We start from the raw sequence: 57671 nt of genomic DNA, 5'->3' as shown, positions 1-57671 counted from the left end.
GCCGGTCTACTAAGCGAGCCTTGATATGACGACTTCTGCAACGACTTACAGCCTCGCCGAGCTGATGATCTGCGCCGCTTCCGAAGCCTGGCGCGATGACGGCGAAGTGCTCGCCACCGGGATCGGGGTGATTCCGCGCCTGGCCGCTTCATTGAGCATGCTGACCAGCAATCCGCAGCTGCTGATGACCGATTCCGAAGCCTACATGGTCGCCGAGCCGGTGCCACTCGGCGCACGCAACGGCTACGAACCAAAGCGCGACAGCTGGATGGGCTTTTCGCGGATTTTCGACAACGTCTGGAGCGGCAAGCGCCATGCGCTGGTGGGCCCGACGCAGATCGATCGCTTCGGTCAGGCGAACATTTCCTGCATCGGCGAATACGCCAGGCCCAAGGCGCAAATGCTCGGTGTGCGGGGCTTTCCCGGCAACTCGATCAGCCATGCCAACTCCTTCTGCGTGCCCAGCCACAACCGTCGGGTGTTCGTCGAAGGCGAGGTCGATATGGTCGCCTCGGTCGGCTACAACCCGGCGCGCCTGGCCCGGGGCTGGTCGCTGGACGAGATCGATATCCGCCTGATCGTGACTGATTTGTGCGTGCTGGATTTTCTCGGCCCGCAACGACAAGTGCGCATCCGTTCGCTGCACCCCGGCGTGACCGTCGAGCAGGTGCAGGACAACACCGGGTTCGAGCTGCAGGTGCCACTGGATTGCCCGACGACAGCGGCACCCACGGCCGAGCAGTTGCAACTGATCGAGCGTCTGGACCCGCACAACCTGCGCGCCAGCCAGCTCAAAGACAACCCGCCGGGCCAGCGCTGAGTCGCACCGTTTCGGAGAAAAGTGATGGCTGAACATAACGATAATAATGCCGCCGACGTGGTGCTCTACGAGGTACGCGGGGACGTGGCGCTGGTCACCATGAATCGCCCCGAGTACCACAATGCCCAGAACTCGCAAATGACCTACGCACTGGACGCGGCATTTCGCCGTGCCTGCAATGACGACGAGGTGAAAGTCATCGTGCTGCGCGGGGCCGGCAAGCACTTTTCCGCAGGGCATGACATCGGCACGCCGGGGCGGGACGTTCACAAGACGTTCGACCGGGCGAGTCTCTGGTATGACCACACCAACAAACCCGGTGGCGAATTTCTTTACGCCCGGGAGCAGGAAGTCTATCTGGGCATGTGCCGGCGCTGGCGGGAAATGCCCAAGCCGACCATCGCCATGGTGCAGGGCGCGTGCATTGCCGGCGGGCTGATGCTGGCGTGGGTCTGCGACCTGATTGTCGCCAGCGAGGATGCGTACTTTGCCGATCCGGTGGTGCGCATGGGCATCCCCGGGGTCGAGTATTTCGCTCACGTGCACGAACTGAACCCGCGTATCGCCAAGGAGTTTCTGTTCCTCGGTGAGCGCATGCCGGCGGCTCGCGCCTACCAGATGGGCATGCTCAATCGGGTGGTGGCTCGCGAATCCCTGGAGCAGGAAACCCTCGACATCGCCGGGCGCATCGCCCAGATGCCGCGCCTGGGTCTGCAATTGAGCAAGCAGGCGGTCAACAACGCCGAAGACCTGATGGGCAAGCGCGCGACCATGGACATGGTCTTCGGCCTGCACCATTTCGCCCATGCGCACAATGAACTGGTGTCCGGCGACCGGCTCGGCGGCTACGACGCCAAGGCCATGGCCAGTTCGCAACGCTCCACGGGTGGGGCGTGAACATGGCGATCTCGTTGAATACCCGGCTGACCGAGCTGCTCGGCTGCCGTTATCCGATCATCCAGACCGCGATGGGTTGGGTGGCTGACCCGAAACTGGTCGCGGCCACGAGCAATGCCGGCGCCTTCGGTTTTCTCGCCGGCGCGACCATCGAGCCGCAGCACATGGAGGCCGCGATCCTCGAAACCCGGCGCCTGACGGATCAGCCATTCGGGGTCAACTTTCATATGTACCAGCCCAACGCCGACGACATCGTCGAGTTGGTGCTGCGCCACAAGGTACGGGCGGTCAGCTACAGCCGTTCCCCCGGCAAACAGATGATCCAGCGCCTGAAGAATGCCGGTGTGGTGTGCATTCCCACGGTTGGTGCGTTGAAGCATGCGCAGAAAGCCGTGGAAATGGGCGCTGATGCCGTCACCGTACAGGGCGGTGAGGGCGGGGGGCATACCGGTTCGGTGCCGACGTCGTTGCTGCTTGATCAAGTGGTCAACGCGGTGTCGGTTCCGGTGGTGGCGGCCGGTGGCTTCAAGGACGGCAGGGGGCTGGTGTCGGCGCTGGCTTATGGCGCCGAAGGAATCGCCATGGGCACGCGGTTTCTGATGTGTGCCGAAAGCCCGGTGCCGGCGCAGACCCTCGCGCGTTATCTGGCGATCAAGGATCCGGCGGCGATCATCGTCAGCCGCGCCATCGACGGTATGCCGCAACGCATGATCCGTAACGAGCTGCTCGACCGACTGGAAACCAGCGGCGTGTTCAAACGCTGGGTGCTGGCGGTGCGCAGCGGTCTTGCTTACCGCCGTCTTAGCGGCATGAGCTTGGGTCAGTTGCTTTCCAGCGCTCTGAAAATGCGCAGCAGCGGAGACCTGACGGCCGCGCAAAGCATCATGGCCGCCAACGCGCCGATGGTCATTCAGAAAGCCATGGTCGACGGATTGCCCGCCGAAGGTGTGTTGCCTTCGGGGCAGGTCGCGGCCTCCATCGACAGCCTGCCCAGCTGTGCCCAATTGATCGAGCAGATCGTTCGAGACGCGGAATTGCGTCTGGACGAACTCTGCCGTCGCGTGTCGTGAAAGGAAAAAACATGCATCCATTCAGCGTCAGTATCGATAACGGCATTGCCGAACTGGTGTTCAACCAGCCACCGGTCAACGCCTTCAATTGCCGGACCTGGGCCGATATCGCCCGTGAAATCGAAGGTCTGGGAACCGACAACCGGGTGCGGGTCATCGTGATTCGCGCCGAAGGTCGCGGCTTCTGCGCCGGAGTCGACATCAAGGAACTGGCTGCCGACGGCAACCTGATCGTGGCGGTCAACAAGGGCAACTACGACAGCTTCAAGGCCATTCACCGCAACCCGAAACCGGTGATCGTCGCGGTTCACGGCTTTGTGCTCGGCGGTGGCATCGGTCTGTGCGGCGCTGCCGACATTGTCGTGGCCTCCGAGTGCGCCACTTTTGGCGTTCCGGAAGTTGACCGTGGTGCCATGGGCGGCGGTGCGCATTTGCAGCGGTTGTTTCCGGTGCAGAAGGTCCGCCACATGTACTTCACCGGCGAGCCGATCAACGCGACCGAAGCCTGGCGTCTCGGGGCGGTGGAACGTGTGGTCAAGCGCGAAGACTTGCGTGAAGCCGCGTTGCAGATCGCCCGCACCATCGCCGCCAAGAGCCCGGCCATGATCAGCCTCGCCAAGGAAGCGCTGAACGGCATCGAGGACGGCAATCTGGAAGACAAGTATCGCTGGGAGCAGGGCTTCACGCTTGAAGCCTATCGCTCACTGGATTCACAGGAAGCACGGGACTCGTTCATCGAGAAACGTGATGCCCGGTTCAACGGCTGAAGGTGCGCACATGGATCTGACTTATACCCCGGCCCAACAGGCCTTCCGCGCCGAAGCGCGCGCGTGGCTGACGGCCAACGTGCCGCGCGAGCCGCTGCAATCATTCGACACCGAGCAAGGTTTTGCTCAACACCGGGCCTGGGAAAACCGCCTCAACGACGGGCGCTGGGGCATGGTCACCTGGCCGGTGGAGCTGGGCGGGCGCGGTTGCGACTTGATCGAGTGGCTGATTTTCGAGGAGGAGTATTACCGCGCCGAAGCACCTGCACGGGTCAACCAGAACGGCATCTTTCTGCTCGGCCCGACGCTGATGGAGTACGGCAGTGAAGCCCAGAAAGCGCGCTTTCTGCCGCGCATGGCCACCGGTGAAGACATCTGGGCCCAGGCCTGGTCCGAACCGGGCGCGGGTTCCGATATGGCGGCGATCCGTTCGCGGGCCGAACGGGTTGGCGACCACTACGTCATCAACGGCCAGAAGACCTGGTCGACCCGCGCCGTATGGGCCGACTGGGTGTTCGGCATATTCCGCACTGACCCGAACTCTCAGCGTCATCATGGCCTGACGTTCATTCTTCTGCCGCTGGATACGCCGGGGATCACGGTACGGCCGATTCCGCAGCTCAACGGCTTGCCGGGGTTCGCCGAGATCTTCTTCGACGACGTCAAGGTGCCGGTGGAAAATGCACTGGGCGGCGAGGGCATGGGCTGGCATGTGGCGATGTCCACCGCCGGATTCGAGCGCGGCTTGCTGCTGCGTTCACCCGCACGCTTTCAGGAAACCGCCCGGCGTCTGGTGCAGTTGTATCAGGCGAATCGCGAGCAGGCCGACCGCGACCCGGCGACTGGCGAGGCGGTGATGCGCGCCTGGCTGGACGCCGAGGCCTACACCCTCAACACCTACCGCACCGCGTCGCAACTGGTGCAGGGCGGCAAGATCGGGCCGGAATCCTCGACCAACAAGATCTTCTGGTCGGAACTCGATCAGCGCATGCACGACACCGCCATGAGCATCCTTGGTTTGCGTGGCGAACTGCTGCCTGAAGCCCCGGCGGCGGGCGATGTCGGCCATTGGCTGGAAGGTTTTCTGTTTGCCCAGGCCGGGCCGATCTACGCCGGCACCAACGAGATCCAGCGCAACATCATTGCCGAACGCATGCTCGGCATGCCGCGAGCTTGAGGAAGAGACCATGGACTTTAATTTCAGCCGCGACCAACTGCTGTTCCAGGACAACGTCAGGCATTTTCTGATCAACGAGGTGACGCCGGAACGCATTCGCGAACTCTGGCAGACCGAGAGCGGGCGCAGCGATGAGCTGTGGGCGCAATTGGTCGAGCTGGGGCTGACTGCGCTGACCGTTCCCGAAGCGTACGGCGGAATGGGCATGAACGAGCTGGACTTTGTGCTGCTTGCTCAAGAGTGCGGGTACGCCGGACTGCCCGAACCGTTGGTGGAGACGATGCTGGTCGGCGTGCCATTGCTCGCCGGACTTGATGAGCGCCACGGAGCTCTCAAGCAGGATTGGCTCGGGCGTATCGCAGAAGGCAGCGCACGGCTGGCGGTTGCCGAGCCGGGCAACCCGCTGGTCAGCGATGCCCATGTCGCCGATTTGCTGTTGCTGGCTTATGGCGATGAGGTGCATGCGGTCGAACCGGGGGCGGTGCAGTTGACCCGCAATGTGTCGGTCGATCCGGCTCGGCAGCTGTTTCAGGTCTCCTGGACTCCGTCGCCTGCGACCTGCGTGGCCTCCGGCGAACAGGGCCGGCGACTGTGGGCGGAGGCGGTTGATCGTGGCGCGCTGGGCAGTGCCGCGCAGATGTTGGGGCTGGCCAAACGCATGGTCGATCTTGCGGTGGACTACACCTTCGAGCGCAAACAGTTCGGCAAACCGGTGGGGTCGTTTCAGGCCGTGAAGCATTTGATGGCCAATGTCGCGGTGCAGATCGAGTTCGCCAAGGGGCCGTTGTATCGCGCCGCCTATGCCGTCGCCGAGCAGCAGCCGAACCGCTCGGTGCTGGTGTCCCACGCCAAACTCGCGACCTCGGAAGCCGCCCTGCTGGCGGCAAAAAACACCATTCAGGCCCACGGCGCCATGGGCTACACGTGGGAAGTCGATCTGCATCTGTTCATGAAACGCGCCTGGGCGCTGGACAAGGTCTGGGGCGATCGCGGTGCTCACAAAGAGCGGATTCGCACAGCCTTGTTCGACGGACGTTGCGCACTGGGTGCCGGCCAGACGTTCTGACGGCACCACTTACCGAGAAAAATCATGCCTGAAGCTTATATTGTCGACGCCTTGCGCACGCCTACCGGGCGGCGCAAGGGTGGTTTGAGCCATATTCACGCGGCCGATCTGGGCGCTCACGTGTTGCGCGCGCTGGTCGAGCGCAATGGCATTCCCGATGAGGATTACGACGACGTGATCTTTGGCTGCGTCGATACGATCGGCCCGCTGGCCGGGGACATTGCGCGTACCAGTTGGCTGGCTGCCGGGTTGTCGCAATCCGTGCCCGGCACAACAATCGATCGCCAGTGCGGCTCGTCCCAGCAAGCGGTGCACTTTGCCGCGCAAGCGGTGATGAGCGGCACCCAGGACGTGGTCATCGCCGGTGGCGTGCAGACCATGACGCAGATCCCGATTTCGTCCGCCATGATCGCGGCCGAGCCTTTGGGCTTCAGTGATCCGTTCAGCGGCTCCGAAGGCTGGGTACGGCGCTACGGTGCGCAACCGCCGACCCAGTTTCGTTCGGCGCAGATGATTGCCGAGAAGTGGGGCTTGTCCCGCGAGCAACTGGAAGCGTATTCGCTGGAGTCCCATCAACGGGCATTGCGCGCCATCGAGGAGGGACGGTTCCTGCGGGAAATCGTGCCCCTGGCCGACGTGGTTCACGACGAAACGCCGCGCCAGACCAGCCTGGCGAAAATGGCCGAGCTGGATTTTCTGTTTGGCTGCGACCGGGTGACGGCGGCGGTGTCCAGTCAGACCTGCGATGCGGCGAGCGCAATGCTGATCGTGTCCGAAGCGGCACTCAAGCGCTACGGCCTGACACCGCGTGCGCGAATCCACCACCTCAGCGTGCGTGCCGAAGACCCGATCTGGATGCTGACGGCGCCGATTCCGGCCACGGCTTATGCATTGAAGCGCGCCGGCATGAAGCTGGAAGACATTGATCGGGTGGAGATCAACGAAGCCTTTGCTTCGGTGGCAATGGCCTGGCTGAAAGAGACCGGCTATCCCCACGAACAGACCAACGTCAACGGCGGCGCGATTGCACTCGGTCATCCATTGGGCGCCACCGGCACGCGCTTGATGTGCAGCCTGCTGCATGAACTGGAGCGCAGCGGTGGCCGCTTCGGTTTGCAGACCATGTGCGAAGGCGGCGGGCAGGCCAACGTGACCATCATCGAACGTTTGTGAATGAAGTTTTGAAGGGAGCAGCACCATGCAGATCTGTAAAAACCGCGTCGTGATCATTACCGGCGCCGGGGGAGGGCTGGGGAGGGCGTATGCGCTGGCCTTCGCCGCCGAGGGCGCAAAAGTGGTGGTCAACGACATCAACCGTGAGGCCGCACTCGCGGTAGTGGATGTCATCGAGTCCCGGGGTGGCCGGGCGGTGGCCAATAGCAACGACATCACCCGCTATGACGATGCGGCGTTGATCGTACGCCAGGCGATCGAGACCTTCGGCGAGCTGGACGTGGTGGTCAACAACGCTGGCATCTGTCGCGACCGCATGTTCACCAGCCTGAGCGAATCCGACTGGGATGCGGTGATGGCTGTGCACCTCAAGGGGCATTTCTGCATTTCCAGCCACGCTGCGCGTTACTGGCGTGAGCAGGTGAAGGCTGGCCAGACTGTGAGCGCGCGGATCATCAACACCAGCTCCGGCGCCGGTTTGCAGGGTTCTATCGGTCAGTCCAACTACGCCGCAGCCAAGGCCGGCATCGCTGCGCTGACGCTGGTGCAAGCCGCGGAGCTGGGGCGCTACGGGATTACCGTCAACGCCCTGGCCCCGGCCGCGCGTACCGGCATGACCGAAGGGGTGTTTGCCGACGTCATGAAAAAACCGGAGGAGGGCTTCGACTACTTCGCGCCGGAGAACGTCGCGCCGTTGGTGGTCTGGCTCGGTTCGCAGGAGTCCGCGTCGGTGAACGGGCAGATGTTCGAAGTGGAGGGCGGCAAGCTGTCGATTGCCGATGGCTGGCGTCGCGGGCCGGAACTGGACAGGCAAGGCCGCTGGGCCGTGGACGAAGTCGGTGGGGCTGTCGCGCAATTGCTGAACCGGGCGGTGCCGGCTGCGAAGGTGTATGGCAGCTGAGATTCGGGTTCGTGGCACTTGTCTGCTGTTATGGCAGGCGAGTGTGCTGCCGTTTCCCATGGGTGTTACCCGGCTACCGTTCTGCACCTTTTTCGGTCTCGCAATGAGCGATTAGGTAGCAAATCCCGGGCTTCATGCCGGTATGTGCACGGCGCAATTTCTCCTTAACTCATCCGAATCAAACGCTTGGCGCGCTGCTGCGGGTTCTGGCACGCATTCTGCTTTTATGTATCCGTGGATAATTGGATACAAAAAGACAAAAGGTGCCGCCATGCAATTCGCTCCCGCCTACGACCAGCGCCAACCGATGACCGCCGAGGAGGAGGCCTACAACTTTCTTCTGGAAGGCATTTGCGGCGGTCGTTACCGCAAGGGTGACCGGTTGATCGCCGAGGACATCGCCGGTGAAATCGGCATGAGCCGGATGCCCGTGCGCGAAGCCTTTCGCCGTCTGGATGCGCAGGGCCTGGTGACGCTCAGGCCCAATCGCGGTGCGATTGTCAGCGGTCTGGATGTCGAGGAAATGCACGAAGTCTTCGAGATGCGCAGCGCGCTGGAGGGGCTGGCGATCCGGGTCGCGGTGCCGAAGATCGGCGAGCGTCAGTTGACGGCCCTGGAACGTCTGCTCGATGAAATGGATGACTACCGCGACGAGAGCGCAGCGTGGGTCAGCCGTCATCGCAAGTTCCATGAATACCTGTGCAGCCTCAGCGGAAGACCTCGTTTGGTGAAACAGATCAGCGCGCTTTACTCGCTGATCGAAGCTCCCATGCGCCTTTGGCTACAACACGGTGAAAAGCCGTTGAGTGCACGCGAGGAACACGTGGTGATCCTCGATGCGATCCGCGCCGGTGATGCCGCCAAGGCCGAAGCGGTGGTGCGCGAGCACATCGAAGGCACGGTCCCCGAGCTGATCAAGTTCCTGCAATCGGAACGATAACCACAGAGCGGGCAACGAACCCGCCGATGTTTTGACTTTGAGTACTGCCCCGTTACTAACCGAACTGGAGTGTCTGGTCATGCATACGTCTCGCCTGTTGTTGGCTGTAATTTCCCTGGGGCTCTGTACGCAGTGGGCGGTTGCCGCACCCACCGTGCCGGAGCGTTTGCTCAAGGTCGACAAACTCACCTATTGCTCGGGCATGGATTCGCCGCCTCTTGTCTCCTTCGATGAAGCGCAAAAGCCCAAAGGCCTGACCATCGACCTGGGCCTGGAAATCGCCAAGCGCCTGGGAGACAAAAAGGTCGAGTGGCGGGTGATTCCGTTTTCCGGATTGCTGCCGGCGTTGCTGGCCAAGCAGTGCGACATGATCGTCGACCAGTTGTTCGACAAACCCGAGCGCCGCGAGGTGATCGACATCGTCAACTACATGTATTCCAGCCAGGCGGTGGTGGTGCCCAAGGGCAATCCGAAAGGGCTCAAGACCCTGGCTGATCTGAGCGGGCACAAGATCGCGGTGCTCAACGGTTCGACCATCAAGACCTTGCTCGATACCGAGAATGAAAGCCTGACCAAGGCCGGCAAGCCACCGATGAAACTGGTGGTCTACAACACCGACACCGATGCATTCCAGGCGCTGCGCATCAGTCAGGTCGACGCTTACGGCACCACGGTGGAAACCGCCGGATATTACGCCGCCATGGCCCCGGACCTGTTCGAGGAAGGCGTTCCAGCTTTCAGCCGGATCCTCACAGGCCTGGGCATTCGCAAGGACGATCCGCAACTGAGTGCCGCCGTGCAGCAAGTGATCACCGACATGCGCAGCGATGGCAGCTACAACCAGCTCCTGAGTAAATGGCACGTCTCCAGCGACACCCTTGATTGAGGTAGGCGTTGATGAATTTCAATTGGGATGTGTTCTGGCAGTACCTGTTGCAGCCCAGCGGGGTCTACCTCACCGGGCTCTGGCTGACGTGCCTGATCAGTGTGCTGGCCATGTTGCTGGGTTGTGTTCTGGGGCTGGCCGCTGCGCTGTTGCGGTTATCGAAGAATCCTTTGCTGCATCTGCCAGTGCGCTTTTATGTGTGGCTGATGCGCGGGACGCCGTTGCTGGTGCAGATCGTCTTTCTCTACACGGCGCTGGCGGCGGGCGGGATTTTCCGCTTCGAAGACATCGAGCTGTTCGGTCTGGTGGTCCCCGGCAATATCCAGGCCGCGATCATCGCACTGGGCCTGAACGAAGGCGCGTACATGGCCGAGATCATTCGCGCCGGTATCGGTGCCGTCGACAAGGGGCAATACGAGGCCGGACGTTCCCTGGGCATGACCTTCGCCAAGCTGATGCGCCGGATTGTATTGCCGCAGGCGTTTCGGGTCATCGTTCCGCCGCTGGGCAACGAGTTCAACGTGATGCTCAAGAATACGACGCTGGTCAGCGTGATCGGTGTGCAGGAGCTGCTGCTCAGCACGCAGATGGTGACTTCGGCGACCTTCCGGGTGTTCGAGTTGTACCTCGTGGTGGCGATCTATTTCCTGTTGCTCACGACGCTGTGGGGCTTCTTCCAGCGCTGGCTGGAAACACGTTTCGGCCAGTCGGATCGGCCTTCGTCGCCGCCGCCGGCATCCAGCCGGATGTTCGGTCGCAGCACGCTGAAACTGCTGAGGGGACGTTAACCATGGCGCATCAAAGTGACGAACTGATCATCGAAGCGCTGAACATTCACAAGTCGTTCGGCAACCTCGAAATTCTCAAGGGCATTTCCCTGCAAGTCCGGCGCGGTGAGGTGGTGGTGCTGATCGGCGCCTCGGGGTCGGGCAAAACCACGTTTATCCGCTGCATCAATTTGCTGGAAGACATTCAGTCCGGGCAGATCCGCGTCAACGGCCAGTCCATGGGCTATCGCACGAAGGCCGATGGCAGCCTGGTGCGGGATTCGGAGCGCAACATCGCGCGTCAGCGGCGGGACATCGGCATGGTGTTCCAGCGTTTCAATCTGTTCCCGCACATGACCGCGCTGGAAAACATCATTGAAGCACCGATTCAGGTGTTGGGTGTGCCGCGCAAAGCGGCGGAGGAACAGGCGCGGGCACTGCTCAAGCGTGTCGGATTGGCCGAGAAGGCCAACCATTACCCGTCGATGCTTTCCGGTGGCCAACAGCAGCGGGTGGCGATTGCCCGGGCTTTGGCCATGAAACCCCAGGCGATGCTGTTCGACGAACCCACCAGTGCGCTGGACCCGGAAACCGTCGGTGAGGTCCTGCAGGTGATGAAGGAATTGGCGGAGGAGGGCATGACGATGGTGGTGGTCACCCATGAAATGGGTTTTGCCCGAGAGGTCGCCGACCGTGTGGTGGTACTCGATCAAGGTGAACTGATCGAGCAGGGCCCACCGGAACAGATTTTCAGCCATCCCTCTCATCCCCGTACCCAAGCTTTTCTCAGCCGCGTGCTGTGAGACCCACAAGGATATTGACGATGCGTTTATCGAGCGTGTTTGCGGCCCTGTGCTGCGCTGCCGTGGTGCCCATGATCCAGGCTGCCGACCCGGTGGTGAAGGTCTACAACTGGTCCGACTACATCGGCCCTGACACCCTGAAGAACTTCGAAAAAGACAGCGCCATCAAGGTGCAGTACGACATCTTCGACACCAATGAAATGCTCGAGGCCAAACTGCTTTCCGGGCACTCGGGGTATGACGTGGTGGTGCCTTCCAGCCAGTTTCTGTCGAAGCAGATCCGGGCCGGCGCCTATCAGCCGCTGCAGCGTGAACTGCTGGATAACTGGAAGCACCTCGATCCGCGTTTGATGCAGCGACTGGAAGCGGCCGATCCGGGTAATCGTTATGCCGTGCCCTATATGTGGGGCACCGTGGGCATCGGCTACAACGAGGAGAAAGTGCGTGCAGTGCTGGGCAAGGACGTGCCGCTGGATTCCTGGGCCATGGTGTTCGATCCGCAGAACCTGTCCAAGCTCAAAAGCTGCGGCGTGGCCTTTCTCGATGCGCCGGTAAAGATCATCCCTCAAGCCATGCTTTATCTCGGGCTGGACCCCAACAGCGTCAAGCCGGACGACTACAAGCAGGCGTCGAAACTGCTGATGACCTTGCGGCCGTCGGTGACTTACTTCAACTCATCGAAGTACACCGCAGACCTGGCCAATGGCGATATCTGTGTGGCGATCGGTTACTCCGGCGACGTGATGCAGGCCCAGACCCGGGCCCGCGAGGCCGGGAAAAACATCGATATCCGCTACATGATTCCCAAGGAAGGCGTGAACTTGTGGTTCGACATGCTGGCGATCCCCAAGGACGCCGGCAACGTGGCCAACGCCCATGCGGTAATCAACTATCTGCTGCGACCCGAGGTGATTGCGTCGGTCAGTGACTATGTGGGGTATGCGAACCCGAACAAGGACGCCACCCCCTTGATGGATCCCAAGGTCAGCGGCAACCCGGGGATTTATCCGGGCGACGAAGTGATCAGTCACACCTTTGTCTCCGCCGATCTGCCGGAAAACATCCAGCGCCTGATGACCCGCGAATGGAACCGGATCAAGTCCGGCCAATGAATCCTTGTTTTGAAGAGTCTTTGCCATGCTGAAATTTTCTGCTCACGAGTATCCGTATCCGTCGCAACGTCAAAGCGTGTTTGCCCGTCGAGGCATGGTGGCGGCGTCCCAGCCGCTGGCCGCTCAGGCCGGTATCGAGATGATGCAAAAGGGTGGCAATGCGATCGACGCTGCCATCGCCACTGCGGCAGCGCTGACCGTGGTCGAGCCTACGGGCTGCGGTCTTGGCGGTGATGCTTTTGCCTTGGTCTGGTTCAAGGATCAGTTGCATGGACTCAATGCCAACGGCCATGCGCCTGCAGCTTTGAGCATCGAAGCGGTCAAGGCGTCCGGTCATGAACAAATGCCGCTGTATGGCTGGACGCCGGTGACGGTGCCCGGCTGCCCGTCAGCCTGGGCCGAGCTTTCTCAACGCTTCGGGGTGCTGCCGTTTGCTGACTTGCTGCAACCAGCGATCAGCCTGGCGCGGGATGGTTTTCCGCTGTCGCCCGTGGTTGCCCATCAGTGGCAGATTGCTCTGGACGAGTTCAGTTCCCATCGCGACGCAGTGCTGGATGCCTGGTTCGATACGTTCCTGATTGAGGGCAGGGCGCCGAGGGCAGGGGAGCTATTTCGCAATCCGGCACAAGCGCGGACGCTTGAAGAGTTGGCTCAGAGCCGCTGCGAGAGTTTGTATCGTGGCGCGTTGGCCCAACGGCTGGATGCTCACTCGCGGGCGACTGGCGGGTATCTGCGAGCTACCGATCTCGAGCATTACCGTGCGCAGTGGGTGGAGCCGATCCACGTTAATTATCGCGGTGTGGATGTCTGGGAAATCCCGCCAAGCGGTCAGGGGCTGGTTGCGTTGATGGCGCTGAAGATTCTCGAAGGTTTCGACTTCGATCATCGTGACAGCCAACAGACTTGGCATCGTCAGCTTGAGGCGATGAAGCTGGCCTACAGCGATGGTTTGCACTACATCACCGATCCACTTCACATGCGCGTGGCGGTGGCCGATCTGTTGAGTGATGACTACAGCGCACGGCGCCGTGAGCAGATTGGCGATAAATCTCAGCCACCGAAGCCTGGGGATCCACACGCCAGCGGCACGGTTTATCTGGCGACGGCCGATGGGCAAGGCAACATGGTTTCGTTCATCCAGAGCAATTACCACGGCTTTGGTTCGGGTGTGGTGCTGCCTGACAGCGGCATTGCGCTACAGAACAGAGGGCAGGAATTCAGCCTTGATCCGGAACATGCCAACTGCCTGGCGTCGGGCAAGAAGACGTTTCATACGATCATTCCGGGGTTCCTGACCAAGGATGGCAAGGCGCTAGGGCCGTTTGGCGTGATGGGCGGGTACATGCAGCCTCAGGGGCATGTGCAGATGGTCATGAACCTGGTGGATTTCGGCCTGAACCCGCAGTCGGCGCTGGACGCTCCGCGCTGGCAATGGTTGGGAGGAATGAAGGTCGGGATCGAGCAGGGAGCTTCGAGGGATCTGGCCAATGCGTTGGTGCGTCGAGGGCATGAGGTGCAGATTGCCTTTGATCTGACGGATTACGGCCGAGGGCAGATTATTCTTCGTGATCCGGTCAGTGGTGTGCTGTGTGGCGGGACTGAGCCGAGGGCGGATTCGCATATTGCGGTATGGTAAAGTCAAGAGCAGAAGTACAGCGAACGTCTTCGAATGTGAAGCCATTATAGGTTAACTACACTAAATGACCGTTTAGTCGAGTTATTACAGGCTGTATTGAAAATCGTTGGAGCAGGTCATGAATCCACACTCGATTACTGCGTCAAACCTGATCGCATCACTGGACCTTGAACCTCACGTCGAAGGCGGTTTCTTTCGCAGAACCTATCAGGCCGACCACCGGGACATGCTCGAAACAACGGGCGGTCCACGTTATTTGATGACGTCCATTTATTACCTGTTGACCGAAGACTCACCGGTCGGCCAGTTTCATTTCAACCAGTCGGACATCCTGCATTATTTCCATCTGGGCGACGCCATCGAGTACAGACTGATTCACGCTGACGGTTCGTTGCAGACATTGGTGATGGGCAGCGACATTCTGGCAGGACAACATCTGCAACTTCACGTACCGGGTGGAATCTGGAAAGCCTCCAGACTGCTCAATGGCGAGAACGGATTTGGCCTGATCAGCGAAGCGGTTTCACCAGGGTTTGATTTTGCGGATATGGAAATGGGGAATCGAAGAATGCTCGCGGCGCAGTTCCCACAGCATCGAGCGCTGATTGAAAAGCTTACGTGTGACGAGGATTGAGAGCCGTACATTTGAAATGGATCGTGTGATCACCTGGCATCAAGTGCATGGTGCCTTGGAGAGAGATGTTGGAGATTGAAATCGGGTGCGCAACCGGGCTGATCTCGTAACATCTAGTTACGTGTAATGTATATTATGTTAAACCAGATGCTATGTTAGAAATGTTCATGAGGCTCGTAAGACACTGATTCGACAAACCCGCTTCTGACGTCCACTCTCTCAACGGGCCATGTACTCCATGTTCATGGCGAGCCCTTGAATAATGAGGTGGCTGCCGATGAAGCTGATTCAGTGCCGTTTCTCTTCGGGTCAGCGTGTAGCGCTGCTCGTGCAGACTGGAGCTGCGGCGCCATTGCCCATACTTGTTCCATTCATCTACGTTCAACTCAAACTCAGATACCGCGCTTACAACACCGCGGCGGCACATCTGCGTGCGATCCAGGCTTTCTATATCTATGCCCAAAGCCGTGACCTCAATATTGATGACGCCATCTTGGCCTGCCAATTCGAATCGATTTTGGCTTTACTGGACGGTTACGCCATTTGGCTCCAAAGCGGCCGTCAAGCCGACAACCTAGTCGGCCGAATCGGCACAGCTGATACGGCACCTTTTTCGCAGATCGATCCGCGTACTCGTGACCAGTACTTGCGATTGCTGAAGCTATACCTGTCCTGGTGTGTCACCCGATACATCCCGCGCGCCCGTCAAAATTCAACCACCCTGGCTAACATCGAGGTGGTATTCGCAGATGTCGCCAACGTCATTGAACGACGCTTTGAGAGCCATATCATCAATGTTCGTCCCGACCATGCTCGTTACCGCAGCCTGACAGATACTCAACTCCAGATCATTCGCACACTTATTCGCCCGGGCGCCGCGGAGAATCCGTTTCCAGAACGATTGCAGATGCGCAATTGGCTAATGATTGAATTGCTGTTGGAGACTGGAATACGGCGCGGTGAGCTTCTGAAGCTCTACACCACGGATATCAATCAGGGTTCACAACATGCCTACGTCAGCGTCAATGATCGCGAACCTGACCCAGGTGACCCGCGCGCTGAAGAGCCTGCGCTGAAAACACACGGACGAACCGTAGGTATCTCTGCACAGTTGTATGAGGTCTATGAGCGCTATATCCAGAGCGAGCGGCGCCCAATGCGTGATGGCAAACCGATGAAATTGCCGTACCGCTATTTGTTCATCTCGGATCGAGGGCGCCCGCTGTCAATCCGCGCGTTGTCGAACGTCCTTGATCGGCTGTTTCTGACCATTGAACTGGCTCATCCGGGGTTGTTGCCTACACTTTCCGCGCATGACTTTCGCCACACCTTTGCCGACCGGTTTTTGGCTTACCTGGTCGAGAAGCGTGAGTATGACCTCGAGCGGGCCACGGACGAACTCCGACGAGTCTGCGGTTGGTCTGACACTTCGACGATGCCACGCCGTTATGCAAGTCGTTATCTAGCCGAGTCGGCCAACCTCCACAACGCCCAGCGTGCCTCGGCAGCCTGGAGCCGACTTGACAGTTAAGGAGGTTCGCCGTGACCAAATCAGCCGATCAAGAACACGCTTCACCCTCCTCCTCTTTTCCGGCCTACGTGTTCGAGGGCCCGGCTCAGATTGCGATTCGAACTCGCACTAATGACCAGCCAAGGTACGTCGATACTCGATTGAGCGTTTGGACGTGGTACGACGGTGGAACGGCTATGAAAATAGATTGGGCTGCGCTCCACCTGAATCCTAACCTCATGCAAATCGCCAAAGCGTTCGTGGCCTATGCACTGGAAAAGTATGCACCGGTAACGGCATTCAAAGCATCCGGGATGTTCGGGCGACTAGCTGAGAGCGATATTTCAGCCAAGTTTCCTTGGACGCGACAAGAGCTGGTCACGACCATAAGTACCTGGGCGAAATTTCGCGAGAGCACAATTTTTTTTAGAACGTTTTATCGCTGGGCCCTTAATCGAGGAATATTGGGCTTTGACAAACAAACATATCTAGCACTTAAAGAAATAAAGACAAGCCGCCTTGATCCGTACGAACGCATATTCCTATCCCAGTCCGGTTTAGCCCTTGATGAAGAGATTCGATTGCTAAAGCACATTGAACGAGAGCTTTCATCTGATTCTTGGGAGGAGCTCCAGTTTAATATAGTGCTTCACTTGGGGTTCGAACTCGCACCAAGGTCGATTCAATTTCATTCGCTAGACATTGCGGATTTTGAGTACATTGAAAGCGCTGATCATGAGAAGTACTACACCCTATGGCTACCCATGGCCAAAAAGGTCGGACAGCGCAGACCTGAGCGACGCCCCCGCAAGGTAACCACACGCCTGGGTGAGAAAATCTCGCGGCACGTTTCAGAAATTCAGCGCCGTTTTGGTAGCAACTGCGAACCATTATTTGTCAGTCCTCGTGGAAGGCGCCTTTCGGTAAGTGAGATCGGTATAGGGCTCAAACGCGAGTTGCTCGAGGCCGGAATAGCAAAGCCGAATCAGGTAACTATGTTGCTGCGTCATCACCTTGGACAAGGCTTGGCGGATCAAGGCACACCAGCAGACATGATTGCCGAACTGCTCGGCCACAACAGCACGGTTGCAGCGCGTGCTTACGTAACGGCCACCCCCAACATCGCCCGGATCAAAGAGAAAGCACTCGGTAAGAGCCCTTCCTTTCAACGCATCATGCGCAGTTTATTAACAGGGGAAGTCGTGCAGCGCCGAGATACGATCCCCGAAAGAGCCATCCGCGGCGTCATCGATACGCAGTACATCGGAGACATCGGTGCCTGTGCCCTGCCAGTTCATACGCACTGTCCCTACAATCCCGTATATGCCTGCTACACCTGCAAGAAGTTTCACCCCTTTGCTGACGGCCGCCATGAACAGGTGAGAGAGGCGCTTCAACGAGAAGCCCAGCGCTTTATAGATTTGGCAGAGCAAGCCGGTGATCTCATTCACAACCGCCCCCTCGCCCAGCATCAGACAACCATACTCGCGGTAAGCGCTACTATAGAACGCTGCCGGCAGCACACGGAGGATGCCGAAGATGACGCTGTCTAGGGCAAGGCAGAACCTCGAAAGCTTTATTACACAAGAGCAAGCGATTTTTCGGACATTACCGATTTCAACACCGTGGCCAGAACCATTGTGGGGTATCGGAAATTGGTTACCGCAAAGGGATCATAACAAACATGCTCTTACCTTCGAGACGCACCGACAAGCCCTCGAGAAGACAGGTTATCTTGCCCCTATCAAGGGACCACTCCCCTCCGCGTTCCAGGATTTTAGCAAGGCCCTGATTGTGTATTTGCAGCGTACCCGAAACCTGAAGTTTTCGATGGTCGCTGCATACAGTATTGCCGTCCGGCGGCTCTACAACCCCTTGTTTGAGCGCGGTGTATCTGAGCCCACACAATTGACGCGAGGCGACTTTGATCGCGTCGTAGGATTTCTCCGTGAGAGCGGCTACAAAAATCTCTATGACGCGATCTCTCACCTCCAAGTAATAGCGGATACGATTGATAATCTGCAATTAACCGAGATCGCCATCCACTTCGAGCATGATGCAAAACCAGAAAAACGCCGATACGATTACATTTCATTGCATGATCCTGATCGTGCTGTAAAACAACGTAAGTCTGATGACAGGTTACCTTCTCGCGAGGCGATGGAGGCCTACGCCTTATGTTCGAACAACCCACTTAATGAGGGTGAAGAAATCCTGCTGCGCGTGATCGATTTGCTGATCGCGACTGGGCAACGGGGTAATGAGGTATCAGTAATACCCTATGACTGTTGGGTCGAGAGACCGATCAAAGGGGCGACAGGTGAGGTGGTTGTAGATGCCAATGGCAGGCCTCTGATTGAATGCGGGATCAGGTACTTTGCGGAAAAGCAGTTTCAATCCCGTGTTCATTGGTTCGCAGAAAGCGACGTTCCTGTAGCCAGGCGTGCGGTCGAACGATTGAAGGTGCTGACGCAAGAGCAACGGGGAATCGCGAGGTGGCAAGAGACCCATCCTGGCCGTCTCTGGGATTACTCTCCGCAGACTGCAATGTCGGAGAATGAAGTTCTGCGTTGGCTCGGATTTAGCCAGGGCCGAGACACCGCTAGGAATCTATACATGTACTTTTTACGAAACGAAATTCATCCCTGCGACCACATCAAGGATCGAGGGAAGGCGATCAAACGCAGATACTTGGCTGGCGATATTGAGCGTTTTCTTGTTCCCAAACTTCGCGATCATGCAGCGCTTACTGAAAATGTTGGAGGAAAACTATGTGTTGTCCTAAAAACCAGCGAAACATTAGCCATCGCGTTTGATGGTCAATTCCGCCTCGGTGGGCGGGAAGCAAATGTGTTTCGAGTAATCCCGCGTCGAGTGACACTCTTGGACATTAACCGCGCGTTGGGGAACGATGAAAAATATCCATCCATATTTTCACGCCGATCATTAACAGAATCTAACGGCGCGCCTATTCGACTGACTAGCCACCAACCTAGACACTGGCGAAACACCATTTATCATCTGACCGGTATGAGTGATGTTCAGCAAGCATTGGCCTTAGGGTGAAAACGCCTCGATCAGAATGTCTACTACCAACACACAAGCATTGAGGAAAACACTGCTGCGCATCACGAGTTCTTGGCGTTCAATAGCCATCACGAGCGCATCGATTTTCTGCATACAGGCATAAGAGATAAACGCATTCAGGGCGCGTTAACCGACAGTTACCATGCGTTGCTGTCAGATAAAGGCACGACAACTGCAGAAGCATTCCTCACCGTACACGCCACGGCGCTACACGTAACACCCTTCGGAGGTTGCATTCACGATTTCTCCCAAGCGCCCTGCCCTAAGCATCTTCAGTGCTGGAACGGCTGCTCTCATCTCCATCTGATGGGCACTCCATCCGAGCGCGCCAACCTTGAGAAACAAGCCGAGAATTTGACGACGGCGATCACCATCATGCGCGATGCCGGCGCCGGAGAGGCAGGTAGCGATGTATGGCTGATGGACCAGGAAGACAAGCTCAACAATTTAAAATCCGTCCTCGCACGCGATACCAATGTAGGTGTGCAACGCGTATTTCCGAATGGGCATCTAATGACGATTGCGGACACGGACAAACGGCACAGCTCTGTTTCAGATGATTAGAGGCGACCATGGCTCATCGACAGACCTTGAGAGGCGGGACCTTGGATGAGGCGATCGACGCCCTCCTCGCCCAAATGATTAGCTTAGGACTAGAGAACGCGCCTATTTCGCGCCCCGAAGTGCAGCGTCGATTGGGTCTGACTAGCCGAGCTACCTTAGTGGGGGACCGTGGGAGGCGAATCGAGTTCGCCCGTATCGCACAACTCAAGGAGAGTGGGAGAGATCCAGACGGTGCCCGCCGCCGAAGAAGCCTCGAAGAACGTATTGCTAATCTGCAGGCGGAGAATGCCGACTTGATAAAGCAGCGAGACCAGCTCTATGAAGCACTGTCGGCAATAGCGCACAACTGTCTGCTGAAAGGATTGGATGTCGAAAACATACTGACTCCGTTGCGGAAACGGTAAGTGGCAGAAAGGTTGCCAACGCCGCCAACTGACTCGGCGGGCAGGCTAGATTGCCTAATCGCTAGCGCGTCGAAGATGCCGTTAACCGTTCGAGCGTGTTGGTCTCATGCTCGCCGAGATGCCGGTGTAGCCGAAAAAATGATACGAGGATTTTGCAAATCGGATGTGCTGGACCCCAAGGCCTCAGTGTAGATATGCCCTCCCTCCAGGCTATACATGTATACCGCCTCCTCACTGAGGTCATCCACCGTTTCACGCACCTCTAGTAGCCTCTCCATCTTCCACCCATCACCTCCGTTCAGATATGCCGGTGAAACCAACTGGACATCCAGCAGCCAGATGTATGCTCCTTGTTCGTTAAGTAACTGCTCAAGCGCTGAAATGCTGGGAAGCATAACCATGCTAGCCAACGCTTCACCGCCTTGTTGTCGACCCACTCTGACGTAAAACCAGGGACAATGAGTGGTCTGCTCAACGTACTGCCAGTACTGGATAGAGTCATCACCCAGGTACGCGCTGAGGAAAATCTCTGCTGGTTTGTGAGTGATGAACATTGCGCCATCCCAAAAGTGAACACTATAGATTGTAGCCCTATAGAGCTCGCGAAGGCTTCATCGTTCCTTTTGCGAGGTCGGCAATATGGAACTGAAACAGGCATTTGGCACGGCCCTGAAAAAGCTGAGATCGAAAAGGAAGCTTTCTCAGGAAGATTTCTCTGACGTCAGTAGTCGGACCTATCTCAGCACCCTGGAGCGCGGTCTGAAGAGCCCTACGATCGAGAAGGTAGACGAACTGGCATCTGTATTAGACGTTCATCCACTGACCATCCTCGTAGGCTGTTATTTGCTTCAGGACAATCCGATCTCCCTCGATGAACTGTTTTCCCGAATTCGAATGGAACTACCAAGCGAGATGAAATGAGCATCTGACGGATTACGCTCCATAAGCAAAGGAAATCAACGGAAGACTGTGGGTTGGAAGGCTTGTGCTAGCATCCAATTTGATCCGAAGATCGAGGTCAGCAGCGATGAAACTCCCTGTAAAGCCGGAAAATAGCCTCTCTGAAAATTGGAAGGTAAACGGAAACGCCGTGATGTGTTAATGCTTGCCGTTGGCCCTGCTTCGCCTTCCGAGCTGGAAGAAATCTGCTCAGCGTTTGAGGAAGGTGATGAAAAAACCTGCTGGAGCGCGACGTCAACGCATTCCCCCTTCCGAGTTCGCACGATAGGCAAAAGTTCGATTTCTACCCTGGCCCCTTTCCCTTTGACTTCATCAACTCAAGCCGCGATTGCCTCTGCTTTCAAATGCCCAAGAGTTGCTGTCTCTGCCCCTTCACTTGGTCTGCAGACGTAAATGAACGCGCAGGTGTATAGCGGATGTAGGTTTCTGGCCGGTCTCTACTGGGCACGGCAGGCGGAAGGCGGCAAGAACTGAGCGTGTGCGCTCATGCTCTTCCGACATACAGAGCGCTGCAGTTTTTGTTAAAATTTCAGTCCTCTTGTAGCTGTTCGCGACATCTGTTTTGCTAAAGAGCATGGAGCTATGAATTAAGATGAGCTGACTTGTAGAGAACGCGTCGCTCAGGTCATCTACCCTTACCGTAATTCAGATTCGTCCACATCATCCGCCTCAACTGTATCATCGGAATCCAGGGAATTACGCCACTGATCAACGAGTGCTGCAAGCTTTGACTGAAAGGTCTCGAGGTTGGATAGGATCACGCGCAGCTCGTCCTTAGGAGCTGGCCCGTCTTTCTCTTCCTCAGCTAACGGTCCTGTTGGTTCTTCCAGTTCAGTGTCTACGTCATCGTCGATAAATTTTGAATAGAAGGCCTCTAAGTCGAGGTCTTCTAAAGCTGGGATGACTAACAGTTTCTTCCACCGTCCCAACTGGTCAGTCAGGAATCGTTCATCTTCCGTTAGCGCATCCCATTCAGCATCTTCGATGGATCGAACCTCCACGGGACGGGTCAACAGGAGTCCGCTCATGACGATCTGTGTGAGCACACCGAACATTTCATGAAGCAGATCCTCTTTCGAATGAGTGCGTCGAAACCGTGCCCAAGGATTCGCCGTAGGCTGCATTGCAGTCAGCAATTCTACCGCGGCCATCTGACCACCCATTGGGTCAACCGATGCCGGTAGAGAGCGGCGGTTTGCCCAAAGCTTGATTATCAATTCCGCAGCTTGCTTTTTTGCTGTTTGTCGGACCTCCCCTTCACCGTTCTCAGCGAGATCCATAAGTTCTGCAAGATGATGAGCCATCCAGCGAGACGCCAACTCACCACGCGTTTCGTTTTCAAGCTGATGGACAATCGCTCTCCCAAGATCCAATACGTCCTTCGGCGGTATAGAGCTGCCCTTCTTCGTCGAGTCTGTAGACTCGAGCGTACGTGGCCTCGGGATTCTGCTCTTCCGAGTCATAGCCTCGTCGACTGCTGCGTCCTTCACGTCTGACCTCCATCACGATGACAAGCTCGAGCCCCTCATTCTGTAGGAGCGCTCTTAACTGATTACGCTCGGTCAGCAATCTGCATCCCGAGCTCGAAGGGTACGATTGGTAGTGATCTTCGCCCGATTCACGGTCACCCCAAACTTCGTAGCGAAACATTGCTGCCTGACCGGGTAACGACCAGGCATTCCCGCCATCCGGATCGCATTCCAGTCCGTATTCGCCGATTATCCAGCTCGCTGGCATCCAGCCCACGAGCGTTGCGTTGCCTCGCAAAGGATCTTGACTATCGATTCCGCCATCTGAATACGGTCGGCTTAGCCAGGGAATCATCTGATAATCGCCGTCATCGCCGTCATCGCCGTCGTAAGCGTCCTCCCTCTCGGTCGGGATCGAATAATCCCACGTGCTCTCCATCGTCTGTAAGGCGCGTACCAAAGATCCGCCAAGTTCCTTCTCAACCAGAGCGCTTGAAATAGAAAGTGTCTCAACGCGATCGGCGTTAACAAGCCGCCATTCACCGCCGACAAGGATGTGGCCAGGGCAATCGGTAGCTATCAACTCTCTCCGCATGCTGAGCTCTGAAACCTGCTCCACCCAAACAGCTAGCGATTCCTCGGATTTCCGCCAGAAGTCAGACCGCAGTGGAACAGGCCCCAAGAGGTCTGCCGACCAGCACGGCGGTTGGGTTAGCATTTGACGTTCGACGCGATTAGGCAGCGAACTCCAGTCCGAGTGTTCTCCCTCAGCGAGCGGCTCGGTTCGTAGCAGCTCGCCAAGGGAACACCATAGCGCATGCCATTCGAGATGGGTGCTCAGGCGCTCGAGTGTCGGACTGGCACCATGATCATTGCGCGAGAGAGCCCAGTCATGAGATGAGATACGTCCCTGCTTACGTTCTGCCTCGTACGATCGAATTTCGCCAGGATAACCCCAGCGATCAATAATCCAGGTCTCTGCCGTAGTCAGCAGCAGATCTTGGGAAACATTGGCAAAGCTATCAAGCATCGGATCGTACCAATAAGGCACCGTATCCATAGGGTCGAACTGAAAGCGGCGTTCGGGTTCCCCGGAGCCGTTACGGACTCGAGGTGGCCTGCGGCTCGCCCCTGGCAAAGGTATCAACGCTGATCGCCCTGTAGCATTCAGTTGTTCTATTTGGGAAGGATCAAGCGCAAGGGCGCCCGCGTCTACCAGTTTGAGGCAAGCATCGCGCGCAAATGAGACAAGAAGAAGATGTGGAAAAGTCTGATCCAACGCGATGGCGAGCAGTAGTGCTCCCCCCTGAGCTCCTATTTCTGGCAGCTCAGCTGCAATGCGATCCCAAGCAATCACAAACCACAGTTGCGCGGCAATCCAGAAGAAGTCGAGACGAGATGACCGAAAGATTGACTCATCCCGACGGCCGTATTCGTCGATTAGCGCTTTCAGCTCTTCGACAGCATCAAGTCTGGCCAAACGCCGTATCCCATGAGCTGCGCGCCATCGCACTCGCACATCATAGTCGCCCAAGCATGCATAGAGGAAACGCGCCACCGCTGCGGGAACGTTTACAGGTACATCCCGCGGTTGCCAGGTTTGGTCTCGATCTTCGGGCGAGACACGTTCGGCAAGACGGTTTGCGTACCATACGCCAATGACTGACGATGAGTGCGGATCCAGATGCCCTGCAATTAGCCCCGCCAGAGCAAAGACTTGTTCTCCGTCGAACATTTGCCCATGCTGCTCCACACCACGCAAAAGCAAATTTGCTGCTCCATCTGGGGCCAAACCAGTCCACTTCAATGCTGTAGGGAGAGACGTTTCGCTGTGTCCGATGTATCTGGCAAAATCGGGAAGGCGCTCAACGATAACTTCGGGCAATTCCGATGCAGCCCATCTTCGAATGGCCGGTGTATTCCATCGATCGAGCATCAGCAGCATCGATTCGACCACGCTCGCACCATCTCGAACCTTTAGGTCTCGTAAGACCTTGAGAAAAGCCAAGCGGTCACGTATCTCAACGCGTTCTGCAGCAGTTGCAATCAGATCCGATAGCGAAACATATCTATCTGCAGTACGTGCAGTCTGAAGCGCAGTTTTCAAAGCATTGGCAAAGTCCTCGCCGTTGAGCAGGTTCTCCCGGGTCCAAGTCGTTGTGGAGCGAACTTCAGGCTCTGTTGTCGCTACTTTCGTGATAACGGGTAGAGAAGAGTTTGTCTCCTCCAGACTTTCAAGAAATGCCTGTCGCTCACGGAGTGCCCTGATCCATTGCCCCGACCACTTCGCCATCCCGCGACTATTGAGCAGCTTGCTGTTATCACGTTCGTTGTGGCGGACTAATGCGTTCCACGCCGCTTCCTCAAGATAAGATCCTGAGTTAACGCAGTTGGCGACGTGATCCAATGCTGCATCAGCGATTGCATGATTGCCGTGCAGCATCAACTCCAATGCCATTGCCGCAGCTGGGTCTAGTGTCCCTTGGGTGAGTCCAGAGTGGAGGACCGGCGCCAGTGTTTGTGAGAAGTCGACGAGATTGGCATCTTGCCACTTCGCCGTGTTTGCGAGCGCGAGAGGAAGGTCTAAAGCCGCAACAGTTTCCATGACCTCTTTCCAGGGCAGGTTCTCATCGCCGTCGAGACGGACGGCAGCATCAACCAGCACCTCACAAAGATCGCGGGCGGCTACTCTCCTGTCCTCGACGTCACCAGTGCCTCGCTTGAAAAGCTGGCCGAGCAAGCGTAGTTGCGCCACGATTTCCCGATCGAGTTGGCTGGCGGCCTCAATTGCATCATGAAAAACAGCATTAGCATCGTCGGGACTGAAAGGCAGGAGCAGGCGTGAGTAGGTTAGAAGCGCTTGGGATTTGTCTCGGGCGCCAATGCGTTGAGTACGCATAACAGAAGCCGCTGTGTCAATATCCACGACAAGTGCGGTCTGCAGCTCTGGGCGCAGCATCATACGCTCAGCAAACTCTACATCCGGCTGCAAATCGGAGGCTCCCCACCTACCATGAATTCGCTTGGCGATGCGTAGCACGAACTCCGCGTCTAATTCACGGCCTACGAGCAATAGCGCGCCACGAGCGGCTGCCATGGCAAGCGCGCTAGCACTGTGATCGCTCGCGAGACGCCATGTGTTGCTCTCTTTGCGCCTCGTCGCTTGTTCCAGAACATTAGCGATTGTGTCGTCATTCTTCCCGGACATCGCTATTGCAGTCGCCGCATAGACGGGATACAGCATATTGGTCAGCTCGTTTAGCTTGCGATCTGCCTCTTCTTGGTGATAGGTGTCGCGGCCGCGCTTCTTTTTCTCCGCGGGCTCGGGCCTGGATTCGTAGAGGTCGTCGGGTTTCAACTTCCCGCCGGTCCGGGCCGCTCGGAGTGCGTGCGCTCGAAAGAGCAGATCCATATGACGTGTGTTACTGATATGAACCTTGTCGACTCTCCGGTTCTCAGGCAAAAGCACTACATCCAAGAAACCATCTACTACAGTCGCAGATAGTGGGTCCGCAGCAAGAAGCTCACAAGATGTCATGGCAACATCCATCATCCATGACCACAAGCTTTCGAGCAGACTGCGTGCACCCTGACGCTTGGGAGATAACATCCAGCGCTTGCAAAAAGCTCTCAGGCTTCTTGCGAGCCTTTTGGTATCCAAGGGAGCACCGGACACCACCAAGGGTACGAGTACAAAAAGCTCTTCCCAGGGTTTGAGATGACGTGTGTCCAGTATTCCCTGAAGCAGCCCCGAGCCATCTTGCGCAATCAGCCGCGGAATCAGGCAGCGCGCCACCAGCAGCCGAACCCGCTTCGGCTTCCATTTCCACAGCGACTGCAAAGCAGACTCTGGCCCATTACTGCGAAGCGCTGTTTCGATGCTGGCCGCAACGTCTGCAACTTCAAGCCGCCAGTCGCAATGCTGGGCCTTTTGAATGAGGGCTTTACGTGCAGCCATCCAAGCTTCAATCAATCGCTGCCCTTCATGCAACGAAATTCGATCACCGTTGAGCGAGTCAATCACTTGTTTGTGAAGCAGGAAAGCGCCGTGGTAGCCGATTTGTTTCGGATCGGTAAGGACGAGCCTCCCAGCAGTGTCAGCAGCGAATCGCACCGCAAGGTCTGGATTATTAGACAGGAGTGCCCGTAGCGCGCGCTCAGTCTTGAGCCCTTCGCCTCCGATGAGCACGAAACGCAGCGCGCGTTCACTATCGCCCGCCTTCCGACAGAAGGAGATCGCTAACCGTAAGCGCGTAAGTTCCGCCTCTCGCCGCTTCACCGGATCATCAATTGCAGCCGGCGAAGACTCGCGTTCAACGAGATCAAGCAGCTTATTGCCCAAGCCAGACGCAGCGAGTAGACCTGCGACGTGCTGCGCAGCGTAAGAATCGCTTTCGCAGCGGCTCATCAGCCAATCAGCAGCGCTCTGGGTTACTTCGCTTAGCATTGACTCCCCCGCTTCGCGGACGAAGTGCTCGAAGTCTTCGTCCGCAAAGGCGACAGTGTTTTCAGTGAGCCGAATCGCTGGCGCCATGTCGGTGCAGATGTCAATCAGCGCTGGCACCTGGATACCAATTATCGCGCTGAGATCTTCTATCGGTACCGGCCGCGCAAGAGCAATGAGCCCTGCACAAAACCTTGGAAGGTCTGATGCGATTCCGCTTTTCCCCAGTGCTCGCTCAAACTGCTCCCGAAATACTTGGTCCAGAGACCGGCCTGCGGGCAAGAGGCGGTCAATCGCTTTTTCGGGAGGTGCATCGCCCAGATCCATAGCATAAGCCTGGACTCTAGGTACTCCCATGGTCAGCCTGTGAAACGCATCGATCCAATCATCTGTTGCAGCCCACTTCCGCTGTACATTGATTGCAGTTTCACCACGGGTAAACGGCTCGATCTCTGAAAGGCTATAACTAGACGGTGGGGCAAGTTCAGCGAGACGGCCTGTCCTTGCCGTAACGATGAACCGGACATTGGGCGGCAAGTCGCCCAGTTCCAAGAAGTCGTGTACAAAGCAAGCCTCAGGCGGTTTGCGTGTTGTCGCAGCCGTAACGGCATTGTCGGCGGCGTCAACGGCAATGACGATCAGCGCGTCCGGATATTCAGACGCGTGCGCCTGGGCTGCGTGGCCTAGGCGATTCGAGAACAGACGCGGAGGGTCTGATAGCTGGTGACGGCTAAGCAAAATTGGCAGCCGCAGCCTCGTGGCAAGCTCATTGGATAGCTGTAAAAACGCGTCCACATGTCGATGACGCAAAGTAGCGGCATCTAGATAGGTGCCACCTCCATAACAATCGTAAGTCACCATGATCGAATGAGGCGGGAGCACCGCCTCAATTTGCTGGAGCGCAGTCGTCTTGCCGACCCCTCCAGGACCATGTAGACAGACTCGCTGTTTGCCGGCAACGATCTCGCTCGCAATGTCAGCGACGCTGCTCCGTGGCACCGGTGCATCAACTCGTTCAAGGACAGGTGGGCAAGGGAACAATGCGCCCATCGTAGAGACGCCGAGTTCGAGTAAAACTGACTCCTTCGTTATTAACTCGCCCGCGAATTCGGGACGCATGCGCTGACGAATGAACTGGCGAAGATTAGAGACTGGCGCTTGTAACTCGAGATCGGTCCATCCAGAAATATCAGCGAGCAACTTTTTCTCAATCGCGAAGCGCGATCCTGCTCCACCATTGAATCGAAGCGCCTTTGCAAATTCGGGCAGCACAGATTTGGACAGTCCGGCGGCGAACGCCATTTTTTGCTCGTCTGGCTCATCCTTTCCAGGTCGTTTTCGTGGAGCGGATACGCTACCTGTTGCGAGCTTTGCTGTAACAGTTTTTAACTCAGCCGCGATCGGCTGGTTGGTTACCAGTGATACTTCAACTGTTCCTTTTGGCTCCAGGGCTTGTATCCCAGCCCAGGCTTTTGCCAAGCGATTCAGGACGCTGTCCTCGCGCTTATCGCCGCTCACCATACGTGCGACGGTCCACGAACTGCGAGGATTCGCGGCGGAATACTTCAGTTGCTCCAGCAATATACGATCAGCTTCCTTTGCGTCGCCGCCGCCTTCGTACAACGCGCAATCCACGCCATCCCACGTAGAAGGGGATGACCCAGCTTCGTCACTTGGAGCAATCCCTTCTACAGTCAACGCTTGAAGCGGATCACGGTCGTCTAGAAGGCGGATAGCATGCCGGGCGGCCCATAACTCGTGGAAGTCGTCGCCGGTGTTGGAACCTCGAGCTCCTCTGAAATCACTCACTTGCGTTCCTTGCATCCATCAGTTGTTCGCCCAACACCCACAACCGGTGCGGTCGCAGATGGGTAGTATGTTGTTCAGCATTTTCTTCGCACGCTTGAGCAACCGTCAATGACTCCCAGCGCTGTGATGTCATTGCAGAGCTCCCCCGGCACGGTAAGATGCCCAGTCACTAAGCATTTCTTACGAGTCGCAGGTGTACATTCCCAGAGTACAGCGCGCGGCCTTGATCCGCGCATCGGGTATTTCGGTGATTTCCGCCTTACGCCTGGAGCCATTGCTGCTAGTGTACTAATCGCCATCCTGCCCGCTGCCGCTGTATATCGGAAACCAGGGGCGATTCAGACGTACTTCCTGTGGAGATCACCTTCCAGTACCCACTGGGTATCGTATGAACCTTATTCGCCCTAGGCAACCAACCCATATTCCGCTCGTAGAGTGACCCCGTCGCCACATACACCGCTTCCACACCCTGAACCTTGCTCAGGCTCCTCTCTGAACCTCCAACCGCGCCTAGGCGCTACATACCGGCATGATCGAAATTGGAAAGCTCATCTGACTTTTGGACAAGGTTAGTTGGCGTAGGTGAAAGAAAGGTATCTTAGTTTAGGTCGGGCGGCCATGACTTAAACGGAGAGCATTAAAGTTTCTTGCTCTCATTCCGATAACGCAGCAATCCTACCTCATCGCAATCACAATATTTCATGCAGGATCTTAGTAATGACGAGAAGTGTAAAGCGAACTATCAAAACTGCTTCCGGGGAGCATGCTGTCATTACTAGGCGAGAAAAATTTCTCGAACTCACGAAGCGAGTTTCATTAGTCGGAATCGCTCTTTTCTTTTTTCTTTGCATCACTCCGACTCAGTGGCGACTTGTATCATTTTCAACAACTGTAATCTTTCTTGGTATCGCGGTCGCAATTAGTGCTATGCAAATCCTGAACCCAGAAAAATATGATCTCAATAAATTCGCTGGTTTTTTGGGAGGCATAGCAAACTGGTACGATAATCTTGAACGCTATCATCAACTTTATCTCAATGTTATCCTGTTCCTCCCTGTTCTGGGATATCTTTACTTGCTGGATCCCATCAATTTATTTGCACCGACCGCGATAATATTTTTTATTTACTGCCTAGGAGTGGCTGCGCACGATGTTTATCGCATCTACGCAATCCTCTATGAAACCACGGTCGGCAAGGGGTTGATCGCCATTGCATTTGCTGTTGGCTCCAATCTCGCGCTCAGCGTCTCGGGGAAAATAATCGGTGGATTGGCTCATGTACCCCCTACAACCTTTCCTCATACTTTGGCTTTTTTAGCAATATTCGCGATTCCGTTTCTTTTTATTGCTGCGGGAGCAATCTTTATTCCTGTCTCCGTTGCAATGGCTCCATTTTTCATTTACGGATCGACTTTTGCGAAAAAAGCACCACGACTTACGAAATGGATTTTTGGAGTTAAGGTTAATGACAAAGGCAGTCGCTACGCCGTTGCTACAGTTATTTTTCAGGTAATTTTCTATTTGGCGATTTGGGCTTTGACGCCAGCAACATTTTTCCTTCTGTTAAATAGATACGACCAACAAATAGAATGGGCTGTTGGACAATCGATATATGAGTTTGATATGTATCCAGGCACAGAATGCAAGATGGGTTTAAGTTATCGCCAAGCATCGCTAGGCGACGAGAACTATATTTTAGCAAGCAAAAAATCAACGGGCATAACATTCGAATCGCCAAAAAAATGTGCTCTCTAACCAGCCCCTTATGCGTATTGAATCGACCGCAGAAAAAAGGGCCCATAAGCAGGCTGTGTGAAAACCTAGTAATCAGAACATGGCTCAAAAAAATGCTCCGTATCGAAAGATACGGAGCATTTTCCGTTATGGCCTACATACAAGGAGAGTCCCGTAGGGATTCAAACCCCTTCTGGAGTCCTTACAGGCCGCTTTAGCCCATCAAAAATGGGGATTCCACCGCTTCGCCGTTGGCGTACAGCGGGCTCAAGCAGCCTCCCATATGCCCGAATTCTGTCCTAAACAGCAACGGCGGCTCTCGGCCGATTCTGTTGAAAAAGTCGGTCTGCCCAGGCTGCTTGCGCACATACTCTTCGAGCGATGACATTTGAGCTATCGGTAATGACCACTGATATGCGAAGTCTACCCAGCCCGGCCTTAGGCTATGCACGAGGGCGTCGGTGGTATCAGACGAACAGCAGGCGTCAATGGTGTGCTTGGGACATGATAGATTCCGGTATGAGGCTACATCAGGACCGGCGACAGACGCCGACCCAGCAATACAAGCGCACGCTCGATCTGCTCAATTTTCGAGGCGTGGATGAAGTCCACCAAACGGTCGACAACCTGTCGCGAACAGGCCATTCGCCGGGCAAGCTCGGCGCGGCTCACGCCTTCATCACACATGGTATTCCATAGCAAGATCTTGGCCACAGTCAGCACCGGCAAGTGCAGCACAATCGCAGTGGCGCTTGGCACCGAGGGTGCTGGAATCTTGCGCCGCTGCTCTACGTACAGCGATAGCGCCGACTCCAAACCATTTAGGGCTTCGGAAAATGCTTCGCACAGCGTACTTCCTGCGGCATTCATTTCCGGAATATCGGTGCATGACAACCACACACCGGTGGGCTCCGTATGCTGCACTAGCGAGTATTGATACATCGCTTTACGCCTCTCTAAATTTCCCAATCTTTCGTTGATCCTCCGTAGCCTTTAACGTGGAGTTTGAGCCTGGTGCTCACGGGCTACGATCGGCAGCGCAACGCAGTTTGTAGCACATCTGGAGTTGGTTATGATCAGGGTCATATTCCCCGCCACCTCCCGTCGGCAATCATTAAATGCGATCTACTGATCAATTAGGATCGAGGGCCCGAACAATGCGGCGCTCGGTTCACAACAGCCTGACACGGAGCTTACGTTCACGCTTCCCTGAGGCCGGATCTCAATAGGTCATACGATCCCCCTAATCGCCGTGAGGGACTGGCACAGAGCATTTAGCCCGTCTGTACCTTCCCCCATTGGCAGGGTGTTTCTCACGCCAACGCAGCAACCTTGCCTGCGCTTTCGAACTAACACATCATGTCGATGCGCCACTAACCCTCCAACCAGCGCAGCATGCATGAGAGCGTCATATGGAATACGACGAAGGCCGAGAAATTACCCGAATGATTGCTGAGGAGATGATGTCTGTGGCTAGTGGCTTTCCAAGCATTTCTTCAGAAATGGCTACCATTCTCGCCGGCCTCCACTTGATCAAAGGGCTCATTCTAGAAGATAGGTACCGCCCCATATTTGAAGAGGCGTGCTCTGAGGTCGCAGATCGATGTTTGAAAGAATACGATGATACCGAGATACGCGTCGTCTTGAACGCCAAACTGGAAGAAATTCGTGATGACCACGCCTTGCCGCTGGATCGAGAGATCAGGGTCAAAACGGCCACCTACCTGATTGATCGCTACATCATGGATAATTACAAAATACCTTACGATCACCCTGCGGTCGTAGGTGCATTGGTCGGAAGTATCCACCTAAGTTTACGTTCACCATTGATCGAACTCGCACCGATGACAGGAGAGCTTTCGATGGCTATGGACAAGACTGAGACCGATGTCACGATGATGTATCCGTCCTCGAGAACGTTAAGAGCCTTGATCACGCTCAAACTCATCATAAACAAAGTTTTCACGAACTTTGTCCATGGGCAGATTTCGGACGTAATCGCTGGTTCGCAGCCCAGTTATCTATTTGATTCGAGACCGCAGATCAGTTTCGTGGCAGCCACGGGCACGACCAGCATCGCATCATTTACGAGAAAATATCCCCAACCTGCTCGATTCATGGTGATTATCCCTTCGGCCAAAGCTCAGCTTAGCGGCCTGCTCAAAGAGCTGTCACCCGCCCTGCAGGAAGGCTTACGATTGGATGCAGCCATGTGTTTCAGCATCAGTGAAGACCGCGGCGCTAAGAACGATCAGATACTGCTCGTATTCAGTCAGGGCATTCATCTGATACGTAAGCCTCATCTCTATATTGACGTGTCCATTGCCAACAAATCGCTCGAACAGCTGGATCTTCAAGAACGAGCGATTCTTGCCGGCCAAATTTTCAATAGTCATGAGTCACGTGAGGGGCATGATTATCGGAGAAGCCTTCCACCGAAGGTTGCCACCATCATTAATGCGCAATTTGGGGATGGATATCGAAACGTCAAGACACTGTGTATCGAGGATCAAGCCCTACCTGCAAAACGACTAAAAATATATTCACCCAGGAATTTCATTCGCACCAATAGCACTGAAGGCAGCACGTTTAATACCACGGCAAATCCCCAATCAATTCTGGGATTGCTGAGCGATGCTGTTGAGCCTGTGTGTATTTACATCATCGGTAATAATGGTGCAGGCAAGACGCGGCTGCTGTGTGATCTCATCGAGCGGATACGTGATATGAATCGTAGGACAGTCGGAATTTCTACAGGCGTCCATGATCGGTTCCCGTTCGGGCGTTCAGATCAAATCGGTCACTTTGAATACCAAGGCGCTCGTAGCACGGCTGAGACGATTTCACCTTCCAAGCTGAGGAAAACTGTTACCGCCAGGGCAGCGCAAGTGCTTGGGGACCAGCGTATGCTTGAAGCCCTTAAGGAATGCCAGCAGTGCCTAGGGTTCGCTACGCGATTCTACTTCATGCTCAAGCCTGAAATGGCGCTACACAATGACCCTCGGGATATACGGCTGATCAAAATGTCGGACAATGCCGCTGACAACCACGTTCCAGAGCCCTTATCCCATTATGAGTTTGGCGTTGTACGCCCTGGCAATGAGGAACACAAAGAGCGCATCGTCTCATATTCTTCCTTGAGTTCTGGTGAGCAAAATATCAATCAGCTGCTGCTCAGTATCATCACGACGGCTGAACGCGGTACCGTTTTCCTTGTGGACGAGCCGGAGATCAGCCTGCACCTGAAATGGCAGCAAACTTTACCTCGGGTCTTCCATCTTCTTTCTCAGCGGTTTGGTTGTTCATTCGTCGTGGCCACGCATGCCCCCACGCTGATCAGCAATGCGAACGATCGGGGCAGCCATAGCTTCATGTTAGGTCTGGGCAAGCTCCCGGAGCTGACCGCCAAACAGCGCTACTCCGTCGAGTCGATTATTTTGGGTGGTTTTGGCACCTACACCCCTCATAATCGTGCAGTGCACGAGGACTGTGCACGCATCGTGGCGAAGACCATGGAAGCGCAGAGCAACCGTCAAACCCAAGCGTTCTCCCCTTTAGAGGAGCTTGATGACATGCTCGAAAAAATGAGGGTTAGCCAAGGTGCGTATGTCCCGCCAGGCCAGCAAGAGGACATAGACCTCATCAACAAAGCCTATACGGCTGTTCAACTGCTACTAAAAGACCAAGGCCTAGTAGACAGTTCCACCAGCAAGGCAGGCGAGTAAATGACTGAGTATTTCGTTTTGGACGAGGCAGAGCTTTTGCCTCGGTATAAGGAGTACAAATCGCTCTGCCACACTGAGGAGCGATTTCATAAGGTCATCATGTTCAATCTCCTGCGCTACCATGCCACAGCACTTCGGCGCTTCGAGAAAAGGCGGGGTGGAGAGGTAGTCGAAGATCGCAACCTGTGGAATGATTTCTCAAACCCTGCAAAGAAAAAAAGGGATGCACAGGACGCTGCTGCCCCAGCGAAGGCCGCTGCATTAGGAGAGCTAGCCAAGAAGCCTAAGGGCAAACGGGGCAAAGCTAAACCATTGATCAGCGATATCAAGGGCGCGTTCAGAAGTTACATCGAAAAACAGCAGCATAATCGCTGCTGCTATTGCCGTCGCTGGCTGTGCAACAGCGGATATTCCAAGCCCATCGAGCACATCTTACCTCGCAAGATTTATGAGCAATATTCATTTCACTTCTGGAATCTTTCCGTCGCCTGCGTCGATTGTAATGGGCTCAAGAAAGAAGCGGACTGGGCAAACCCGGATAAGCATGGCGGTAAAGATTATCCGTTACCCAGTACGTTCACTGAGATGTTCCACCCCCGGTTTCACCGCTTCGACGAACATGTACGCTTTATCCGTGTGCAGACGAACGACCACACCATCACGCTTTACAGGGGTATTACGCCACAGGGGAAGAAGCTGTGCGATGATCTGCTCGCCACTATCGCCGGCAAGGAAGTGCTTGTGAATGCTAACGCGGCTCTCAGAAGCTCTATGGAGACGATCGAACGATTCGATGTGAAGGAAGGCGGCGATCTGGAGTCAGCGCTTAAAAGTCTCGTGGGTGCGCTGTCTCAGCGAACGATCAACCTAATGAAACACTGACAAAGAGCTCGAGAGGGCTTGGGCAATGACGCCCAAAGCCCTAGATCACAGAAGGCGCTGCGGTTCAATAACGACGCGATGCTTGCAGTTCCATGATCCTCCACTGCTCGACCTAAGGGGCAACATGCTGAGTTTTCCAGGCCTCTAGGATCTTGTGAATGATGCCACGGCTTTAGAAACTGGGCAGCGGAGTGACAACGCCGTCCAGAGCGCACGGTTAGCAGCCTTACCTCCTGCCACTCAGCCGGAAATCGATTCTTCCATCCACGGTGCCATGCCGTCTCATTCTCCCACCAAAGATCGCAGCTTTAGCGTGATCGATGTGCCCCGTGCCAGATCACGTGCTTGCCACATTTTGATATCACTTCCGACGTACAGGATGGGCAAACGCCGCGTAGTTTTGGCTCGGCTTGCACCCTTGTACCGCCTACGAAGGCGTATTTCATCTCGCACTCCCTTGATGAGTAAACACTCAGGTGTGGGTTGGGCTCGTGATCGCAGCCTCCTTCTCGCCACACCAGAGCGACCTTCGAACAGGCGTCTTGGAAAGGTGTAAACCTATTTTCTGAGTTGTAAACCAAATCAGTTAACAGGTGAAAAAGTAGGTTTACACCGACTCCGGGCGTCGCCTCCCAAATACGAGCACCACCAAGCTAAGCCAGCGCATCGCTCAGGGAAGTTCAAAGCCTAATTCGGCCAATGCTTGGCGCTCCTTCGGCTTCAGTCTTTTCAACGCCCAGATGAGCATATGTCGGGGGCGGGAGCTTGCGACGTAGGCGAAACGTGCGGCTTCAGATTCGCGATCAGAGAGCCAGTCGGCCCAATGGGACTCGTGCTTGCCTCGGATTTTGGAGGACACAACCACGGTGACATCGTGCGTCTCGCCTTTGACTTGGTGAATAGTCTCGTAGCGTAATGTCTCCGGTGCGCCATCCTGGATCTCCTGGCTTAAAAGGCGTATGGACACCGGTTTGTTGCCCTCTCCACGCTGGGCGACGAGATTAAGCCCTCTCAACTCCTGCAGTTCCTCCCGTATTTCGTCGGGCACGAAGCCTTGATCTGGTATCTGTCGGAGCGCGAGCTTTGCGGTACGAGTCCATGCCTTCCATGTTTGGTTAGCGTCGCCGGCACCATTGGCGACCAAGAACTGGAGGCTGTGGTGAAGGAATTTGCGCCAGCTCAATTTGGACTCCATTGATACCGGGCAATAGGGCCCTGCTTTTGTGACTTGCAGCCGGAGCTTCCCCGCCAGCCAGTAGGCAAATGTTCTCACACTCACCTTCAGGTCATTCAGGCTTCCTGAGCTGGCGCCGATGCAAGCGACTGCGAGTAACTCAATGCCTTCGAAGGTCTTCCCGTTGCGAAGTCGTTGGAGGGTCTTATGCCCTCGCGCAACCATCACGACCTTACCGTACTCCGTTGTCATGGCGCGGATCGTTGGTAGTAGCTCTGACGGACAGTCTACGTACTCGAGAATCTTTGGCTGGATGGAGGCAATTTCAGGATTCCCCGAAACCTTTTCAGTACCGACGATGTTACTGCTGAGGTCGACAATGGCTTGGCCGCTTCGCCAGTTGGCTGTCAGCTCGTACTGCTTGAACTGGAGTGTCTCCATCAAATGGCTGACATTGTCTGGATTCGACCTCCGAAAGCCGTAGATCGACTGATTGAGATCGCCGACAAAGTGGAATTTAACCCCTATCCCGCTGAGCTTGCGTACGATCATCAGTTGTTCGGCGGAGAGATCCTGGCACTCATCCACGATCACCACAGGGAAGCGGCGGGCAACACGCGAGAAATAGCCATCGAAGCGACGTTCCTTGAATGCCATGAGCGCCAGCATGTCGATGTCAGCATAGGTCGCGTAACCGGCAAGCCAGAGTCGCCTTTTGGTAGCAACGAGATCAGCTTTGATCTCCTCAGTGATCTCTGCGTCATTGAGCTGCTGATCGAACCTTCGCTCACCCGTCGCAAACTTGAACCGGCCTGCTTCAAGATCGTAGTTGTACCGGCAGGCTGACACGCGGCGACCACAAATCCGCTGCCGGGTCTGGAAGATATCTGCTTCTCTCTCAAGGATCCGAATACGGTGATCGCCCTCCTTGCCTGGATAGCCCGTCAGCTCGCTGGCGATGCTGGCCACCAACCTGGTCAACACGAAGCTGTCGAAGGTAGAGATGCAGTGCGGTAAGCCGATCGGCCTGCCCAAGTACTTGTGCACCCTGCTCCGGAGCTCGTCGGTCGCGCTGTTGGAAAATGTTAGAACAGCGATACCCGAAGGCGAACGTGACCACGCCTGGATGGTTTGCGAGACCATTGCAGCCACCACCTCGGTCTTGCCACTACCTGGGCATGCTTTCAGGTAGCTGTGCTGATCAAGCGGCGCTGCGATGTATTCCAACTGCTCCTTGGTGAAGTTCATCGCCTGGCATCCTTCGGCCTCGAGCCTTCAGGCCTGACCCGGGTCATTCGGCTTGTTCCTCGATCCCACAAGCCCAGAGGACGGCTAAGCGGATGTATTCCGGCACAATAAAGTCATCCCTCACGTTAGCCAGCGCGTCCGCGAATGCCTGCGCATAGAACCCTTTGCCAATTTCTTTGGTTTCGATTCGATCAAGCATGTCATTCGCGTACGGCGCCCTCTCCCCTGAACTCATGGTCGAGTAGTCCAGTCCAGTCCGCCTTGTCAGCTCCCTCACCACTTCCCCGCCTTGCACAGGCCAGAGAGTGGCCGCAGCCGTCGACATCAATCTGAGGTTGTTACCCTCCATCGCGATGTCGTACTCGAAGGTCTTGTACTTACCTACGAACAACCTGCCGAACTGCGACTGGCTGATCGGCCCTATCAATGCCAAGGCCGGATTGTTGCCTACAAGGAGGTCATCATCATGGGGAAGAAACGGAACGGGGATTTCTTTACCGTCATCGCCTGCAACCGACCTGATAGATTTCGGTGGGTCATTGTCGGTAAGCCCTGCACACCTGATTGGGACATTCTCGCCTGGCTGGCCGCTCGTGACATCGCAAAACAGCTGCATGAAATGATTGAAGTAGATGCCACCAAGATTGATCACCGAGACGCCGTAGTCGTCCAGGCAGTTCTTCCCCTCTCCGTAGGGGCGCAGGACAATACGCGCCAGCTCTGGCAGCACCATCGCCTCAGCGATTCCTTCTACGAGCAGTGCCCCTTTGGAGAAAAGGAGGTTGGATTTTGTGACGTCCAACCAGCGATCCACAAAGCGGCGGCTGTGCTCAGGAAGGCCGCACGCGCTGAGCGGTATTGCTACTGGCCTTGCGTCATTTGAAATGTGGATGAGGTGATCCAGGGAGACGGCGGCAGAGATGACCGTTGAGTGCGTGGTGATGATGACCTGGATGCCACGTTCTTCAGCCACCGTTTTCAAATGCCGCAGCAGGCGCAGTTGAAGCTGAGGATGAAGATGCGCCTCTGGCTCCTCGATCAACAGGAGCCGCAGATAGGTCTCTTCGCCTCGATCCTCTTCTTCCTCCAGGATCAGTTCAGCCAGGATCGACGCGATGTACAGGAGGTTGTTGTAGCCAAGGCTGTTCTCTTCCAGCGATCGGAACTGGGTCGTGTCAGCCTCGCTCAGGTTAGGGAAATACAGAAGCCGCAAGCCCTCCACGATCCGGGAGAAGCTGACTTCTGAGAACTGAATCATGGTGCCCTGAGAGAGATTGAGCCCCAGCGCTGCCTTCAGGTTGTCTCCGATTCGCTGATTGGCTTGTTTGATCGCAAATTCGTCGCTCTGTGATAGCTCACGATTGAAGTTTCCGACATGCTCTTCCAGCGGGTGAAGAGTCTGTGCCTTCCTGGCCTCAGCGAGCTCTTTGCGGCAGAGGGCCTTCATGAGCCGGGCAAGGCGGGACTGGCGACCTTCGCGCAACTTGTTCTCGGCATCGCGCAGCGGAGGTAGGTAAATACAATGGATGTAGTCCAGCGTCTCGGACTCGAACGGTTTGGCATGCTCGTGCCCCGCGTAGGTGTGGTGCCTGAAGCGCCCGCGAGACTCTTGATTGCGGGCCTCAAAAGTCAGCTTGGCCTCGTCATGATTTCCACACCAGGATTCGAACGCAATGGCGTCCTGATCATCCAGGCCTGAAAACGTCGCCTGAATCTGGATGCTTTCAGCAGCGACCGCGCCCGGCTCAAAACCTCGGTAAAAATCGCGCTCACTGATGATTCGCTTGCCTGATTCCGAGTCGTTGAAGAGCTGGCGCACTGCGCTGATCACACCGGTCTTCCCGGCCCCATTCTCTCCCACGAGCACGTTAAGCCCGTCCCGAAACTCGATGGTGAACGGCTCACCAAAACACTTGAATCCAGTGACATCCAATTGCCGCAGATACATGCGATTCCCTTCTAGTTGCTGGTTATCAATGCAAAATGGCGTGGCGGCCGGATGTAACTGGCCTGCAGGTTTCACGCGAAGTGAGTGCCTCATAGTGGCATTACGGCATAGCGCGGGCAATCTCTGCGCCCAGGCTTGGACGGCGGCAGTGGTTGCTACCGATCGGGAGCGCGATCCGAGGCGGCGAGAAGCGTTTGGCACTACTAGCATCAATGCTGGTTCTCTCGAGTTCGAGGGCGCCAGCGCTCACTAGGAGAAAAGTCATGGATAACTACCACATCACTAAAACAGACGACGGCTGGGCCCTGAAAAAGGAAGGCGCGGATCGTGCGTCCAAGACAGCCGAGACCAAAGCCGAAATCACGGCGGTGGCCAGAGAGTTTCTTACCGGTAAAAACGCCTCCCTGAAGATTCATAAGGAGGACGGCAAAATACAGGAAGAACGTACCTACCCCCGGAAAGCCGACCCCAAAAAAACCAAGGGCTGAGCGTCCAGCCGCTCCATGCCCCAATATCCGGTAACGCCCGATGGCAGGTATTTGTAGTCAAAGGGCGTTCATGGGTAAGCGTCCGGCCAAGTCACCTTCCGAACCTGACCTGACGTGCCCCTGACAACAGGTTTACAGGCTTTCTGAGATGCCTGTCTGCTGGGCCGCTTCGCAGCGGCAACGGGCGCAGCCTTCTGGATCAGAAACTTGCCGTTTCAGCGTCCTTACTTGTCTTCTGACACTTGACCCCGGCTCAAGGTTGTCGCCTATGCCTTCGAGCTTAAGCTCTAAGGCCTTGATGTCAGGCATCCGCGCTCAAAAAGAGAAAGTGCTCGCTGTTTGGGAACGTTTTGGCTAGAAATGTCCTCTAGCGCTATGGCAGCATGGCACTAGGGCTAGGAGGAACGGAATGCCATCTGACATTGAGCTGTACTGCTATTGCTGCGAAGAGCCCAAGGTGGGGGAGGAGCATGTGCCTCCCCAAAGCTTTTTTGCGAAAGGTAATCGTGCGGGACTTATTAAAGTTCCTTCTTGCAAACTGCACAACCAAGATAAATCTGCTGACGATGAATATATTCGCTCAGTTCTTCTTTCGTCTATTGAGTTAGACGGAAATCAGGCCATCGCTTCAAATTTTGAAGTGCATTCGCGTGCATTGATTCGTAGTGGCGAGAGACTTAAGAGCAAGCTGCAGAGCGATGCTGATCTTAAGACTTTTCTGGAGCTGCAAGAACAATTCAAGGATGATCCTGTCGCTGGCATGAAGATATTCTCGGAGCTAGAGAGGTCCGGGATCAGCACTGGACTTTTAGGGCTTTTGTCTAACGACTATCGGGATGAAGTAGTCGTTACCAGCGATGGGGTTGAGCATAAAACCATATCTTATAGCTTTGACAAGCAAAGATTCCTAGACTACTTCAAGCTAATGGCCAAAGCTTTATTTTATCATGAGACCAAATGGCCTTGGCTCGGGGAAGTCGTGCTTATTCCTCATAATTTCGTAAGCAGGGACGCCACTAAAAATGAAATAGCGCTCCACCATCACCACTTGAATCTCATAAACCGTGAGTCATCCCAAGGCGCGCATAAAGAAGTCTTTTACTATAAAATCTTCACGCAAATGAAAAACGAACGGGCAATTGACTATTATTTCGTTAACTTCTGTCTCTACGACCATTTCAAGTTTACAGCTATAATGGCGTCGGAGAATTTTATCGATCACAAAGAGCGAATTTGAGCCATGAACAGTCGGGATGCGTGGCTTCCTGACAGCGCTCGTCATGCACTGAAATGATTGGGCACTTGGGTGCTGGACCAAACTCATGATCGCCGCAGCCGTTTACCGCTGCGCAGCGATCCGGCAAACAACCAGTTTGACCGTCCGAGTGCCCATGCCCGTATCTTTGCAAATTGACGCATTTCACAAAGCTCAGTCACAAAAGATGTTGCAGGCCCGATCCTACACACGCCGGTCAACTTCGAATCTAGCGATACGCTTGGGCTAATTCTCAAAAGTGATGGATCTAACCTCTCACATCTAATGAGTCAGCCTAAGCCATAGCTCCCATCCTGCGTTGGCAAATCCTTATTTCTGAGGACACCTAAGTCCGCTAGACTCACAAGTTCTAACGCTCAACGCCTAGGAAGCTGCGGCAGCCTTTGTTGCCACCGGTACTGCCGCCAATACCGTGCGCAGTTATCGCAGCGCCCTTGCTTACTGGTCGGCCTGGCTACAGCGCTTGCTGATGCCCCTCCCCACGCCCGTGGCCATGCAGTTTATCCTCGATCACCTGGCACGACTTTGGCCGACGGAGGATGGGCGCGCCTGTTGTCGCCCCCGCATTGACGCCGCCGGGGGCAAGGCCAGGTTGGGGCCGCTGGCGTTCAAAACGATGGCTCCTGCCGATCTTTTGATTACCTTCCATCTGCCGAACTGTGCAGATGCCCCCCCAACCATGACCACCATGAAACGCTCAGTACTTGCCGCTACTACGGGTACGGTATTTGTGGCCTTGACGGGCACACTCATCAAATCAACGTTGAAAACAAAAAAACGCCCGAAACCAATCGGTTTCAGGCGCCTCTACCTGATGTTTAAGGATGATGTCCCTATCTCCCCTACCACGGAGTCTCCTGACCTTTCAGTGCTTCATGAACATAAATCTGTGAACATCAGAATCTCTATATTCGTGGAAACCCCATTATTTCATTGGGGCTCGATCACTCGTGAACATCCAGCATTGCCTACTTGTTAAATAATGTGTCAGGACGGAACTTTACGAAACCTGCTTATGGCCTGTCACTCCGATTCGCCACTCAACTCAACCTGGATCTTTTGTGAACGTTGAAACCAAAACGGAGTTCGGTCGCGTCACCGGAAACAACCCCTTCCTGATGCGTTGCCCTCGACTGCTCATGTGAAACCTGAGCTGCGGGCGGCCACTGTCGATTTCAGAACGGAATGCTAAGCGGCTTGGGGTCGCATTTTTGCGTCCTGGCCTGTCGGAACCAAAACGGAAAAATGTTGAGACCTCCGTCTCTGCTGTGACTAACCAACTGAAATATATGCCTTTCTTAAAAGCGCATCTTTTACCTAAGGTTATCGCTGTCGGAGCCAAATCGGATAAAAAAATGCGTTGCGCAATGCGTTTGTCTTCAAGGCTTGCCAAGCCTACATACTTAGCTACATTGGGCCGGTACATCGTTCCAATTGGCCTCATTAAGGACGTCATGGTGTTCCCGAGATCAATCCTCACCGACCACGGTGAAACCGCACACCGTACTGAAGCCAACGTCAACGACATCGAAGCCGATGGGCGTTTTGCAACCCAGTCGTCTCTGATCTTTGGTTACCTAGCCTCATTCCCGGCAAAGACACACGCAATCGAAACCTACGACCATTTTTGCCGGTACGTCGAAAGCCTTCCTCCCTACATGCGAAGCAAGCCTCGCATCGTGGCCTTCCTGGAAAAGTTCGTCCTCTGGACAATTTGCATTGCAAGGAAGCCACTGGTTGAATTCACGGCAGAAAATCTCAGGGCCTTCAGCGCCTTCTGCGCGCGGCCTCCAGAAACTTGGATTGGAATTCGGAGTGCGAGATTCGACATTAATGAAGGTACAGAGCGTCTTAGCGAAGACTGGAAGCCATTCGTCCAGCCAATAACAGACCCTCAGTCTGGATACGTCCTAAATCGAGTGAGTTGCTTGATCGAGCCGTGGGTTTTCGCGTCATTCAGCTCGATCAGCCAGCACCAATTCGCCCGTCACGCAGCGAAACGTCGCGCCAGTACCGATTGGGTTGGACGCGTAAGCAGCTATCGAAAGCACGCGGAGCCATTCATCAGCAAGAGACTACGGATCTGGACACTGATTACCACAAACAGGATCGCCCGCCTCCATTATTTGGCATTCCTACCTTTCGCGATGCGTTAACAGGGCTGTGGGAGCGATTCGACCCCGCCCAATTGGCGACAGCGGAGGCGTACCGAGCAGACCCTAGCCTGTGCTGGGGCTGGTATGAATGGCGTAGATCAAAGGTGCTTCAGGCCACACCGAATGCGGCACACCTGGCTATCGCCAAGCTTGCGGATTACGTTCCAAAGCTGACCATCGTGACTCAGAACGTCGACGACCTTCATGAGCGAGCCGGAAGTGCGGGTGTCATTCACCTTCATGGAAGTCTGCACGCACCGCGATATCTCGACTGCGGTGCTGCATACGAGTTGACTCTGGCCGTCCAAGAGCTGTCCGAGAATGGCCAGCGCCCCGATCCTCCAAGGTGCGAAGGATGTAACGGCCTCATTCGCCCTGGTGTTGTGTGGTTTGGCGAGATGCTTCCTGAGCGTGCCTGGAATGCTGAGCTTGCAGCAGCAGAGGACTGTGATCTGTTCTTATCGATAGGGACTTCCGGCATGGTCTTCCCCACGGCAGAGCTGCCGCTCCGCGCATTCGGTAAGGGGGCGACGGTGGTGCACATCAATCCCGTACCGTTCGAGATCAGCGCGGATGAGCATTTCCTGCAAGGGCCGGCTACGCGGATGATGGAGTCTTTGATTCGAGAGGCGTTTGGCTGATCGAAGCTCTATCGTGCGTCCATTCAAAGCGATGGAGCGACATGCGTATGAGTTCCAGATAGCTTGTGGAGCGTTTGAGGGCTTTATTCTGGCTATAGATGGTGATCGTGCCCTCCAGCGCACACAGAGCTGCCTGAAGGTTGTCGAGGGAAGGATCACTAAACAGGCGAGCGATTGCGTCTAATGTGCCTGCGGGGCTCCTGGAGTGCCGGGTCGAATCATGGCGTACCTCGATGACCGCGTGCCCAACCTCCAGCACAATGAACATCCTCCGAATGAGCTCTTGAAGTTGGTCAGGGTGATTGCTGGTCAGGCCGTAGGACTGCTGCACAGTATCACCGCCCGAGAAATCCCAATATCAATCACCCCAAGTAGGCAAGTATGCGGCGGTGTAGGCGGTTGGCGAACAGTACCTGTCAAATGTATCGCCGGCCACGTCAAGCGCGACATGTTCTGGCGCAACCTGGTGCCCGAACAATTCACTTACGGCGCCTAATACTTTGGTCGCAGTCGGATTCATCATTTCAAATGATTATCTGGCCTGAAAGGCTCCAGCCACGGGGGATCCTTCCCGCTGCAACTTCAATTCTCAATCTTTGATATCAACTCTTACAACCATGGACTGGCTTGAGCCAGCTGAGGAAAGATGGCATTTTGCCCACCAAATACCAGGGAAGCCAAAATGCCGATTCGCCAGTCAGACCTGCTAACTAGAAGCTTCAGTCGTTCAGCCCAGGGCCAATTCCGACCAAGGCCGGGGCAACCTACCGCTTTCCTCAGCCACAGCCACCAAGATGCAATGCTTGCTCTGGGGCTTCAGGAAATGCTGAGGCGAGAAGGATGGGACGTCTACATCGACTGGCAAGACAACAGGATGCCTGCCACGCCTGATGGTGAGACGGCGTTCAACATCAAAGTTGCCATTGTCCAAGCAGACTGGTTCCTCTTCCTTGCTACCGAAAACTCCATGTCGTCGCGCTGGTGTCCTTGGGAGATCGGTTTCGCTGATGGCAAAAAAGCTCACGATCGCATTGCCATCATCCCGACCTCGGACAGCCAGGGCTATTTCTATGGCAACGAATACCTGAGTCTGTACAACAAAATTGACGTCCCCACGAACGCGGCCGGCCTCGCGCTGTATGACACGCGCGGCAATGGGACGTGGGTGCGTAATCTCTAACTCCACATCCTTCCGGTAGTACAAGCGTATGAAAAAGGAACATTTTCGCCTGGTGGACACCCTTTCCAGGGAAATGGCCGAGGGGAACCTGGCTATTTTTGCGGGCGCTGGGTTCTCCCAGGGTGCCGGCTTTGTGAACTGGAAAACGCTGCTCAAGCCAATTGCCGATGAACTAGATCTGGACATCGACAAGGAAACAGATTTGGTAGCGTTGGCTCAGTATTACGCCAACGTGAATGGTGCGAATCGCTCAAAGCTTGATCAGATGCTCGTGACTGAATTTTCCGCCAAGGTCGAAGTCACGAAAAATCATAAAATCTTGGCCAGGCTACCGATCCATACCTATTGGACGACCAATTACGACAAGCTGATTGAGCGCGCGCTTGAGGACAACGAAAAGGTTGCTGACGTCAAACATACCGTCAAGCAACTGGCTACGACAAAGCTTAAGCGGGACGCGGTCGTGTACAAGATGCATGGTGACGTCGAGCATGCGTCGGACGCCGTGCTGACTCGCGATAACTACGAACGTTACCACGTGGAGATGCAACCCTATATCACCGCGCTCAGTGGCGATCTCATTTCAAAAACGTTCCTCTTCTTGGGCTTCAGCTTCACAGACCCAAACCTCGACTACATCCTGAGCCGGGTTCGCATCCAGTACGAGAAGCATCAGCGCCAGCACTACTGCATTTTGCGGAAAGTCAGCCAATGGGAAAATGAGGCGCAGGCCGATTTTGAGTACCGAGAGCGGAAGGAAGAACTCTTCAAGCTGGAGTTGGTTCGGTTTGGAATCAAGGTGGTGTACGTAGATGACTTTCAGGAAATCACCACCATCCTTGAGGCAATTGAACACCGCTATAAGCGCCAAACCATCTTTATTTCTGGCGCGGCACACGACTATAGCCCTTGGCCCGCGAGTGAGTCCGAACACTTCGTCCACACGCTGAGCAAGGCCATCAGCAAAGCGCAGTTCCGCATCATCTCCGGCTTCGGACTGGGCATTGGGAGTGCTGTGATCTCAGGTGTCATTGAACAAACCCTCATGAATGGTCAGCGGCTGGACAGCGATCAACTGATTCTGCGGCCATTCCCACAGACCCAAACCGGCGAGCGCCCGCGGAATGAGCTCTGGACAGAGTATCGGCGTGACATGCTGGCGCATGCCGGGATTGCCCTATTCCTTTTTGGTAACTCTCTCAACGAGGCTGGTGAGGTGGTGCTGTCGGAGGGCATGCGCGAAGAGTTCGATCTCGCAGTCGCCGGCGGAGCCTTTGTAATCCCAGTAGGCATCACTGGCTCGATCTCGGCTGACCTCTGGAAAGAGGTGATGGCGACCTACGACGAAACGAAGTACGAGCACGGCAAGAAAATCACCCCCCTGCTGCAGGAATTGGGCGCGGAAGGTACCAACCTGACGCGGGCGCATGACGTCATCCTGAACCTGCTGCCACTCATCTAAAGGAAGATCACCATGGCAAGAAAGGTATTTTTCAGCTTTCAGTACGAGGACGTGCATCGCGCGATGAACGTGCGTAACAGCAACGTCATCGCCTCGGATCAAAAGGTGGGTTTCATCGACAAGGCTGATTTCGAGGAAGTGGAGCGTCAGGGCGATGCTGCCATCAAGAGATGGATCACTGATCAGCTGCATGGCACCAGCGTAACCGTTGTCCTCGTTGGAGCGACCACAGATAAGAGTAAGTGGGTGAAATATGAGATCGAGCAGAGCATTGCGCGCGGCAATGGCATCCTGACCATCGACATCAGCAAGATCGCCGACCTCAAGGGCAACACGACAGCATGCTGTGGGCTTCGCGTTCCGGGAGCTCCGCACTACCAGTGGAACAACCATGATGGCCGGACAAATCTAGGCAAGTGGGTTGAGGAAGCTGCGAAGGCGGCCGGGAAGCAGTAGCAATAATGAGGCGCCGAATGGCGCCTCTTTCTTCGGAATAGGGATTATCTGATGTACGTAGGCTTCGAGATCGAGAATTACCAGGCTACCGATCCTTTATCAGGTTTGAGCATCGACCGATATATTCAGGGTGCTAAAAGCCGCATTGACGACCTTGCACTGTTCATAATTGGCTCCTACAACCAGCGCATCGTCCTGGATGCTGAAGCTTTGTCGAAGAAGATTTTTCCGGAGGGGGACTACGACGTATTCCTCTCCCATTCTCATGCTGATCAGCGCAATGCTGTTGATCTGGCATTGTCGTTGGGTAAGCGCGGTTTGAAGGTCTTTGTCGACTCAACGGTGTGGGGATTCTTTGGCGATCTGGTTTCCAAGATCATCGCCCAGACCCGGCCATCGGAAGACGAATCCAAGGATGACCACATCCACCGGATTCATGCCGATGTCCACATGATGCTGGCAGGCGCCCTTCACCGCACGATCGCACGAGCGGAAACCTTCATATTTGTGCGGTCTGAAAAGTCCATCCCCTTGGTCTTCAATGACAAAGCGAGAACATTTTCCCCATGGCTTTACTCTGAGCTGCAGTTCAGCTTCCAGGTGCGGCATTTCATACCCAAGCGGATCTTGGAGCGAGATGATGGCGTACTACTGGATAGCACGAAAGGCTTGGAAAGCTTAGCCCTTGAGAGCATGCAACACATCACTGCTTTCAGGGCGTTCAATGATCACCTCCCTCAAATTGCTGGCAATGCGCTACGTGATTGGCTTGTTACCCAGCCGACAGGTACCCCAGGAGGCGTGACGCTGGACAAACTCTACAGCCGCTTCGATGTGCCTCGCCACTATTACCGTAAGCGTGAATCACTGCAGATGTAGCAACTGGGGAGAGTCGTTGCCCTCTGATCGACCTGCTTGCACATGGGACTGATGCCTGTGCTGGCGGGTCGAGCTTCATTGCCCCGCCACTCCAAAGCGCAGCCTTAATGCCTGCCTGAACTAGAGTATTGCTGTCGCTTGACTAGATAATCACTCATTGAGCGAAGGCGGTTATCGGATCAGATCGCAAGCCACTGCTCCCCACGAGGTCGAGGGCTTATCCTAGTTCACCTCCCCGGCGGTTTTGGTGATTTACCAAGGGGGGAATCTGTCTTTCGTAGCTGTCCGAAATGTATTCAGCTATCCGTACCTGTCCCGATGGATCTGCCAACCATGAAGTCATTCATAGATCGAAACCCGAAGGAAAAAGCCGTGGAAGAAGCATTCGCGGTCTTGGCGCGCAACGGCTATGAGAGCGAGCGTCCGGATCCAGCAGACAACGTGTTCGTGGTCGCCGAACAATTGAAGCGCCAGCAGGATCAAGTCAAGGCTTCACCCTCCGCGCCTGAATCACCTTGAGGTCGATCGGGGCGGGTGGCTACGACAAATACTTCGGCACCACTCCAGTGATCGTTACTCGCTAGGCGTGTCTGGTCGCTGACTGCGGCAAGTCTCCAGGGCCTTATTTGCAGCAGACAATTCCTCGCCAAGTGCCGCGGCTTTGGCACGTAGCTCGGTGAGCTCGGTCGAAAGCATTTCGTTGCTACTTCTCACAGCCGTGAACTGCTCCTGAAGCATTTCTTTCGCCCCCTCCGCCCTGGCTGTAGCCTTATTCGCCAGCGCCAGATCCCCTTCCTGCTGCTCGACCGCATCCTGGCTTTGAAGCGCCAGCTTACTCTGCTGACGCGCCTCACCCAGCAGACGCTCATTGTCACGATTGAGCCGAGTGAGCTCGTCCTGGCGAACCATCAAGGTCTGCTGGAGTTGCAGGGTCTCCTGCTGCATCTGCTGCAGCTGTGTTTCATGACGGCGCTGATCCTGTTCACGCTGCTCCTTGATCGCGGAGCGGTAATGCTCCATGGCATCACGGGCATGTGCGTGCTTTTCCTCCAGTGACCGCACCTGCTCATCCTTCTCTTGTATCCGTAACTCCAAATCGGCGCAGCTTTGGCTGATGCGAGCGTTTCGTGTGATCTCCGCCTGGAGGGAAGACTGGGACGTTCTCAACTCCTCAGCCTGGGCCGCCAATGCCACGTCTCGACTAGCTACGACCTGCTTGCTTTTCTTGAGCTCAGCTTCCAATTCGCTTACACGCTGATCCCTCGCCGCGATGCTTTGCTCATGAGTCAGTCTCTCCTTCGCCAGGGCCACATTGCCCTCCTCCAGCACGCGCTTCAGAAGCTGGCTGACCATTGCAGTTAGCTCGTCACATAGGCGACCTGGATCAGCTTGGGAGCGCACATCTGTGGACTCCAGCTCCTGCATGTACCGCGAAATAGTGGTTTTGACCCCGTATTTCCGAGCTCAACGCGCACTGCATCGATGCTCGGATTGACGCCGCGGGCATGCAGCGCAGCGCGTGCCTTCTGCACCTACCAGAGCTTGATGCGGTACCGCCGCGATTCCGCCCTGTTGCTAATTGGCTTCTGGCGCGGATTTCGAAGCGATGAATTGGCGCGCCTTCGTGTTGAGACGACTCAGGCGGAAGCCGGTGTTGGAATCACCTTCTATTTGCCCTACTCCAAGACCGACCGCGACTATCAGGGTAGCACCTTCTACACGCCCTCCCTCAAGCAACTTTGCCCGGTCGAGGCCTACATCAACTGGATCACTGTGTCAGGTATCGTGGACGGGCCGATATTCCGCAAGCTCGATCGCTGGGGGAATCTTTCCGACAGTGGCTTCAGGGCCAGCAGCTTGATTCCCCTGCTGCGCCGGATTTTAGAGGCTGCGGGCATCCCAGCCGCGGCGTACAGCAGCCACTCGATGCGAAGAGGCTTTGCAACGTGGGCGTCGGCGAATGGATGGGACATCAAAGGTTTGATGACCTATGTGGGGTGGCGAGACATGAAATCTGCGTTGAAGTACGTAGACGCCAGTAACTCCTTCGGCAGCTTGGCGGTTCAATCTCAATCGATCGATGTTTTTGAGATAACTTGAATCGTCGTGGTTTCTCTAAGGCGATTCGGGATGCCATTTGGATGGAAACTGTCGTGGCAGCCATCCAAACGACAGTAAGAACCTTCATGATAAGCTCGCGCGCGAGGACGCAAGGGCTACTTCACAGCAAGGAGCATTACTAGGCATGCGAACTGATGATGAAATGAGCGGGATGGCCTCATGACACTCAAGGCTTCATTCGCAACAGTCCTGCGCGCACTACGCGCCAAGCGAAACATTTCCCAGCGCGAGTTCGCAGACACGACAAGCCGCACTACCTCTCAAAGCTGGAGGCTGGTAAGTCGAGCATTACCTTGGACAAGCTGCAGCAGTAGAGTGACCGACTGGGCCTCAGCCCACTGACGTTATTGACGTTGGCCATCAGCGAAAGCACGGGCGAATCGACGACCGAACTGGTTAACAAGCTTTGCGGGGAGATTCGCGGGCGCCTGTGAAGGAAACCATCGAGGAGCTCGGTGAGTTCGTGCTCCCTCTGTTCACCTGAGTTCTCAATGGGAGGCTGCTCATTGCAGCCTCCAGTGAGCTGGACTCTCTACACATCTCAGTCAGAAGAAAATCCTTGGCCCACCAATGGGGAAATCAGGCAAGTCAACGGTGAACGGGGATCCGACGTTTACAGGTGAACCGTACGACCCGCGAATTCCGCGACCCTGGGCAGGACTCGGGTTGCTCTGAATGACCATTTCTTTTGTCACAACCGGATAAAGCCCTAGGTATTCCTGGCCTTCAAAGGGGGAATCCGACTCTTCCATCACTGGCAGAACAGCTACACTGCCATTCTTGTACCCGTCGAAGTAGCCGAGTTCCCACGGCATCCACTTGGATTTAGGAGCGTTCTCAGTGGCGAGGTATAGAAGGCTTTCACACTGCCGCATGCGGTGACGCAGGACTTCGGCGGTGTCGGCTGTAACGCGGTTGCGATCCAGAGCCTGATCATCAATCCAGTCCACATAGACCTTCTTGCCTTCCTCCTCCAGCAAAACCTTGATCCCAAGGACAAGCTCCGCATCCACCATAGCGTGGGAGAGGAAGATGTCGAATCGTTCCGTAACCTTGTAGTTCTTCTGGGCACTCTTAATGGCATCAATGGCACTACGGCCGCCACGTAGAGCCCGCTGTCCGACCTTACGTGCTTCCGCCTGGGTGAAGTACGACAATTTCGATCTCCGTCCGGTAACCTGCCAGGTACTATACATAGAACATCATGGCCATTGCTGGCGTAAAGCTAGAAACTGTACATCTTTGGGAATCTGAGTGCCTGACTGCAGGCAGGAAACTTCAAATGAGGCAGGAAACCCTACCTCATAATGCAGTCCTGATACTGCCCGCTAGCCTCGCTCTGCCCTGGCCTTCAAATCTTTAAAGCGATCCTCGAGAGACAGGCTGTCATAAACATTGTTCAATGCCACTTCTGCGCGGGTAAGGTCTTTGCTCCACTCCTGCCGAGAGTTGTACCATTCTTGCATCTCCTCACCGGTAACCTTTGGCAAGTGGCGATTAAATGCTTTAAAGGCGAGCAGCGCGTCTGATCTTACCGATGCAGTTGACTTGATAAGGCCTTCTGAACCATCGACGGACTCAAGGGCCGGCTTCCAGCGTCGCTTCGGAGTTTCATTACCCACGTACGCACTAAACTGGAGCTCCGAATAAATCCAGGGCGAAAATGTCCGGTCAAATTCTTGATAATCTTCAAGAGGAATTGACTTGGTCGTATTAAGAAAAATGAACAGTTCAGACTGGTGAATCACTTTATGTAGAGCGCCAGTCAGCATCATATGCACGCCAGCGGCCAAATCTATAGCATCACGATAATTGTAGATGGTTCGATTTTCTTCGCGCTTAGGGTCTGCGTAGATTTCGCTGAGATCATGTAGGAGATCGTGGAAATAACCCCAGACGCAAGAATCAACAAAGACACGCAGCCCTCTTGCCTGCAACGAAACCGCCAATTCAATCGCCTTGTCCTCATCTGCATGTGAGTGGGACAGGAAAACATCAGCATCCTGGGAAGGAAAGATGTGGTCGGCAATTTTTTGAGCGTCAATGACTTCTTTTTTCTCAAATACACCAATTAGATAGTTAGAGAGCTTGTCATACCGCCCCTTGGCTTGCTCTCGAAACGCTTCAAGCTCATCTTCATCAGGTACCGATAGATGTGAATACCTGTTTAACTCAAAACCTACGTACATCGAAATATCCTTAATCGAAGTTCATGGCGCGAAACGGCGGCGCTGTATCACGGAGGACTACAGCTATGTGCCAGGCTCAATGGCCGCTTCATCGGCCAAGAATTGAGGTTGGGATTATACTGAAATTTAAACCTCAAGTGGCACTTGGCCACCCAGACGAAGGTCGAGATTGCAGACTTTACGGCATCAACGCAAAAAAGGAAGCAACCCCGAGGCTGCTTCCTTTTTTGATCAACCGTGGTTACTGACCTACGGAGATGACAACCTTGCCAAACGCACCTTTCGAGAGGTGCTCATACGCTTCACGCGCCTGCTCAAACGGGTAGACATGGTCGATCACCGGCGAGATAGCATGGGTTCAAGAACTCTTTCATACGGTCAAACGAGGATCTAGGAGCAACCGCGATGCCGCGGATCGTGGTCTGACGGAAGATCAGGGGCATCAAGCTGAGATTGGTGCTCTGTCCAGTGCTCAGGCGGATGCCGAGCTCAAACAAACGCTAACATTGCGGACTGTTTCGATCACCTCAACATCGCGCAGTTACTCTCACCCGAGACGTGGGACATATGAGCAAGCCGTGTCTCATGGGCAGCTGAGCGCTGACTCGTCGAGCTGCCACCTTCCGACTCCCTTAGGCGAGATGCTTGCCAGACCCTCAGTCAGAGAACGTCCAGGCTGCTCCAGCCCAATCGAGGCTTTCGGGGATCAGGTATTGATTACTCAACTCCGACAGGCGCTGGATCGCTACCTTGTTAGCTGCATCATAAAGCGCGCGTGACGAATCAACAGAAGCCATCTGCGCACTGAAATGCGCCGGCTGCATCAGCCAGCCACTGACAACTCCAGAGTTGACCTTGGTTCCCTCTTGTCCCGCCAGGATGGTCACAAACTCCTGTCGCACGCGATTACCTTGCGGCCCTTGCCACCGCAGCATGGCACCAAACAGTGCACCGCTGCCCTCCCCCAAGCTTGGCGCGCAAACGGATCCTACCAAGCCACCGAAGTCGTACAGGCATGCTTTGGCCAGAAGGTACTGCATCAAGGATGAGGTCAAGTCCAACATTCGGGTATCAGGACGGCGAGCGGCGAGCGCCCTATCTACTGTGACGTCCATGCGCGAAGAGACTTTTTTACTGAGTCCCAGCTCCTGCATCACCAATTCAGGCAGGCGGATCCGCAGGAGGCGAGGCTCGTTAGCTGGTATAGAAATCTCAACCCCTAATTGATCAAACATCCCAGTGACGAAGCTCTGGAGATGATCAATGGTGATTGCCACCTGATCTCCCAATTCATTGGCATCGTTCGTAGCAGCATGGGCAAAAATCTCCCTCTGTTTCTCAGCAGCCCTCCTGGCTTCCTCCAATGCCGCATCAATACGCTCGCTGGTGCGCTCAATCCCTAACTTCGTTGCCTGCTGAAGGATGTCCTCCACGTCGACGAGATCCGCTACCTCACCAAGTATTTCATCCTTCAGCCCCTCGTTGAATTCGTGCTTCTGCACCTGCGCCAGGTCGCGCACCACGCTGTCGATCCGCTCGTACATCAAGTCAACGATGTCCTGATCAAGGCTGTCCGATTGCTGGATGTTGAACACCACGACCTTCAACTTTTGGCCATACCGATACAACCTACCGATCCGTTGGACGAGGCGCATCGGGTTCCATGGCAGGTCATAGTTGACCATGATGTGGCAGTGTCTCTGCAGGTTGATACCTTCGCCACCTGCCTCGGTGGAGATAAGGAATCGACCCTGAGCCTCGAACTGAGCAATAGCCTCACGGCGCTCTGCGTGCTGCATGGAGCCATTGATGAGTGCAACCTTACCATCACCAAATCGGGCGGCAAGGGCATCTCTTAGATAGCGCTGCGTCGTACGGTACTCGGTAAAGATCAGTACCTTCTCGTCGGGGGTCTCCTCATCAATTGACGAGATTACGTTGTCAATGAACACGGTGAGCTTCAAGTCATTGGCCATCAGCGATGCGGCGTCTTCAATGAGCTGGCGAAGGAGTTGGATTTCGCCGGCGAAAAACTCTTCCGCCTCGCCCCTTACCTGTTCTTCCCATTCACCGACATATCGCTGATCGGTCGGTTCGCTGAAAACAGTCTCTTGAGCATGAACATCCAGCAATCGCTGGAGACGATTTTGGAGGGCCTGGTGGATCGCAGCAGCACTAGACACTGCGAGCTTGCGGTAGACGGTCATCACAAACCCAATAGCGTTTCCCGTCCGACCCAGGGCTTCGCCTGCGGCATAGCCCTTACGTAGGTAGGCCTGAAGTGTCTGGTCGAAATCAATCGATTCCGGACTGCTGGGCACCTTGAGCGCGAAGGTGCTCTTTCCTTGGAAGATGAATTGCCCGTCTGCGTCGGTGACGTCCGCTTTGTGGTTGCGGTAAACCATGTCGCGCAAGATCTCAGGCTTGAGGCTGAGCATCATAAGCTCCTGCCGTCTTTCCGGGCGGAGCAACTCAAGTAATGCTACGAATTTGTCCTGCATTCCCTGGTGAGGCGTGGCGCTCAGAAGCAGCATGTGCTGTGTGCGGCTCCGGAGCGCTTTGGCAAGGTCGTAACGCTCAGAGCTGTCAAACTTCAGGCCATACTGTCGCCGACTGAGTCGGTGTCCTTCGTCGAAAATGACGAGATCCCAGGGTTCTGCCTGAAGCAAGCTTTCCAGGTGATCAGGTTGTTTGAGGCGATCCAGCGAGCCAATTACACAGTCGTGCATCTTCCACTGGCGCGGCTCATTGACGACGAAATCCTCGTGATAGATCTCGAAGTCTTCGAGCTTGAACTTGTAGTACAGCTCATCCTGCCATTGCTTGGTTAAGCCGGCCGGCGTGATCAGGAGGATGCGCTTCACACGGTTTCGCTGGATCAGGGCGTGAAGCAGCATCCCTGTTTCGATGGTTTTGCCCAAGCCCACATCATCTGCGATCAGCCAGCTCAGGTTGTTCGATGCCAGGATGTGGTGTACCAAATTGATTTGATGTGGCAGCGGGTCGATTTCTAAGTGCGAAAGGGATCCCGTGTTCTCGTTCCATACCTTGATAGCGTGCGCGAGCATCCGCAACCTGAGACGCTCGGCGTCCGGCTCTTGGCCATGTAGTGCTTGCACAAACCGGTGTTTCACCGCTTTGATATGGCGCAGGTACTGATAAGGTAGCCAGTGCCGTTCTCTTCGCTCTGGAAAGTCTACTAGAGCCTGCTCGCTACCAGCCAGATTTCGTTGCTGCATGATTACGCCCTGACCTAGAGAGCGCACACCCGTACCAGGAGTGCAGTCCAACACGTCTTGGCCATTCTTAAAGCCTGAACTCACGGTGGCAGCATCAACGAAATTTGGTCGATCTGACCCAGTCCAACGCACCTGGATCTCGCCACTCTCAGCAATCGCCAGCTTGACTGCGCCAAAGACCTCCTGACCGCCCGGGGTCACCCGCTTAACTAAACAGCCCTGTACGTGAGAAAGTCTTAGCGGTTTCATTCAGTATTCCCTGTGAGTCCGATCAGCTGACACTTAGCGATTGGGAAGAAGATTCGATCGACGAGTCGAGTGTGGGTGCCGAGCATTGCTTCACTGTAAATTCAAAGGTGGTTTGCGGTGTGAGCTCCGCGAGGGACAGATCTGCCGTATGGTCGGTGCATTCGACGTTGCCAGTGGTTGATTCTGCTGGCTGATCACTGTCCTGCCTTTCCATCCGAGCGACCTCCTCCGCTTCCGACTTGATAGGAAGGTCACTGAAGTAGCAGCCAGGCACTTGAGGGTCTTTTATGTGAGGTACGCCGTATGACCGAAGCTTCTGGAGCTTCTGAATTCCTAGGTCATCTGGGACGCCAAGGTCGCTGGACTCTTCTGTCGGCCACCGATGGGGTGAATCGAAGTCCCAGTAGACGCTTGGTGGAAGGACTGCGTCCAGATCACCAAAGCGATACCAGAGGTATCTAGCGAAAGCCTTGAAGACACGCCGAAGCGTCGGGTTTTCATACCAGGACTCGAACAGCTGCTCCAATAGGACATCGATCTCTTCCACCTGCGGAATCGACTCAAATGATCGGACAATCAGCAGCGCCGTACGCCATGAGAGGGCGTGGCAGGACAAGCGGGTATTGCCAGTGCTGTCGAAAGCGATCCAATACAGGTCATTATCTGCCCAGATCACCTTGATGTGAGCAGCTAGGACGAGCTCCTCGGGCGTCAGTCCCTCATCAATCGCTCGCTCCAAAGCAAGCCTGGTGGCACCCCACCCGCTCATCACGAAAATCCGTTGAATAAGAAAACGCGTGGCGTGAGGCCAGTCATACTTAACTATGAGCGCAACGGCCTTCTGCAGCGCACGCTCCTCGCGGGTTAGCTGATATTCCGATGCCGCCTCTTTGGGTTCAACCTTAAAGTCATCGTCTTCCAGCAGCGAGTCTGCATCGAAGTCATAGATCGCGAACTCATCTTCCGGATCATCATGGTATACACCACTGGCCGGAAGAATGCCTTCAAGCTCTCCTTCTGAATCAAAGAGGGCCAATTCGGAGAAGTCGTCCGCGGCGTTCGCGTCAAAGCTGGAGTATTTCGCGTAGGATTCGACATCCGGCATCATGGGCTCATCGATGCCATCGATGCCATCGATTTGGTCGAGGTGAAAAGCATCCTGGTCGCGAGAGGCCACAAAATCGTCTGGCACAGGAGCATCGGTTAAGAGATTCCTCGATGAGCCCGGCGAAAACTCTGCGTCAGCTTGAGAATCCAACTCCTCGGGATCATTAGGCCAGCTCACCGCTGCTGTCGGGTCAGAAGCGTTGAGTGGAGCGGTAAATGATCGTGAAGGCTCGCTGACAACACGGATCTGAGCAACATCTTCGCTATCTGACTTGATATCGGGCTCAACAGCTTTCGATGGATTCAGGCTAAGCCTGCGCTTGGGTTCTTTTGGGACACCCGCTCGATGCGGCGGTGCTCCGCTTCCAGTGCTGCGTACTTCAGTACTTGGAATGAACGCTGTAGCCAGGGGCAAGACTTCGCCTTGACGCACGGGTTGCGGTTCGTCAGCGTCCATCTCTAATGGCGCAAATTGGCGAGCGTTTACCTGGAAGAACTCTAAATCTTCTTCGCTCAGTTGATCGTCTTGGCTAGACGAGTAGCCGAGGGAGAATGCTCTTTGTTGACGCCGGATAGCATCGGCTGTTTGCATCGCCTTGGCACCCTCAACCGGACGGTGCT

General features: G+C 55.4%; 44 protein-coding genes and 2 pseudogenes (2 of these 46 only partly in view). 34 read left to right on the top strand and 12 right to left on the bottom strand.

The window, feature by feature from the left end:
* The 20 genes from M5B98_RS02345 to M5B98_RS02250 all read left to right on the top strand — a co-directional run.
* On the top strand, positions 1–13 hold the end of the coding sequence (locus M5B98_RS02345) for a CoA transferase subunit A (RefSeq protein ID WP_248741668.1). The gene continues 869 nt to the left of window position 1, outside the view; 13 of the gene's 882 nt are visible here — the last part of the coding sequence; its start codon lies off the left edge, out of view; the stop codon is at positions 11–13.
* A 12-nt stretch (positions 14–25) separates the two neighbouring features.
* Positions 26–820, top strand: coding sequence for a CoA-transferase subunit beta (locus M5B98_RS02340; protein ID WP_248741667.1), 795 nt, complete (start codon positions 26–28; stop codon positions 818–820).
* A gap of 24 nt (positions 821–844) precedes the next feature.
* A complete protein-coding gene (locus tag M5B98_RS02335; protein WP_248741666.1) occupies positions 845–1717 on the top strand; it encodes an enoyl-CoA hydratase in 873 nt (290 codons plus the stop codon).
* Between the two features lie 2 nt (positions 1718–1719).
* Positions 1720–2787 (top strand): NAD(P)H-dependent flavin oxidoreductase, encoded by a 1068-nt coding sequence (locus M5B98_RS02330; protein WP_248741665.1) that lies wholly within the window; start codon positions 1720–1722, stop codon positions 2785–2787.
* An 11-nt stretch (positions 2788–2798) separates the two neighbouring features.
* Entirely contained in the window at positions 2799–3554 is a 756-nt protein-coding gene (locus M5B98_RS02325) for an enoyl-CoA hydratase family protein (RefSeq protein ID WP_248741664.1), read from the top strand.
* 10 nt (positions 3555–3564) lie between these two features.
* Positions 3565–4731: an acyl-CoA dehydrogenase family protein gene (locus tag M5B98_RS02320; RefSeq protein WP_248741663.1), complete on the top strand. Its 1167-nt coding sequence runs from the start codon at positions 3565–3567 to the stop codon at positions 4729–4731.
* A 10-nt stretch (positions 4732–4741) separates the two neighbouring features.
* The gene (locus M5B98_RS02315) at positions 4742–5797 is read left to right on the top strand and encodes an acyl-CoA dehydrogenase family protein (RefSeq protein WP_248741662.1); all 1056 of its coding nucleotides are present in this window, start codon (positions 4742–4744) and stop codon (positions 5795–5797) included.
* A gap of 24 nt (positions 5798–5821) precedes the next feature.
* The gene (locus M5B98_RS02310) at positions 5822–6970 is read left to right on the top strand and encodes an acetyl-CoA C-acetyltransferase (protein ID WP_248739727.1); all 1149 of its coding nucleotides are present in this window, start codon (positions 5822–5824) and stop codon (positions 6968–6970) included.
* Positions 6971–6995: 25 nt separating this feature from the next.
* Complete coding sequence (locus tag M5B98_RS02305; protein WP_248741661.1) at positions 6996–7871, top strand: SDR family oxidoreductase; 876 nt, start codon at positions 6996–6998, stop codon at positions 7869–7871.
* 271 nt (positions 7872–8142) lie between these two features.
* On the top strand, positions 8143–8811 hold the full coding sequence (locus M5B98_RS02300; RefSeq protein ID WP_248741660.1) for a GntR family transcriptional regulator: 669 nt from the start codon (positions 8143–8145) through the stop codon (positions 8809–8811).
* A gap of 79 nt (positions 8812–8890) precedes the next feature.
* The gene (locus M5B98_RS02295; RefSeq protein ID WP_248741659.1) at positions 8891–9697 is read left to right on the top strand and encodes an ABC transporter substrate-binding protein; all 807 of its coding nucleotides are present in this window, start codon (positions 8891–8893) and stop codon (positions 9695–9697) included.
* Positions 9698–9708: 11 nt separating this feature from the next.
* Positions 9709–10485 carry an amino acid ABC transporter permease gene (locus tag M5B98_RS02290; RefSeq protein ID WP_085709894.1) on the top strand — a complete coding sequence of 259 codons (777 nt, stop codon included), beginning with the start codon at positions 9709–9711 and terminating at the stop codon, positions 10483–10485.
* Positions 10486–10487: 2 nt separating this feature from the next.
* A complete protein-coding gene (locus M5B98_RS02285; protein ID WP_119428152.1) occupies positions 10488–11267 on the top strand; it encodes an amino acid ABC transporter ATP-binding protein in 780 nt (259 codons plus the stop codon).
* 20 nt (positions 11268–11287) lie between these two features.
* Complete coding sequence (locus tag M5B98_RS02280) at positions 11288–12379, top strand: polyamine ABC transporter substrate-binding protein (RefSeq protein ID WP_318654166.1); 1092 nt, start codon at positions 11288–11290, stop codon at positions 12377–12379.
* Between the two features lie 25 nt (positions 12380–12404).
* Positions 12405–14015 carry a gamma-glutamyltransferase family protein gene (locus tag M5B98_RS02275; protein WP_248741658.1) on the top strand — a complete coding sequence of 537 codons (1611 nt, stop codon included), beginning with the start codon at positions 12405–12407 and terminating at the stop codon, positions 14013–14015.
* A gap of 118 nt (positions 14016–14133) precedes the next feature.
* Positions 14134–14649 (top strand): cupin domain-containing protein, encoded by a 516-nt coding sequence (locus tag M5B98_RS02270; protein ID WP_248741657.1) that lies wholly within the window; start codon positions 14134–14136, stop codon positions 14647–14649.
* A 277-nt stretch (positions 14650–14926) separates the two neighbouring features.
* Positions 14927–16180, top strand: a complete 1254-nt coding sequence (locus M5B98_RS02265; protein WP_248741656.1) for a tyrosine-type recombinase/integrase — start codon at positions 14927–14929, stop codon at positions 16178–16180.
* Between the two features lie 11 nt (positions 16181–16191).
* Positions 16192–17712: a tyrosine-type recombinase/integrase gene (locus M5B98_RS02260; RefSeq protein WP_248741655.1), complete on the top strand. Its 1521-nt coding sequence runs from the start codon at positions 16192–16194 to the stop codon at positions 17710–17712.
* Complete coding sequence (locus M5B98_RS02255) at positions 17699–19225, top strand: hypothetical protein (RefSeq protein WP_248741654.1); 1527 nt, start codon at positions 17699–17701, stop codon at positions 19223–19225. The genes M5B98_RS02260 and M5B98_RS02255 overlap by 14 nt, the downstream gene beginning before the upstream one ends.
* Before the next feature lie 72 nt (positions 19226–19297).
* Positions 19298–19810 (top strand): hypothetical protein, encoded by a 513-nt coding sequence (locus M5B98_RS02250; RefSeq protein ID WP_248741653.1) that lies wholly within the window; start codon positions 19298–19300, stop codon positions 19808–19810.
* A 508-nt stretch (positions 19811–20318) separates the two neighbouring features.
* Here M5B98_RS02250 and M5B98_RS02245 read toward each other — a convergent pair.
* Positions 20319–20768 (bottom strand): hypothetical protein, encoded by a 450-nt coding sequence (locus M5B98_RS02245; protein ID WP_248741652.1) that lies wholly within the window; start codon positions 20766–20768, stop codon positions 20319–20321.
* Between the two features lie 85 nt (positions 20769–20853).
* Here M5B98_RS02245 and M5B98_RS02240 point away from each other — a divergent pair, with 85 nt between their 5' ends.
* Positions 20854–21135 carry a helix-turn-helix domain-containing protein gene (locus M5B98_RS02240; RefSeq protein WP_248741651.1) on the top strand — a complete coding sequence of 94 codons (282 nt, stop codon included), beginning with the start codon at positions 20854–20856 and terminating at the stop codon, positions 21133–21135.
* 674 nt (positions 21136–21809) lie between these two features.
* Here the strand turns inward: M5B98_RS02240 and M5B98_RS02235 are convergent.
* Both M5B98_RS02235 and M5B98_RS02230 read right to left on the bottom strand, forming a co-directional pair.
* Positions 21810–22478, bottom strand: a complete 669-nt coding sequence (locus tag M5B98_RS02235; RefSeq protein ID WP_248741650.1) for a hypothetical protein — start codon at positions 22476–22478, stop codon at positions 21810–21812.
* A 34-nt stretch (positions 22479–22512) separates the two neighbouring features.
* Positions 22513–28896, bottom strand: a complete 6384-nt coding sequence (locus M5B98_RS02230) for an ATP-binding protein (protein WP_248741649.1) — start codon at positions 28894–28896, stop codon at positions 22513–22515.
* A gap of 717 nt (positions 28897–29613) precedes the next feature.
* Here M5B98_RS02230 and M5B98_RS02225 point away from each other — a divergent pair.
* Positions 29614–30651, top strand: coding sequence for a hypothetical protein (locus tag M5B98_RS02225; protein ID WP_248741648.1), 1038 nt, complete (start codon positions 29614–29616; stop codon positions 30649–30651).
* Between the two features lie 504 nt (positions 30652–31155).
* Here the strand turns inward: M5B98_RS02225 and M5B98_RS02220 are convergent.
* Positions 31156–31572 (bottom strand): type II toxin-antitoxin system HicB family antitoxin, encoded by a 417-nt coding sequence (locus M5B98_RS02220; RefSeq protein WP_248741647.1) that lies wholly within the window; start codon positions 31570–31572, stop codon positions 31156–31158.
* 470 nt (positions 31573–32042) lie between these two features.
* On the opposite strand from M5B98_RS02220, the gene M5B98_RS02215 reads away from it, so the two are divergent.
* Both M5B98_RS02215 and M5B98_RS02210 read left to right on the top strand, forming a co-directional pair.
* The gene (locus M5B98_RS02215) at positions 32043–34355 is read left to right on the top strand and encodes an AAA family ATPase (RefSeq protein WP_248741646.1); all 2313 of its coding nucleotides are present in this window, start codon (positions 32043–32045) and stop codon (positions 34353–34355) included.
* Positions 34356–35237, top strand: a complete 882-nt coding sequence (locus tag M5B98_RS02210; RefSeq protein ID WP_248741645.1) for an HNH endonuclease — start codon at positions 34356–34358, stop codon at positions 35235–35237.
* 670 nt (positions 35238–35907) lie between these two features.
* Here M5B98_RS02210 and M5B98_RS02205 read toward each other — a convergent pair.
* Together M5B98_RS02205 and M5B98_RS02200 are read right to left on the bottom strand one after the other, a co-directional pair.
* Positions 35908–37659 carry a UvrD-helicase domain-containing protein gene (locus tag M5B98_RS02205; protein WP_248741644.1) on the bottom strand — a complete coding sequence of 584 codons (1752 nt, stop codon included), beginning with the start codon at positions 37657–37659 and terminating at the stop codon, positions 35908–35910.
* 43 nt (positions 37660–37702) lie between these two features.
* Complete coding sequence (locus M5B98_RS02200) at positions 37703–39607, bottom strand: ATP-dependent nuclease (RefSeq protein WP_248742158.1); 1905 nt, start codon at positions 39605–39607, stop codon at positions 37703–37705.
* Positions 39608–39870: 263 nt separating this feature from the next.
* Here M5B98_RS02200 and M5B98_RS02195 point away from each other — a divergent pair, with 263 nt between their 5' ends.
* The 9 genes from M5B98_RS02195 to M5B98_RS02155 all read left to right on the top strand — a co-directional run bounded on the left by M5B98_RS02195 (position 39871) and on the right by M5B98_RS02155 (position 48664).
* Entirely contained in the window at positions 39871–40095 is a 225-nt protein-coding gene (locus tag M5B98_RS02195; protein ID WP_248741643.1) for a DUF2188 domain-containing protein, read from the top strand.
* Positions 40096–40504: 409 nt separating this feature from the next.
* A complete protein-coding gene (locus tag M5B98_RS02190) occupies positions 40505–41332 on the top strand; it encodes a hypothetical protein (RefSeq protein ID WP_248741642.1) in 828 nt (275 codons plus the stop codon).
* 532 nt (positions 41333–41864) lie between these two features.
* A complete protein-coding gene (locus tag M5B98_RS28720) occupies positions 41865–42350 on the top strand; it encodes a hypothetical protein (protein ID WP_318654165.1) in 486 nt (161 codons plus the stop codon).
* 1104 nt (positions 42351–43454) lie between these two features.
* A complete protein-coding gene (locus M5B98_RS02180) occupies positions 43455–44168 on the top strand; it encodes a Sir2 family NAD-dependent protein deacetylase (RefSeq protein ID WP_248742157.1) in 714 nt (237 codons plus the stop codon).
* Positions 44169–44850: 682 nt separating this feature from the next.
* On the top strand, positions 44851–45348 hold the full coding sequence (locus M5B98_RS02175; protein WP_248741641.1) for a toll/interleukin-1 receptor domain-containing protein: 498 nt from the start codon (positions 44851–44853) through the stop codon (positions 45346–45348).
* A gap of 28 nt (positions 45349–45376) precedes the next feature.
* A complete protein-coding gene (locus M5B98_RS02170) occupies positions 45377–46810 on the top strand; it encodes an SIR2 family protein (protein WP_248741640.1) in 1434 nt (477 codons plus the stop codon).
* Positions 46811–46822: 12 nt separating this feature from the next.
* Entirely contained in the window at positions 46823–47266 is a 444-nt protein-coding gene (locus tag M5B98_RS02165; protein WP_248741639.1) for a TIR domain-containing protein, read from the top strand.
* Positions 47267–47317: 51 nt separating this feature from the next.
* Entirely contained in the window at positions 47318–48145 is an 828-nt protein-coding gene (locus M5B98_RS02160) for a toll/interleukin-1 receptor domain-containing protein (protein WP_248741638.1), read from the top strand.
* A 372-nt stretch (positions 48146–48517) separates the two neighbouring features.
* Positions 48518–48664 (top strand): hypothetical protein, encoded by a 147-nt coding sequence (locus M5B98_RS02155; RefSeq protein WP_248741637.1) that lies wholly within the window; start codon positions 48518–48520, stop codon positions 48662–48664.
* Between the two features lie 54 nt (positions 48665–48718).
* Here M5B98_RS02155 and M5B98_RS02150 read toward each other — a convergent pair.
* A pseudogene (locus M5B98_RS02150) lies at positions 48719–49677 on the bottom strand (DNA-binding protein).
* On the opposite strand from M5B98_RS02150, the gene M5B98_RS02145 reads away from it, so the two are divergent.
* Positions 49628–50245: a site-specific integrase gene (locus M5B98_RS02145; protein WP_248741636.1), complete on the top strand. Its 618-nt coding sequence runs from the start codon at positions 49628–49630 to the stop codon at positions 50243–50245. The pseudogene M5B98_RS02150 and the gene M5B98_RS02145 sit on opposite strands and share 50 nt — an antisense overlap.
* 566 nt (positions 50246–50811) lie before the next feature.
* Here M5B98_RS02145 and M5B98_RS02140 read toward each other — a convergent pair.
* The 5 genes and pseudogenes from M5B98_RS02140 to M5B98_RS02120 all read right to left on the bottom strand — a co-directional run.
* On the bottom strand, positions 50812–51423 hold the full coding sequence (locus M5B98_RS02140) for a toll/interleukin-1 receptor domain-containing protein (protein WP_248741635.1): 612 nt from the start codon (positions 51421–51423) through the stop codon (positions 50812–50814).
* A 171-nt stretch (positions 51424–51594) separates the two neighbouring features.
* Positions 51595–52455, bottom strand: coding sequence for a toll/interleukin-1 receptor domain-containing protein (locus M5B98_RS02135; protein WP_248741634.1), 861 nt, complete (start codon positions 52453–52455; stop codon positions 51595–51597).
* 241 nt (positions 52456–52696) lie between these two features.
* Positions 52697–52925: pseudogene (locus M5B98_RS02130) on the bottom strand (zinc-binding dehydrogenase); the annotation flags it as partial.
* A 186-nt stretch (positions 52926–53111) separates the two neighbouring features.
* A complete protein-coding gene (locus tag M5B98_RS02125) occupies positions 53112–55523 on the bottom strand; it encodes a helicase-related protein (protein ID WP_248742156.1) in 2412 nt (803 codons plus the stop codon).
* Positions 55524–55965: 442 nt separating this feature from the next.
* On the bottom strand, positions 55966–57671 hold the 3' portion of the coding sequence (locus M5B98_RS02120; protein WP_248741633.1) for a hypothetical protein. It continues 424 nt past the right edge of the window; 1706 of the gene's 2130 nt are visible here — the last part of the coding sequence; the start codon falls outside the window, past its right edge; the stop codon is at positions 55966–55968.

This window comes from Pseudomonas sp. MWU12-3088, from assembly GCF_023242405.1.
GTDB classification, from domain to species: domain Bacteria; phylum Pseudomonadota; class Gammaproteobacteria; order Pseudomonadales; family Pseudomonadaceae; genus Aquipseudomonas; species Aquipseudomonas kribbensis.
This window is presented reverse-complemented; position numbering and strand designations above follow the sequence as displayed.

Coding starts and splice junctions, on each gene's coding strand:
- M5B98_RS02220 (WP_248741647.1), bottom strand. CDS start 31,572: ATGTATCAATACTCGCTAGTGCAGCATACGGAGCCCACCGGTGTGTGG.
- M5B98_RS02160 (WP_248741638.1), top strand. CDS start 47,318: ATGTACGTAGGCTTCGAGATCGAGAATTACCAGGCTACCGATCCTTTA.
- M5B98_RS02175 (WP_248741641.1), top strand. CDS start 44,851: ATGCCGATTCGCCAGTCAGACCTGCTAACTAGAAGCTTCAGTCGTTCA.
- M5B98_RS02295 (WP_248741659.1), top strand. CDS start 8,891: ATGCATACGTCTCGCCTGTTGTTGGCTGTAATTTCCCTGGGGCTCTGT.
- M5B98_RS02275 (WP_248741658.1), top strand. CDS start 12,405: ATGCTGAAATTTTCTGCTCACGAGTATCCGTATCCGTCGCAACGTCAA.
- M5B98_RS02265 (WP_248741656.1), top strand. CDS start 14,927: ATGAAGCTGATTCAGTGCCGTTTCTCTTCGGGTCAGCGTGTAGCGCTG.
- M5B98_RS02280 (WP_318654166.1), top strand. CDS start 11,288: ATGCGTTTATCGAGCGTGTTTGCGGCCCTGTGCTGCGCTGCCGTGGTG.
- M5B98_RS02290 (WP_085709894.1), top strand. CDS start 9,709: ATGAATTTCAATTGGGATGTGTTCTGGCAGTACCTGTTGCAGCCCAGC.
- M5B98_RS02200 (WP_248742158.1), bottom strand. CDS start 39,607: ATGTATCTGCGGCAATTGGATGTCACTGGATTCAAGTGTTTTGGTGAG.
- M5B98_RS02285 (WP_119428152.1), top strand. CDS start 10,488: ATGGCGCATCAAAGTGACGAACTGATCATCGAAGCGCTGAACATTCAC.
- M5B98_RS02215 (WP_248741646.1), top strand. CDS start 32,043: ATGGAATACGACGAAGGCCGAGAAATTACCCGAATGATTGCTGAGGAG.
- M5B98_RS28720 (WP_318654165.1), top strand. CDS start 41,865: ATGCAGTTTATCCTCGATCACCTGGCACGACTTTGGCCGACGGAGGAT.
- M5B98_RS02305 (WP_248741661.1), top strand. CDS start 6,996: ATGCAGATCTGTAAAAACCGCGTCGTGATCATTACCGGCGCCGGGGGA.
- M5B98_RS02335 (WP_248741666.1), top strand. CDS start 845: ATGGCTGAACATAACGATAATAATGCCGCCGACGTGGTGCTCTACGAG.
- M5B98_RS02225 (WP_248741648.1), top strand. CDS start 29,614: ATGACGAGAAGTGTAAAGCGAACTATCAAAACTGCTTCCGGGGAGCAT.
- M5B98_RS02320 (WP_248741663.1), top strand. CDS start 3,565: ATGGATCTGACTTATACCCCGGCCCAACAGGCCTTCCGCGCCGAAGCG.
- M5B98_RS02135 (WP_248741634.1), bottom strand. CDS start 52,455: ATGTACGTAGGTTTTGAGTTAAACAGGTATTCACATCTATCGGTACCT.
- M5B98_RS02235 (WP_248741650.1), bottom strand. CDS start 22,478: ATGGCTCATCATCTTGCAGAACTTATGGATCTCGCTGAGAACGGTGAA.
- M5B98_RS02205 (WP_248741644.1), bottom strand. CDS start 37,659: ATGAACTTCACCAAGGAGCAGTTGGAATACATCGCAGCGCCGCTTGAT.
- M5B98_RS02145 (WP_248741636.1), top strand. CDS start 49,628: ATGCTCGGATTGACGCCGCGGGCATGCAGCGCAGCGCGTGCCTTCTGC.
- M5B98_RS02125 (WP_248742156.1), bottom strand. CDS start 55,523: ATGCTCGCGCACGCTATCAAGGTATGGAACGAGAACACGGGATCCCTT.
- M5B98_RS02170 (WP_248741640.1), top strand. CDS start 45,377: ATGAAAAAGGAACATTTTCGCCTGGTGGACACCCTTTCCAGGGAAATG.
- M5B98_RS02315 (WP_248741662.1), top strand. CDS start 4,742: ATGGACTTTAATTTCAGCCGCGACCAACTGCTGTTCCAGGACAACGTC.
- M5B98_RS02240 (WP_248741651.1), top strand. CDS start 20,854: ATGGAACTGAAACAGGCATTTGGCACGGCCCTGAAAAAGCTGAGATCG.
- M5B98_RS02255 (WP_248741654.1), top strand. CDS start 17,699: ATGACGCTGTCTAGGGCAAGGCAGAACCTCGAAAGCTTTATTACACAA.
- M5B98_RS02270 (WP_248741657.1), top strand. CDS start 14,134: ATGAATCCACACTCGATTACTGCGTCAAACCTGATCGCATCACTGGAC.
- M5B98_RS02195 (WP_248741643.1), top strand. CDS start 39,871: ATGGATAACTACCACATCACTAAAACAGACGACGGCTGGGCCCTGAAA.
- M5B98_RS02210 (WP_248741645.1), top strand. CDS start 34,356: ATGACTGAGTATTTCGTTTTGGACGAGGCAGAGCTTTTGCCTCGGTAT.
- M5B98_RS02340 (WP_248741667.1), top strand. CDS start 26: ATGACGACTTCTGCAACGACTTACAGCCTCGCCGAGCTGATGATCTGC.
- M5B98_RS02300 (WP_248741660.1), top strand. CDS start 8,143: ATGCAATTCGCTCCCGCCTACGACCAGCGCCAACCGATGACCGCCGAG.
- M5B98_RS02330 (WP_248741665.1), top strand. CDS start 1,720: ATGGCGATCTCGTTGAATACCCGGCTGACCGAGCTGCTCGGCTGCCGT.
- M5B98_RS02245 (WP_248741652.1), bottom strand. CDS start 20,768: ATGTTCATCACTCACAAACCAGCAGAGATTTTCCTCAGCGCGTACCTG.
- M5B98_RS02325 (WP_248741664.1), top strand. CDS start 2,799: ATGCATCCATTCAGCGTCAGTATCGATAACGGCATTGCCGAACTGGTG.
- M5B98_RS02190 (WP_248741642.1), top strand. CDS start 40,505: ATGCCATCTGACATTGAGCTGTACTGCTATTGCTGCGAAGAGCCCAAG.
- M5B98_RS02165 (WP_248741639.1), top strand. CDS start 46,823: ATGGCAAGAAAGGTATTTTTCAGCTTTCAGTACGAGGACGTGCATCGC.
- M5B98_RS02310 (WP_248739727.1), top strand. CDS start 5,822: ATGCCTGAAGCTTATATTGTCGACGCCTTGCGCACGCCTACCGGGCGG.